This is a genomic window from Vibrio cyclitrophicus, assembly GCF_024347435.1.
Taxonomy (GTDB): Bacteria; Pseudomonadota; Gammaproteobacteria; order Enterobacterales; family Vibrionaceae; genus Vibrio; species Vibrio cyclitrophicus.
In genome coordinates this window covers 288,356-343,793 of record NZ_AP025480.1, presented here as the reverse complement: position 1 = coordinate 343,793, position 55,438 = coordinate 288,356, and the positions used below count along the sequence as shown (strand labels likewise).

Here is a 55,438-nt window from a genome sequence, read left to right as displayed (position 1 = left end):
TCGTAGGATCGGTAAGGAAAGATGTAAAGGTACTGGCGAATGAGTTGCTCAAGCGACTGCCTGAACTGGATGATCTTTTCATCGGAGTCGATGTCTTTAATAGCAAAGAATCGAAACGAACCAACGCCAAAGCGATTCGAGATGCCAATCGTCACTTAGCAGATGGTGGACTGCTGATTGTGTTCCCTGCGGGCGAAGTCTCGAGTTACCGCAAAGGGGCAAAGACACTGACAGACATCGAATGGAGCAAATCGGTAGCCAAATTCGTCAAACGTCATCAAGCCACTACGGTACCTATCTTTATCAATGGTAAAAACAGTGAGCTTTTCTATCAAGCTGGCCGTGTCCATCCACTATTAAGAACAGCTCTACTCGGCCGTGAACTCCTCAATAAGCAAGCGACCACGATCGCTATCTCTATTGGCTCTTCGATTCCATATTCAGAAATAAAATCGTTTGAACAAGAAATGGATATCGTCAACTACCTGCGACTCAATACCTACCTGATGAGTCAACAAGATAGCCCGAACACACCAATCCACGCGCCCTCTTTTGATACTCAAGTGATTGCTCCGATTCCACAAGAAGTCTTGGCAATAGAGATAAATTCACTCCCTGAAGAGATGAAACTGCTCGAGCAAGGTGACTTCGAGGTCTACTGCACGCCAAGCCAATCTATCCCTAACTTAATGCGCGAGATTGGTCGAGTCAGAGAAGAAAGCTTTAGAGAAGTCGGAGAAGGCAGCGGCCTTGCCTGTGACTTGGATGAGTATGACCTTTACTACCATCAACTGTTTGTGTGGAATAAAACTAAAGCAGAACTAGTCGGTGCGTATCGACTCGGTATGGTCGACAAGCTAATTGCTGAGCATGGGCTTGATAAGCTCTACTCTCGTAGCCTGTTTAACTACAATCAAGAGTTCATTGACACCTTAGATAACAGTATTGAACTAGGACGCTCCGTAGTGAGTAAACCTTATCAAAAGAGTCTTAACTCACTGTTACTATTATGGAAAGGCATCGCGGCCTTTGTATATCACCACCCTCAATATACCCATTTATTTGGTCCGGTAAGTATCAGTAATGATTACAGCCACAATGCACGATTATTGATAGCGACCACCTTATCCATACATCATTACGATGAACAAAAGGCGAACCTGGTTTCTCCTTCGTCACCACTCAATACCAGTAATAATGTGTTCTGGCAGAATCACCTACTATCGTCATTGGCGAGTGTCCCTCTGCTTTCTAAAGTGTTGGCTCGTATGGAGCAAGGAAAAGGCCTACCAGTACTGCTTCGCCAATACCTGGGGATGAACGGTAAACTGGTGTGCTTTAACGTCGACCCATCGTTTAATGATGCTTTGGATGGCTTGATTGTCGTCAACCTCAAGAAGGTACCATTGAAAACTCTAGGCAAATATATGGGCCGAGAGCTTGCTCAAGACTATCTAGAGCAGCATTCAAAGCGTTAGGTCATTAATACTGACCCTATATTGATATTCAAATTCTGTACCTCTCCCCAAATAAGTGCGATGATTTCGGCACTTATTTGGGCTAGGTCACCTTCATGCACACGTCTTTTATCGAACAACTACAAAGCTTTGATTTCTCTGAAAATCAGATTGAATCTCTATTAGCCGTCGCAAAGCCCCTTGAGCTCCCAACAAGACACATTCTGATCAATCAAGGTGAGATGGCGAGTTCAATCTACTTTGTGCTTGAAGGCTTATGTCATGCTTGTTACCTCACTAATGACGGAAAACAATACAGTAAAGAATTCTACTGGGAACAAGACTGGATCATAGGCTTTGAGAGCTTGATAAAAAACCAAGCGTCCCCTTACCTATTAGAAACGCTCACACCCATCACCATGTTAGAACTGCCAATGAACGCCGTAATCGAGTGGCGAGCATCAAACAACCCTCTATACCTAAAGTTGTTAGAAACTCAGCTCATGCATAAAGAAAACAAAGAACGCTTTATGCTGCTCTATACTCCTGAACAACGTTATCAACTGTTCTGCGAACATTATCCTGATCTTGAACAGCGCTTGAACGACAATCAAATTGCCGCTTACCTAGGAATAACCGCCATCAGCCTTAGCAGAATTAAAAGTCGAATTAACAATAGTTAATGCCAACAATCATCGCGCATAGTACATTCAGAGCATCGATAATCTCTGGATGTAAACATGATCACTTGGCACTCAATTCCTTTTTCTGAACTCTCAACACAACAACTGTATCAACTACTTAAATTAAGAGTCGATGTATTTGTGGTTGAGCAAACTTGTCCTTATCCAGAGCTCGACGGCAAAGATATACTCACAGGTGTTGAGCACCTACTTGGTTATTCTGATAAAGAGTTAGTAGCGTGTGCACGCATACTCCCTCCTGGCACCACATACGATAACGTCAGTATCGGTCGTGTCGCGACCAAGCAATCAGCAAGAGGAAATGGCTTAGGGCACCAATTGATAAAAGAGGCATTGATTCGTTGTGAAGAACTTTGGCCAAACGCGACCATAGACATCGGTGCACAAGAACACCTAGAAAACTTCTATGCAAGCCATGGGTTCAATACGGTGTCTGAGATGTATCTGGAAGATGATATTCCACATCTAGACATGAGATTAGAGAAATAATGTCGAATATCACTGTCGGTATTTTATTACTGATTGCAGGTAACTTGTTTGCCTCGTTTTCCGACGTAGCGGTAAAACTGTTGAATGGCGAAGTGCCACCACTTCAGTATATTTTTTTCCGACAGTTGATATCTCTGATCATCATTACGCCTTTGTGGCTGCAGCAGAAAAAAGAAAAACGGCACTTAAAACAAGCTAAAATAACCTTCATACGAGGGCAGCTTATCTTAATCGGTAGTGGATGTATGGTTGTTGCAATCACTCACTTATCTTTGGCCACCGCTAATGCTGTATTTTATGTCGCGCCCTTATTGATGTTGCCTCTATCGATGTTTCTACTAAAAGAGCAACCAGCACTCGGTAAAGTTATCGCCACCACAATAGGCTTTATTGGTGCACTGATTGTATTGAGACCTTCGCAATTTCATTGGGCAGCGCTGTTTGCTTTGGGGACAGCACTCACTCTCGCACTATTTAATGTACTCGTAAGAAAGCTTCCTAGTGAACAAACCGTCATCACAACACTGTGGTGGACAACGCTATTTTCCATTCCTGCATCATTGATACTGTGCTTTCTATACTGGCAACCCGTGTCTGTCGAGCACTTGGGATACATAGCCCTGAGTGCAACACTCATATTAAGCTATAACGGCTTTGCCGTTTCCGCTTACCAAAAAGCTCATTCCAACCAAATAGCATTAGCTGAATATTCAGGATTAGTCTTTGTCGCACTTATAGGTGCGCTATGGTTTAACGAGATTCCAGACACATTAACTTTTACCGGAATAATGCTCATTATCTTACCACTAGCACCTTTTAAGCGACCAAAAAAAAGAGCTAACGCTTAGCTCTTTTTATCACTGATCTATGTCTATGAAGTGCCTTAACTAACGGGTCAGAATCGCTCTATTTGCTTCGACCAAAACCACCGTCAGACAGTCTAAAGAACATTACCGAAGTATCACCCTTCTCTAGCTGAAGAATATCCAGTTGCCCAGTCTCAGCAAGTTTGAAACGAACGAGCTGACCCTTGCGGATCTGGCTTAGTGGCTTATCAGCACCTTCAATACGAACCAAGGCATTAAGATCAGACAATGGCAAATCATTATTTCGGAAAACCTGCGCTAGAGTATCTCCTTGTTTAACAAGGTACTCTTGCCAATTACTGGGTTCTGATGAATTGCTTTTGGCATTTTGCTGTTCACTTAAACCAACGGTGTTTATCTCAAGCTCAACGCGCGATGTTATCGGAGCAGAATCCACTTTCGGTTCTGGTAGCGGCACAAAAAGTAAAATTAATACAATCGGCGAAATCACCATCAATAATCTCTGGTGCAGCTTTGGTAATGAACTCCAAGTTTCCGTTATCGAAGTCTTCATCTTCTTTATATCGATTGAGTTCAATTTCGCTTTTATCTGTTCCAGTCGAACCTTGAGCTCTGCTAAGTGGTCAACTTTTTGCTTTTTCTTTTGACGACGATTCATGCCACTGCGTCCTATATATTGAATAACTACAGTATAAAAACCAAAGTACCAACAGTATAGATCTTTCCGTCACAACGGAGAGCAAAGCGAGAAAATTGACATCCCTGTGATATCAGCACGGTAAAGCACAAGTGATCATAGGCTAGCCGTTTCTTCACGCTGCTAATACTGGTATTCTTACCCTTTTCGTACTGACAAAAAGAGTGACTTTTCATGTCTGAAGTAAAATTTGAAACTGTAGAGCAAAAAGCTAGCTACGGTATCGGTCTACAAATGGGCCAACAACTTGCTGGTTCTGGTCTTGAAGGCCTAAACGTTGACGCAATTGCTGCTGGTATCGCAACAGCTCTAGTTGGTGACATGCCAGCTATCGAAGTTGACGAAATCAACAACGCACTACAAGAACTACACACTCGTGGTGAAGCTGCACGTCAAGAACTAGCTAAAGCTGCTGCTGCAGATGGCGAAGCTTTTCTAGCTGACAACGCTCTTCGTTCAGAAGTAACAGTTCTTGAGTCTGGTCTTCAATACGAAGTACTAACTGAAGGTACTGGCGAAATCCCAACTGCAGACAAGCAAGTACGTGTTCACTACCATGGCGAACTAACTGACGGTACTGTTTTCGACAGCTCTGTATCTCGCGGTCAACCAGCTGAATTCCCAGTAACTGGCGTAATTCAAGGCTGGGTACAAGCTCTACAAATGATGCCTGTTGGCTCTAAGTGGAAGCTATACATCCCTCAAGATCTAGCATACGGTGAGCGTGGCGCAGGTGCTGCAATCCCACCATTTGCTGCTCTAGTATTTGAAGTAGAACTTCTAGCTATTCTTTAATTTTTATAAAAAGCCTCAGTAAAACAAATTACTATATAGGCAAATAAAATTAAAATAATCCAACGGCGATGTGACTACATCGCCGTTTTTCGTTTATAGTGGAAGGGTAAATGACTTTATTACTTAAGGACAAATAATGAAGAAAGTACTCATCACTGTTTTAAGCAGCCTTGCTGTTGTCTCTTGCGCTAGCACTAGCGATTCTGGCACAACCAGTTCTACTTCTGATACCAACTATTCCCAATTGACTCAAACTGCACTTATGGCTGCGGTGAATATGTGGTCTCAACAAAATGAAACAACACCTCTGGCAGATACCGTTGCCAATCAAGCATCAGTTACGAGCGATCAAGCTGTTGGCGGGATTGGTTCGATGCTCGCTCTTGCACAGAATTCACTTGGCACAGCAGATAACAACGAGCTTGCGTCACTCATTCCAGGAATGTCTACGCTTGAATCTACTGGCCTAACATCGGTACTAAATTCGCAAGGCGCGGTTGAAAGTGCTTTCTCAGGTTTAGGAATGGATTCGTCAATGATCAGCACGTTTGCGCCAATCATTCTTCAAGCACTTCAATCCCAAGGTGCGACGAGTGGCCTAATGGATTCACTTGCAGCTGTTTGGCAATAAGATTAGCGATTAGCGATTAGCGATTAGCGGAATAATATCGATAAGAAGAGCACAGAGGTGCTCTTTTTTGTACGTGGAAGAAAGGAGATACGAGATATTTTTGGAAAATGGCTCAGATCAAGCAAGTAAAAATGCCAAACATCATGGTACAAGTTCTTAATGTACATTTCCTTACTCTACAGATACAAAAAAGCCGAGCTAATGCTCGGCTTTTGTATTAAGAATCTAGTTTAGATTACTCAGCAGCTTCTTCAGCAGCTGGGCGGTCTACAAGCTCAATGTAAGCCATTGGAGCTTTATCACCAGTACGGAAACCACATTTAAGAATGCGAGTGTAACCACCTTGGCGAGCCGCGAAACGCGGGCCTAGTTCATTAAATAGTTTTGCTACCACTTCGTTATCACGAGTGCGAGCAAATGCAAGACGACGGTTAGCAACACTGTCTGTCTTAGCTAGGGTAATCAATGGCTCAATTACGCGACGTAGTTCTTTTGCTTTTGGCACGGTAGTTTTAATAACTTCGTGACGAACAAGAGAGCTAGCCATGTTGCTGAACATCGCTTTGCGATGACTGCTGTTGCGGTTGAGTTGACGACCACTTTTACGATGGCGCATGACCTAATCCTTCTAACTTTTCGATTAATCTTCAGCGATTGACGCTGGTGGCCAGTTTTCTAGACGCATGCCTAGAGAAAGACCACGTGAAGCAAGCACATCTTTAATCTCTGTAAGAGATTTCTTACCAAGGTTTGGCGTTTTAAGTAGCTCAACCTCAGTGCGCTGTACAAGATCACCGATGTAGTGAATCGCTTCTGCTTTCAAACAGTTAGCAGAGCGAACTGTTAGTTCAAGATCGTCTACAGGACGTAGTAGGATAGGATCGAATTCTGGCTTCTCTTCCTTCTCCTCAGGTACACGTACATCACGAAGATCTACGAACGCATCCAATTGTTCAGCTAAAATAGTAGCTGCGCGACGGATTGCTTCCTCAGGTTCTAGAGTACCGTTCGTTTCCATATCGATAACAAGCTTGTCTAAATCAGTACGTTGTTCTACACGTGCTGCTTCTACAGCGTAAGCGATTTTATCAACCGGGCTGTAAGTAGCGTCAACTAGTAGACGACCGATAGGACGCTCATCTTCTTCAGTATGGATACGAGCTGAAGCTGGAACGTAACCACGACCACGTTCTACTTTGATACGCATAGCGATCTCAGCATTGTCATCCGTTAGGTGACAAATTACGTGCTCAGGGTTAGCGATCTCTACATCACCATCGTGGGTGATGTCACCTGCAACAACAGGGCCTGAGCCTGATTTGTTCAGTGTAATAAACACTTCATCTTTGCCTTCAGCAACGCGTACAGCTAAACCTTTAAGGTTTAGAAGGATTTCCAGGATATCTTCCTGAACGCCTTCTTTAGTGCTGTATTCGTGTAGCACACCTTCAATTTCAACTTCTGTTACGGCACAACCCGGCATAGAAGATAGAAGAATGCGGCGAAGAGCATTACCTAGAGTGTGGCCGAAACCGCGCTCTAATGGCTCAAGAGTTACTTTCGCGTGTGTCGTATTGATCTGTTCAATGTCAACAAGACGCGGCTTAAGAAATTCTGTTACAGAACCCTGCATTGTGTCCTCTCTTTTTTTAACCTTACTTAGAGTAAAGTTCGACGATCAAGTGTTCATTGATGTCAGCTGATAGGTCAGAACGCTCAGGCATACGCTTGAATGTACCTTCCATTTTGCCAGCATCTACTTCAATCCAAGTTGGCTTTTCACGTTGTTCAGCAACTTCTAAAGCCGCTTTAATACGAGATTGCTGTTTAGCTTTCTCGCGGATAGAAACAACGTCGTTTGCCGCTACTTTGAAAGAAGGAACGTTTACAACTTTACCGTTAACTAGGATAGACTTGTGGCTAACTAGTTGACGAGATTCAGCACGAGTAGCGCCAAAACCCATACGGTAAACTACGTTATCAAGACGACCTTCAAGAAGCTGAAGCAGGTTTGCACCCGTGTTGCCTTTAAGACGTGCAGCTTCTTTGTAGTAGTTGCGGAATTGTTTTTCTAGAACGCCGTAGATACGACGAACTTTTTGCTTCTCACGAAGCTGAACGCCATACTCAGATAGACGACCGCGACGAGCGCCGTGTACACCTGGTGCGTTATCAATTTTACACTTGGTATCGATCGCACGGACACCAGACTTAAGGAATAAGTCAGTACCTTCGCGACGGCTAAGCTTCAGCTTAGGACCCAAATATCTTGCCATGATCTTTCTCCAATATTCCTAGAAACGAAACTTAAACGCGACGTTTCTTAGGTGGACGACAACCGTTATGAGGGATTGGTGTCGCATCAACAATGTTAGTGATACGGAAACCAGCAGCGTTCAGTGCACGAACAGTAGATTCGCGACCTGGACCTGGACCCTTAACCATAACTTCCAAGTTCTTTAGGCCATATTCTTTAGCCATTTCACCACAACGCTCAGCTGCAACTTGTGCTGCGAACGGAGTAGATTTACGAGAACCACGGAAACCTGAACCACCTGCTGTAGCCCATGCAAGAGCATTGCCTTGACGGTCAGTGATAGTTACGATTGTGTTGTTGAAAGAAGCATGAATGTGCGCTACGCCATCAGCTACTTGCTTGCGTACGCGCTTACGCGCGCGAGTTGGTTGTTTTGCCATTGTACTCTACCTTATCCGACTATTTCTTGATCGGCTTGCGCGGACCCTTACGGGTGCGAGCGTTGGTTTTAGTACGCTGTCCACGTAGTGGTAGACTGCGACGATGACGAAGACCGCGGTAACAGCCAAGGTCCATAAGACGCTTGATGTTCATCGATACTTCACGACGTAGATCACCTTCTACAGTGTATTTAGCTACACCATCACGCAGTTGATCGATCTGCTCTTCAGTTAGTTCACTGATCTTAGCATCTTCAGCAATACCCACTTCAGCTAGAATAGCTTGAGAGCGAGTTTTACCAATACCGTAGATTGCAGTAAGTGCAATTACAGAATGCTTATGATCAGGAATGTTAATGCCGGCTATACGGGCCATTATTCACTCCTAAGGGGTTCATAAAAGAATTATCCGCAGCAAAGCCCGTTATGGATACGCTGCGGCATACTACTTCTTTTGCACGCAAAAGGTAGGCCGAGGAATATACTCGACTCTACCTAGTATTTCAAGTAAAAATTTCTGCTGATTAGCCTTGGCGTTGCTTATGCTTTGGCTCACTGCAAATCACGCGAACGACACCGTTACGCTTGATAACTTTACAGTTACGGCAGATTTTTTTAACGGAAGCACGAACTTTCATTGCTAAACTCCGTAAATGGAATCGAAATAATTACTACCGAATTAACGGCCGTAACCTTTCAGATTCGCTTTCTTTAACACAGAATCATACTGTTGTGACATCAGATGAGTCTGTACCTGTGCCATGAAATCCATGATAACTACCACTACGATTAGTAGTGATGTGCCGCCGAAGTAGAAACGAACGTTCCACGCGACCATCATGAATTCAGGAATCAGACATATAAAAGTAATGTATAGAGCGCCCGCAAGGGTTAGTCTAGTCATCACTTTATCGATATATTTCGCTGTCTGCTCACCTGGGCGGATACCGGGTACGAATGCACCAGACTTCTTCAAGTTATCAGCTGTCTCGCGAGGGTTAAACACCAACGCTGTATAGAAGAAACAGAAGAAGATTATAGCTGCTGCATAAAGCATTACATACAAAGGTTGACCTGGGCTAAGAGCTAATGACACGTCAGTTAACCAACCGAACGCGCTGCTTTCACCATTTTGACCAAACCACTGCGCTAATGTTCCTGGGAACAAAATAATACTTGATGCAAAAATCGCTGGAATAACACCTGCCATATTAATCTTAAGAGGCAAGTGAGAGCTTTGTGCTGCAAAAACTTTACGACCTTGTTGACGTTTCGCATAGTTAACGACGATACGACGTTGACCACGTTCCATGAAAACTACGAAGTAAATAACAGCAAAAGACAATACAGCAATCAACAGCAGAAGAAGCACATGCAATTCACCTTGACGCGCTTGCTCGATTGTTTGACCGATTGCAGAAGGCAATCCAGCAACAATACCTGCAAAAATCAGAATGGAAATACCATTACCGATTCCTCGCTCAGTGATTTGTTCACCTAACCACATTAAAAACATGGTACCAGTTACTAAACTCACGGTAGCAATAAGCGTAAACATGGTTTGGTTGATAACAACCAGATTGTCGACCATGTTTGGTAAGCCTGTTGCGATACCAATAGCTTGGAATGTTGCAAGTACAAGCGTGCCGTAGCGTGTATATTGGCTTATCTTACGACGGCCTGCTTCACCCTCTTTCTTGAGTTCCGCTAACGCTGGATGAACTACAGTTAGCAATTGGACTACGATCGATGCCGAAATGTACGGCATGATACCCAATGCTAATATAGATGCACGCTCAAGAGCACCACCGGAGAACATGTTAAACATTTCAACGATGGTACCTTTTTGCTGATCGAACAAATCGGCAAGTACAGCTGCGTCAATACCAGGGATCGGCACAAAAGAGCCGGCTCGGAATACTAAAAGTGCACCAATTACGAATAATAAGCGCGACTTTAGTTCACTTAAGCCGCTCTGAGCACTACGAAAATCTTGTCCTGGTTTCTTAGCCATCTGTACCTCGTTCCTCGAGATTATTCCTCGATTTTACCGCCTGCAGCTTCGATTGCAGCTTTAGCGCCTTTAGTCACGCGTAGACCTTTAACAGTCACAGCTTTGCTTAGGTCACCAGAAAGAACGATCTTAACAAATTCGATGTTCTTAGTGATAACGTTAGCAGCTTTAAGGCTGTTAAGATCAACTACGTCACCTGTTACTTTCGCTAGCTCAGCTAGACGAACTTCAGCAGACACTAGGCTCTTACGAGAAGTGAAACCGAATTTAGGTAGACGTTGTTTTAGAGGCATTTGACCGCCTTCAAAACCTGGACGAACAGAGCCGCCAGAACGTGACTTTTGACCTTTGTGACCGCGGCCACCTGTTTTACCAAGGCCAGAACCGATACCACGACCTACACGCTTCTTAGAAGGTTTAGAGCCAGCAGCCGGTGATAGAGTATTCAAACGCATTCTGATTACTCCTCAATCTTAACCATGTAGTAAACCTTGTTGATCATACCGCGTACGCACGGTGTATCTTCAAGTTCTACTGTATGGTTGATGCGACGAAGACCTAGACCTTTAAGGCACGCTTTGTGCTTAGGTAGGCGACCAATTGAGCTTTTAGTTTGAGTTACTTTAATAGTTGCCATCGTGTTCTTACTCCGAAATAGATTCAACAGTTAGACCACGTTTAGCAGCAACCATTTCTGGTGACTTAACGTCTACTAGAGCACCAATCGTTGCACGAACGATATTGATAGGGTTCGTTGAACCGTATGCTTTAGAAAGTACGTTATGTACGCCCGCAACTTCAAGTACAGCACGCATTGCACCACCGGCAATAACACCTGTACCTTCTGCAGCTGGCTGCATGTAAACTTTAGAGCCCGAATGACGACCTTTCACCGGGTGGTGAAGAGTGCCTTCGTTAAGCGCAACAGTAACCATGTTACGACGCGCTTTTTCCATTGCTTTTTGAATCGCAGCAGGTACTTCACGAGCTTTGCCGTAACCGAAACCTACGCGACCATTACCGTCACCAACTACTGTTAGTGCAGTGAAGCTCATGATTCGACCACCTTTAACCGTCTTAGATACACGGTTAACAGCGATCAGCTTTTCTTGCAAATCATTAGCTTGTTGTTGTTCTTTAGCCATCTTCCAACCCTACCTTAGAATTTCAGACCAGCTTCGCGAGCAGATTCTGCTAGCGCCGCTACTCGACCGTGGTATTGGAAACCAGAACGATCGAATGCAACCGAAGCTACGCCTTTTTCAAGAGCGCGCTCAGCAACAGCTTTACCAACTGCTTTAGCTGCATCAACGTTACCAGTGTTCTTAACTTGCTCACGGATCGCTTTTTCTACAGTAGAAGCAGCTGCGATAACCTCAGAGCCGTTTGCCGCGATAACTTGTGCGTAAACATGACGAGGAGTACGGTGTACTACCAAGCGAGTTGCGCCAAGTTCTGCAATCTTACGACGTGCACGTGTAGCACGACGGATGCGAGATGCTTTCTTATCCATAGTGATACCTTACTTCTTCTTAGCTTCTTTAGTACGCACATTTTCATCTGCGTAACGAACACCTTTACCTTTGTAAGGCTCAGGAGCACGGTAAGAACGAATGTCAGCCGCAACTTGACCTACTACTTGCTTATCGCAACCAGTAATAATGATCTCAGTTTGGCTAGGGCACTCAGCTTTAATACCTTCAGGTAGAGCGTGCTCTACTGGGTGAGAAAAACCAAGAGTTAGACCTACAGAGTTGCCTTTCATAGCAGCACGGTAACCAACACCCTTAAGAGTTAGCTTCTTAGTGAAGCCCTCAGTAACACCCACAACCATGTTGTTAACTAGAGCGCGAGCTGTACCAGCTTGTGCCCATGCGTTAGCAACACCTTCTTTCGGACCGAAAGTTAGGTTGTTTTCTTCTTGTGCAATAACTACGGCGCTGTTAAGAACGCGAGTAAGCTCACCTTTGCTACCTTTTACAGTAACTTCTTGGCCGTTTAGTTTCACCTCTACGCCAGCTGGAATAGCGACAGGTGCTTTAGCAACACGAGACATAATCTACTCCTTAAGCTACGTAACAGATGATTTCACCGCCAAGACCTGCTTTACGAGCAGCACGGTCAGACATCAGACCCTTGGAAGTAGAAACAACTGCAATACCAAGACCACCCATCACTGTAGGTAAAGAGTCTTTATTTTTATAAACTCTTAGACCAGGACGTGATACACGCTTGATTTGCTCGATTACAGGTTTAGCTTGGAAGTACTTAAGAGTAACTTCTAGCTCAGGTTTTGCTTCGCTGTCAACAGCGAAGTCTACGATGTAACCTTCAGCTTTAAGTAATGCAGCAATTGCAACTTTAAGCTTTGAAGAAGGCATTTTTACAGCAACTTTGTTTGCTGCCTGACCGTTACGAACGCGGGTCAGCATATCCGAAATCGGATCTTGCATGCTCATAAGATTTACTCCAAATGATTAAGTGGCAATTACCAGCTAGCCTTACGAAGACCCGGAATCTCGCCTTTCATGCAAGCTTCACGAACCTTAATGCGGCTTAGACCGAATTTACGTAGGTAACCGTGTGGACGACCAGTTTGGTTGCAACGGTTGCGCTGACGTGATGCACTTGAATCACGTGGAAGAGATTGCAGTTTAAGAACCGCATTCCAACGATCTTCTTCAGATGCGTTTACATCGCTAATGATAACTTTTAGCGCAGAACGCTTTTCAGCGAACTTAGCTACTAGTTTTGCACGTTTAGCTTCACGTGCTTTCATTGATTGTTTAGCCATAACAGTAACCCTACCCTTACTTACGGAATGGGAAGTTAAAGGCAGCCAGCAGAGCTCGGCCTTCCTCATCGGAACCCGCAGAAGTCGTGATAGTGATATCAAGACCGCGGACGCGATCGACTTTATCGTAGTCGATTTCCGGAAAGATGATTTGCTCGCGAACGCCCATGCTGTAGTTACCGCGACCGTCAAAAGACTTAGCGCTAACACCACGGAAATCACGTACACGTGGAAGTGCAATAGAGATTAAACGCTCTAAAAATTCCCACATGCGCTCACCACGCAAGGTTACTTTACAACCAATTGGGTAGCCTTCACGAATTTTGAAACCAGCTACAGATTTACGCGCTTTAGTGATAAGTGGCTTTTGACCAGAGATCGTTGCCATATCAGCTGCTGCGTTTTCTAGCAGTTTCTTATCGTTGATTGCTTCACCAACGCCCATGTTTAGGGTGATTTTCTCAATCCTAGGGACTTGCATGACGCTTGTGTAGCTGAACTCTTTGGTAAGCTCAGCGACTACAGACGACTTGTAGTAATCATGCAGTTTCGCCATAGTAGAACTCCAAATTACTTCTAATTAGTTAGAAACAGTTTCGCCGTTAGATTTGAAGAAACGAACTTTCTTGCCATCTTCGATACGGAAACCGATACGGTCTGCTTTACCAGTAGCCGCGTTAAAAACAGCAACGTTAGAAGCATCAATAGCTGCTTCTTGTTCAACGATGCCACCTTGTTGACCTAGAGCCGGAACCGGCTTTTGGTGTTTCTTAACAAGGTTGATGCCTTCAACGATAACTTTACCAGTTGTCAGAACCTTAGTTACTTTACCTTTCTTGCCTTTATCTTTACCAGCAAGAATGATTACTTCGTCATTACGACGGATTTTAGCTGCCATGTTGCCGCTCCTTACAGAACTTCAGGTGCTAGTGATACAATCTTCATGAATTTCGCGTTACGAAGTTCACGAGTCACAGGACCAAAGATACGTGTGCCGACTGGTTGCTCAGTAGTGTCATTTAACAATACACAAGCATTACTGTCGAAGCGAATGACAGAACCGTCTGGGCGACGAACGCCTTTACGGGTGCGCACTACTACCGCCTTCAGAACATCACCTTTCTTTACTTTACCGCGAGGAATCGCTTCCTTCACTGTAACCTTGATGACGTCACCGATATGTGCATAACGGCGGTGAGAGCCACCCAGAACCTTAATACACATTACCTTGCGCGCGCCAGAGTTATCTGCTGCGTCAAGTGTACTTTGCATCTGGATCATTGTTAGTGCTCCGCTAAATATTAAAACTAGACCCTCTCGGGTCGGGCTGCCTCTTTAAAAGGGACGCGAATTGTACCACCCTTTTTTTAAATTGGGTAGACAAAAAACAAGCGGCTCCAAAAAATAATTTGGAGCCGCTTATAAGTTATAGAATTACAAAGATTAAATCTTCGCTTTTTCTAGAACTTTAACCAATGTCCAAGACTTAGTCTTAGACAGAGGACGACACTCAGCGATTTCAACTTTGTCGCCTAGGCCACAAGTGTTGTCTTCGTCGTGTGCGTGTACTTTAGTCGTGCGTTTGATGAACTTGCCGTAAATCGGGTGTTTTACAGTACGTTCAATAGCAACAACGATAGACTTGTCCATCTTGTCACTTACTACACGGCCTTGCTGGATGCGGTTAGTTTCGCTCATTATGCGCCTGCCTTTTCAGTCAAAACAGTTTTCACACGTGCGATGTCACGGCGTACAGCTTTTAGAGTATGAGTTTGCTGAAGTTGACCAGTTGCAGCTTGCATGCGCAAGTTGAACTGTTCACGTAGCAAATTCAATAGCTCAGCGTTAAGCTCTTCAACGTTCTTTTCGCGTAGATCTTGTGCTTTCATCACATCACCTGCTTAGTTACAAAAGTAGTTTTAACAGGCAGTTTACGTGCCGCTAGGCGGAACGCTTCACGTGCCAACTCTTCAGGTACGCCATTCATCTCGTACATAACTTTGCCTGGTTGGATTTGAGCAACCCAGTACGCAACTGAACCTTTACCTTTACCTTGACGAACTTCAAGAGGCTTTTCAGTAATCGGTTTGTCTGGGAAAACACGGATCCAGATTTGACCTTGACGCTTAATGTGACGTGTCATAGCACGACGTGCCGCTTCGATTTGACGTGCAGTCAGACGACCACGGCCAACAGCTTTAAGACCGAATTCGCCGAAGCTTACTTCAGTACCTTTAGCTAGACCACGGTTACGACCAGTCATAACCTTGCGGAACTTAGTACGTTTTGGTTGTAGCATCGTTCGACTCCTTACTTACGGCCTTTACGCTGCTTCTTAGGCTTATCGCCTTTTGGCTCTACTGCGTTAGCAGCTGGCATACCGCCTAGAATCTCACCTTTGAAGATCCAAACTTTAATGCCGATCACACCGTATTGAGTGTGAGCCGAAGAAGTTGCGTAATCAATGTCTGCACGTAGAGTGTGTAGAGGCACACGGCCTTCACGGTACCACTCTGAACGTGCGATTTCAGCACCGCCAAGACGGCCGCCTACTTGTACTTTGATGCCTTTAGCGCCTAGACGCATAGCATTTTGTACCGCACGCTTCATTGCACGACGGAACATAACACGACGCTCTAGTTGAGACGCGATGCTATCAGCTACAAGCTGACCATCTAGCTCAGGCTTACGTACTTCAGCGATGTTAATTTGCGCTGGTACACCTGCGATTTTAGCTACAGCTGCGCGTAGCTTCTCTACGTCTTCACCTTTCTTACCGATAACAACGCCAGGGCGAGCCGTGTGAATAGTCACACGGATGCTCTTAGCTGGACGCTCGATAACGATACGAGATAATGATGCTTTTTGTAGTTCCTTTGTAAGGAACTGACGTACCTTGAAGTCGCCGTCTAGGTTGTCAGCGAATTCGTTGGTATTAGCAAACCATGTAGCATTCCAAGGCTTAACGATGCCAAGACGAATACCATTAGGATGTACTTTCTGACCCATTGCTTACTCTCCTAGTCTTTAGCGATCTGCTACAACAATAGTGATGTGGCTTGAACGCTTCAAGATACGATCCGCACGACCTTTAGCACGAGGCATAATACGCTTCATGATAGGGCCCTCATCTACGAAGATTTTAGCGACATTTAGATCGTCGATATCTGCACCTTCGTTATGTTCCGCGTTAGCGATAGCTGACTCAAGAACTTTCTTAACTAATACAGCAGCTTTTTTGTTGCTGAAAGTTAGAATTTCTAGAGCCTGGTCTACCGACTTACCGCGAATTTGGTCTGCAACTAAGCGAGCTTTCTGTGGAGAAATACGAGCAAAGTTATGTTTAGCTAAAGCTTCCATCATCTACTCCTTATTTCTTCTTAGCTTTCTTATCTGCAGCATGACCGCGATAAGTACGAGTTGGTGCAAATTCGCCCAGTTTGTGACCGATCATTTCTTCGGTAACGAAAACTGGAACGTGCTGACGACCATTATGGACAGCGATGGTCAAACCAATCATTGTTGGGATGATCATTGAGCGACGGGACCAAGTCTTAATAGGCTTTTTGTCTCCGCTTTCCACCGCTTTCTCTACCTTCTTCAGCAAGTGTAGGTCAATAAAAGGACCTTTCTTGAGAGAACGTGGCATGGCGATTCCTCTTTATAAATTATTTAGTGCGACGACGTACGATGTACTTGTCAGTGCGCTTGTTCTTACGAGTCTTGAAGCCCTTAGTAGGAACGCCCCAAGGAGATACTGGGTGACGACCACCAGATGTGCGGCCTTCACCACCACCATGTGGGTGATCCACCGGGTTCATTACTACACCACGTACGGTTGGACGTACGCCGCGCCAGCGTGAAGCACCAGCTTTACCAAGTTCACGTAGCATATGCTCAGAGTTACCAACTTCACCGATCGTTGCACGACCTTCAGAAAGTACTTTGCGCATTTCACCAGAACGTAGACGGATAGTTACGTATGCACCATCGCGAGCGATGATTTGAGCATAAGCACCAGCCGAACGAGCTAGTTGAGCACCTTTACCAGGCTTAAGTTCAACACAGTGTACAGTAGAACCTACTGGGATGTTGCGCATCGGCAGAGTGTTACCTGCTTTGATTGCAGCATCTACGCCAGATTGAATCTGGTCGCCTGCGTTAACACCTTTAGGTGCAATGATGTAACGACGCTCACCGTCTGCGTACAGAACTAGAGCGATGTTAGCACTACGGTTTGGATCGTATTCTAGACGCTCAACTTTCGCTGGGATGCCATCTTTAGTACGTTTGAAGTCAATTACACGGTAATGGTGCTTATGACCACCACCGATGTGACGTACTGTAATACGACCGTTGTTGTTACGACCACCGTTCTTAGAGTTTTTCTCTAGAAGTGGTGCGTATGGCTTACCCTTGTGTAGGTCAGCGTTAACAACTTTAACGACGTGACGACGACCAGGGGAAGTCGGCTTACATTTAACAATAGCCATTTTTACTACTCCTGTTATTCCGCGCCGCCAACGAAGTCAAGATCTTGACCTTCTTTCAAAGTAACGTAGGCTTTCTTAACGTCTGAACGACGGCCTTCACGCATACCTTGACGTTTGGTCTTACCCTTTAATACAAGAGTATTTACAGACTTAACTTCAACTTCAAATAGCTTTTCTACAGCTGCTTTGATCTCTTTCTTAGTTGCATCTTTAGCTACTTTGAAAACGATAGTGTTCGCTTTCTCAGCTGCCATAGTTGCTTTTTCAGAGATGTGCGGAGCACGTAGAACTTTTAAGATACGCTCTTCAGTGATCATGCTAGCATCTCCTCAACTTGCTTAACTGCGTCAGCAGTCATTAGAACCTTGTCGAAAGCGATAAGTGATACTGGATCAACACCAGCAACATCACGTGCATCTACTTTGTATAGGTTACGAGCAGCTAAGAATAGATTTTCATCTACTTCGCCAGTTACAATCAGAACGTCGCTTAGCTCAAGCTCTTTAAGCTTAGCTACAAGTTCTTTTGTTTTTGGTGCTTCTACAGAGAAGTTATCAACAACGATTAAACGCTCTTGACGAACTAGCTCAGAAAGAATGCTCTTCATAGCACCGCGGTACATTTTTTTGTTTACTTTTTGGCTGTGATCTTGTGGTTTCGCAGCAAAAGTAACACCACCTGTACGCCAGATTGGGCTACGAATTGTACCAGCACGTGCGCGGCCAGTACCTTTTTGACGCCATGGCTTAGCGCCACCGCCAGATACTTCAGAACGAGTCTTTTGAGCACGAGTACCTTGACGAGCACCTGCTGCATATGCAACAACTACTTGGTGTACAAGAGCTTCGTTGAAGTCACGTCCGAAAGTAGTCTCGGAAACAGTTAGTGCATCAGCACCTTTAACCATCAATTCCATTACTTACTCCTAGACGTTATGCTTTAACAGCAGGTTTTACGATCACGTTTCCGCCTGTTGAGCCCGGTACTGCACCTTTAATAAGGAGTAGATTGCGCTCAGCGTCAACACGTACGATCTCTAGGTTTTGAGTCGTTACACGCTCAGCACCCATGTGACCTGCCATTTTCTTGCCTTTAAACACGCGGCCTGGAGTTTGACATTGGCCAATTGAACCCGGTGCGCGGTGAGACAAAGAGTTACCGTGAGTCATATCTTGAGTAGAGAAGTTCCAACGCTTGATAGCGCCTTGGAAGCCTTTACCTTTAGATGTACCAGTAACGTCTACTTTTTTAATTTCGTTGAAAAGTTCTACGTTTAGCTCAGCGCCAACTTCAAACTCTTCGCCGTTTTCTAAACGGAATTCCCAAAGACCGCGACCTGCTTCTACACCCGCTTTCGCGAAGTGACCAGCTTCAGGTTTAGTTACACGGTTAGCTTTCTTAGCACCAGTAGTTACTTGGATTGCTGCGTAGCCGTCTGCCTCAAGAGTTTTAACTTGAGAAATACGGTTCGCTTCAACCTCAACAACAGTTACTGGGATAGAAACGCCTTCTTCAGTAAATACGCGGGTCATACCCACTTTACGTCCGACTAGACCAATCATTATTCTTATCTCCCTTAACCTAGGCTGATTTGAACATCAACGCCAGCTGCAAGATCAAGACGCATTAGAGCATCAACAGTTTTATCTGTTGGCTCAACGATGTCGATCAAACGCTTGTGAGTACGAATTTCGTACTGGTCACGTGCATCTTTGTTGACGTGTGGAGAGGTAAGAACAGTGAAACGCTCTTTACGAGTAGGAAGTGGAATAGGACCACGAACCTGTGCGCCAGTACGTTTTGCTGTTTCAACGATTTCCGCAGTTGAAGCATCGATTAGCTTGTAATCAAACGCTTTAAGGCGGATACGAATACGTTGGTTCTGCATGAGACAGAGCTCCAATTATTAAAAATTACACAAACAATATCGCCACTCAAGCTCGAAAGAACGAGAGAATGCCGATTGATTTATGTGAAACCGTAGCATCCAAAATCAGGACGCATTGTCAGTTAACTTTTGAAGTAAATGCAATATTTACTATTTTTATTAACCGCGAACATAAGCTGAGTATACATTACTAGGTAAGACCTACTCCTCAGTGCTCATTGGTTCACAAACCGGCGTTAGCCAGTGCGATGCATTATACAGATCACACTTTAGTATGCAAGTGGTGTTGGAAAAATAATCGGAATATATTGAAAAAGGAGCTTAAAGGATGTGAGGTATTGCGCGGGAAAAGGCTTTATTTATAAACATCGAGTAGGGTGAGGCGTTACCGCCTCATCCCTCTCACAGAACCGTACGTCCGGACCTCGTATACGGCTCATGCACACTTCCATTCAGCATATTGGCTGAACACATACCCTGTCCTTATTGTCCCAAGATTTACCAATCCTTGGTCATTAAACCATTGATTTGACATCGCATAGCTTGATAGTGGACTCGCTGCACTGACCCAACTTGTCATTGAGATATGCTGGAACGGCGGCTTATACCCTAACTGTTTTAACTTTCGATGTAAGCGTTGAGGCTTCTTCCAAAGTTTCAACTGGATACTACGCAGTCTTCTTCGTAGCCATCCTGCTAGTCTTGAGAACTCCCTGCTGCTATTGGTGATCCTGAAGTATTGGCTGAACCCTCTTAACACTGGGTTTAGATCTTTTATGACTTGCTCAAGTGGCTTACCGCACCCTCGCTTCGTCATTCGCTTTAACTTGCTTTTGAACACTTTCAGTTTTTTAGTTTGAATGCGGGTAAATTGACTCCCGATTTCTACACCTAAAAACTTCACGCCATCACTGCTGTGCGCTATATGTGATTTCGTCTGGTTCACTGTGAGTTTAAGCTCTCCTTCTAAGATCTTCGTCGCTTGTGCAAGGGCATTCTCTGCCCCTGCCTTGCTACGACAGAAGATGAGTATGTCATCCGCATAACGAACGATCCTATGGCCGCGCTTTCGCATTTCCTGATCGAACGCATCAAGGTAGATATTGGCTATCAAAGGACTGATAACACCACCTTGTGGACTTCCTAGCTCTGTCTCCTGCCAACTACCGTCTATCATCACCCCACTTTTTAGAAACTGTTTTATCAGCTCTAATACACTGCTATCTGTGACTCGTTTTCTGATGCTTTTGATAATCAACTCGTGGTCGAGTTTGTCAAAGCACTTCGACAAGTCCATATCTACAACGTGTTGTAACCCGTAACGCCGGATGAACATCGTGGATTTGTTGATTGCATCGTGACAGCTTCGATTCGGCCTATACCCAAAACTTGATGGGTGAAATTGCTCTTCGAAGATGGGGGTGAGGATATCGTTGAGCGCTTGTTGGACAACTCTATCCCTAACTGTTGGGATCCCGAGCAATCGCACCCCTCCGTCTTCTTTGGGTATCTCTACCCGTTTGACTGGCTGAGGTTTGTATTGCTTGGTTTTAAGTTCAGAGAGGAGTTGATCGAGGTTATCACTCAGATTTTCGGCGTAGTTGCTCAGGCTCTGCTCATCTATTCCAGCCGCGCCTTTCGCTTTCTTTACCTTTTTAAACCCTTTATACAGCCTCTCTTTGTTGAGTAGATGACCATATAAGCTGTAATAAACTCGCACTTTCTCTCCTTGGATTGTGTGCTGTGTGGGGACAGGTGTTTCATCTTCAGCGTGGGTGTTATTTCTCTCTGCTGTTCAGCCTTCTAGCTCAGTGGCAATTTACTGAAGTGAGTCAGAGTTACTCCCCTATACGTATATGGAATCCACGTATTTACAAAGTGATAACATAAATAAAAGTTAAGATGCGTTCGTATATTCGGCTTCTTATTGAAGGAGCTACCTTCTAGCCTTTGATGTTTGCGCACCTACTGTCCTTGTCAGTTTCTCAGCCTCTTAAAGCGTTACATAAAGGTCAGGTTTTCAGTAGGTTGGTCTTATCTTTTATGCATCATCATTTTGTAAAATATTAGAAATTGATTTATCGATTAATCGTTGAGTAATACTGGTTTATATTCGGTTTCATATCGAAGCATCGCCCATGCAGTGCGTACCACCTTGTTAGCTAGTGCTATGCAAGCTTTTTTGAAACCAATACGCTCAATGATACTCTTCAGCCAAGCGTCTTTCTGAGTTTTTGGCTTTTCGGGTAGCCGTCCAACATAGGACATGGCACCAAGATAAAGAAGAGAGCGTAGTTCCTTCACACCGCCGCATTTATCGATCCCAATCATAAATACCTTACCGCCCGAACTGTGTTGCTTTGGTGTAAGACCAACAAATGCAGAAGCTTGTCTTCCATTCTTGAACTGCTTTCCATCACCAAGAGTTGAATAGAGCATCGCAGCAGTTGTTTCACCAACACCTTCAATGTCCATTAATCGTTGGCACGGCTCTATCTGGCGGGTTAAAGCATTTTTCTCTTTTTCGAATGCGATGAGTTTTGCCTTCAGTTCCTTATATTGCTCCCACAACATAGACAGGACAGATACGACATTGGCTGGTATTGATGTTTCCCCATCGAGCACAGTTTGAACCGACGCTTTTAAACCTTTTTCACCCTTAGGGTTTGCTATCCCATAGCTTAAAATGGTGCCTCGAATGTGCTGCCCCAATGAAACAACACTGCGTGATAAGAAACGGCGACTGCTTTCTAAAGATTGCATAGATTGCTGTTCGAGAGATTTGGGTTGACTGTATTTGATACCGATTTGAAGAGCAGCATTAGCGATGGCGAGTGCATCATTATGATCTGTTTTATGACCTTCCAAATACCCTTTCACCTTCTTAGGGTTGATTACCCTAACTTCGTGGCCAAAACTTTCGGCTAATCGTCCCCAATAGTGGCTACCGCAACAACCTTCCATTGCAACGATAGAAGGTTTAGCCTTAACCAGAAACTCTTTCATTTTTTGACGGCTCAAAGGCTTGTTCGATAGTAGCTCACCGTGAACATTGATATGGCACGCTTGTAGAACATTTTTTGCTAAGTCGATAGCGATAACATTTTTAGTCAACATATTGGAACCCTCGTTATAACGTCGCTCTGCTAAGTGTAGACTGGCAGAGAGGGATTGGATTCCATACATCAGTTTCTTAGCGCAGTATCTTGCTTCCACAATCAACCAAACTAGGAATACCCCGATAGCGATTCGGTTTGGGTATCACTGAAAAAAAAAACATCTGTTCATCACAGACTTAAAGTGTACTTCCTCCCTTCGCAACACTGAGTGCTTTTGGCATTTCAGTGCTCCATCAGACTTGATGCTGCTGGTCAGCTAAGTTTTCTCCTCCACACCATTACTGGGCTTCTCTGGCTTAGCCTTACTCACTACTACGGATTCATCTGCCACCTCGCACCAACACACCTCTTAGCTTTCGCTTCGAGTTTGTGCTTCCAGACTGTCTGGATGTGGTGTCAGGCTTCCCCAGTTACTGCACTGGCTCCCTGTTAACAATGCCACCCTCAAGCACAGCATAGGTCTGACTGAGTATAGGGCTTCGCGCTATTTCGGACGCTTACCCACCTATACTGCCGAAGCAGGTTTACTTGCGTTGTGTACTGCTAACTTCCTATCGCTTCCTTCAGACCCTGCCGTTAGCCAACAACGCCCTTGCGATTCGGATTATCTTCCCCTCAGTCGGGGTGATTCAGGTTTCTTTCAACCTGACGGGTTTGCCAGCTTCGCTGGGCAAACAAAAAAAAAGGGAAGCTAAAGCTTCCCTTTTTAAATGCGTGCTCTTCTAATGAAGAGTGTGCAAAAATCTAAATGCTATTAAGCGAAGATTTTAGCTACAACACCAGCACCAACTGTACGGCCACCTTCGCGGATTGCGAAACGTAGACCTTCGTCCATTGCGATTGGAGCGATTAGCTCAACAGTCATTTGAACGTTGTCACCTGGCATTACCATTTCTACGCCTTCAGGTAGAGTGATGTCGCCTGTTACGTCAGTTGTACGGAAGTAGAACTGTGGACGGTAACCCTTGAAGAAAGGAGTGTGACGGCCGCCTTCGTCTTTAGAAAGTACGTATACTTCAGACTCAAACTTAGTGTGTGGGTTGATTGAACCTTTCGCAGAAAGTACTTGACCACGTTCAACGTCATCACGCTTAGTACCACGTAGAAGTGCACCAACGTTCTCACCTGCACGACCTTCGTCAAGCAGTTTACGGAACATTTCAACACCAGTACAAGTAGTAAGAGTAGTCTCTTTGATACCAACGATTTCTACTTCGTCACCTACACGTAGGATACCGCGCTCGATACGACCAGTTACAACAGTACCACGACCTTGAATTGAGAATACATCTTCAATTGGTAGTAGGAACGGTTGGTCTACTGCACGCTCTGGCTCAGGAATGTAAGAATCTAGTGCTTCTGCAAGCTCAACGATCTTGTCTTCCCATTGCTTCTCGCCGTTTAGTGCGCCAAGTGCTGAACCTTGGATTACTGGTAGGTCATCACCTGGGAAGTCGTATTCAGAAAGAAGTTCACGAACTTCCATCTCAACTAGCTCAAGTAGCTCTTCGTCATCAACCATGTCACATTTGTTCATGAATACGATGATGTAAGGGATACCAACTTGACGACCAAGTAGGATGTGCTCACGAGTTTGAGGCATAGGGCCGTCAGTCGCAGCAACAACTAGGATACCGCCGTCCATTTGTGCAGCACCAGTGATCATGTTTTTAACATAATCCGCGTGTCCTGGACAGTCTACGTGTGCGTAGTGACGTGCTGGAGTGTCGTACTCAACGTGAGAAGTTGCGATTGTGATACCGCGCTCACGCTCTTCTGGAGCGTTATCGATAGATGCGAAATCTTTAGCAACACCGCCGTACACTTTTGCAAGAGTAGTACAGATAGCAGCAGTTAGAGTTGTTTTACCGTGGTCAACGTGGCCGATAGTACCAACGTTTACGTGCGGTTTCGTACGTTCAAATTTTTCTTTAGACACAATCGTGTTCCTTCCTAGTTATGATTCGCCACGTTCATTATTGAGCGAGACGCGCCAGAAATTGCTATTTTATGCGCCAACTCTCGTTAGCGCAATATTTGGACGCATTGTTCTTTCAAAAAATGAAAAAAAATGCCTCCGTCTTGTTTAACCACGTTCTGCAATGATTGCTTTTGCAACATTGTTAGGCACTTCAGCGTACTCACTAAACTCCATAGAGTAAGAAGCACGACCTTGTGTCGCAGAACGTAAATCAGTTGCGTAACCGAACATGACAGACAACGGAACTTGTGCACGAATTATCTTCAGGCCAGCTGTCCCCTCGTCCATACCTTCAATGAGGCCGCGGCGACGGTTAATATCACCAACAACATCACCCATCCAGTCTTCTGGAGTAGTTACTTCAACTTTCATCATAGGCTCAAGCAGAACTGGTTGCGCTTCAAGTGCACCCGTTCTGAAAGCCATAGAGGCAGCGATTGTAAACGCCATCTCACTTGAATCTACTTCATGGTAAGAACCATCATATAGTGTAGCTTTGATATCCAAAACTGGATAGCCAGCAAGTACACCATTGTTCATCTGCTCTTCAACACCTTTAGCAACTGAAGCGATAAACTCTTTTGGAACGATACCGTTGGCAATTTCGTCTACAAAGACAAAACCTTCGCCAACTTCTGATGGTTCAAGCTTAAGCCATACGTGACCGTACTGACCTTTACCACCATGTTCGCGGATGAACTTACCTTCCGCTTTCGCTGTACCACGAATGGTTTCACGGTAAGCAACTTGCGGGTTACCAACGTTGCAGTTAACGTTAAATTCACGTTTCATGCGGTCAACGATGATATCTAAATGCAGTTCACCCATACCAGAAATTAGTGTCTGGCCTGTTTCGTCATCCGTTTCAACACGGAACGATGGATCTTCTGCTGCTAGCTTACCTAGAGCGATCGTCATTTTGTCTTGGTCAGCTTGAGAGCGCGGCTCTACAACGATCTGAATAACTGGATCTGGGAACTCCATGCGCTCAAGAACGATTTTATGGTTCTGGTCACAAAGCGTTTCACCAGTGGTCACATCTTTAAGGCCAATAATAGCTGCGATGTCACCTGCTCGTACTTCTTTTACTTCTTCACGTTTGTTTGAGTGCATTTGAACAATGCGACCTAAACGTTCACGTTGTTGCTTCACTGAGTTGTAAGCCGTTTTACCGCTTTCAACAACACCAGAGTAAACACGGATGAAAGTTAAAGTACCAACAAATGGGTCTGTTGCAATTTTAAATGCCAGTGCAGAGAACGGTTCTTTGTCGTCTGCGTGACGCTCTGCTTCATTCTCGTTCTCATCGATACCTTTAATAGCAGGTACATCAACAGGAGAAGGAAGGAAATCAACGACGGCATCTAGAACAGCTTGTACGCCTTTATTTTTGAACGCACTACCGCAAGTTGCGAGTACGATTTCATTGCTAAGGGTACGAGTACGTAGACCTTGTTTGATTTCAGCTTCAGTCAGTTCACCTTCTTCAAGGTACTTATCCATTAGCTCTTCAGATGCTTCTGCAGCTGCTTCAACAAGTTCTGTACGATACTCTTCAGCCATTTCTTGCATGTCTGCAGGAATATCTTCGTACGTAAAAGTCATGCCTTGATCAGCGTCGTTCCAGTTGATTGCCTTCATCTTGATAAGATCGACAACGCCTTGGAAATTATCTTCAGCACCAATGTTCAGTTGAATTGGAACAGGAGTCGCGCCTAGGCGGTCCTTGATCTGTTCAATTACACGCAAGAAGTCTGCGCCTGTACGGTCCATTTTGTTAACGAAAACCATACGTGGAACTTGGTACTTATCAGCTTGACGCCAAACTGTCTCTGACTGAGGTTCAACACCCGACGAGCCACAGAACACGACAACGGCTCCATCAAGTACACGCAGAGAACGTTCTACTTCAATAGTGAAGTCAACGTGTCCTGGAGTATCGATGATATTGATACGGTGGTCTGGGTACTGAGCTTCCATACCACGCCAAAACGTAGTAGTTGCAGCCGAAGTGATCGTAATACCGCGCTCTTGCTCTTGCTCCATCCAATCCATGGTTGCTGCACCATCGTGAACTTCGCCGATTTTGTGAGAAAGACCGGTATAGAACAGAATACGTTCACTTGTGGTTGTTTTACCTGCATCTACGTGAGCAACGATACCAATATTTCGGTATTGCTCTATAGGAGTTTTACGAGCCACGGTTGAATCCTCTTATTCGAGACTTAGGGACTATTGCTATGTCTAGATTATGCGTTAATGGCGATACTTCGCTAAAAAAGGCTTGCCCTAGAAATAGCAATAGTTCCTAGCATAAGCATAGGAACTAAAGAAGTACTGCAAGGAACCTTGCAGTACTAAAAAGGTATTACCAACGGTAATGTGCGAACGCTTTGTTTGCGTCAGCCATGCGGTGAACGTCTTCACGTTTCTTAACCGCAGTACCTTTGTTCTCAGACGCGTCTAGCATTTCAGCAGCTAGGCGTTGAGCCATAGATTTTTCACCACGCTTACGCGCAGCTTCAACTACCCAACGCATAGCAAGAGCGTTACGGCGAACCGGACGAACTTCTACAGGTACTTGGTAAGTTGAACCACCTACACGGCGAGATTTAACTTCTACCGCTGGGCGAACATTTTCAAGAGCTTCTTCAAATACAGCTAAGTGGTCTTTACCAGACTTCTCAGCCATTGAATCTAGTGCAGTGTAAACAATTTTCTCTGCAGTAGATTTCTTTCCGTCAACCATAAGGATGTTAACGAATTTTGCCAGCAATTCAGATTTGAACTTAGGATCTGGAAGGATCTTACGCTGACCTATTACGCGACGACGTGGCATGGATATTCTCCGTTGTCTTCTTCAGGTTTTTTCCAAAACTTTTCAGAATAATAAATAAAATAGTGTTTGGCCTTACTTAACGCTTTCTTTTAAAAAAGAAAATGCATTAAGACTTAGGACGTTTCACACCGTACTTAGAACGACCTTGTTTACGGTCGTTAACGCCAGCACAGTCAAGCGCGCCGCGAACAGTGTGGTAACGTACACCCGGAAGGTCTTTTACACGACCGCCACGGATTAATACAACACTGTGCTCTTGAAGGTTGTGACCTTCACCACCGATGTACGAAGTTACTTCGAAACCGTTGGTTAGACGTACACGACATACTTTACGTAGTGCCGAGTTAGGTTTTTTAGGTGTAGTAGTGTAAACACGAGTACATACACCACGTTTTTGTGGGCACGCTTCTAGTGCAGGCACGTTGCTTTTAACAACTTGCTTTACACGAGGTTTGCGAACCAACTGGTTAATAGTTGCCATTAACTAGCTCCTGAAATTTACTTGAAAGTAAGCTTTGTGAAAAATCTATCCCTAATTACAAGTCGTAATTAGGGACGCAAAATTCTATTCAGCAGTGGGAGGTGTGTCAAGAAATATACAGATCTTTTTTAGCCATCTAGAGCTCAGGATGGTTTATTTTTGACCACAATGATAAAAGATAGTTACCAAGTTACTGATTTGTCGTTTAAAACCGTTAATTTAACAAATCCATCGAAGTCTACTTGAGCCAATGAACTTGAAGCCAACTGTTGTAAACCTCGACTGTCGAGATCCGGTTTTAATACCGACACATCTTCAACTGCAGAAATTTGAGTGTATAACTCATGATTTGGAAGGCAAACATACACAGCATCCTCGACCAAAATAAACTGATCCTGTGGTTGGGAATACAATAATGCGAGTTTTAGTTTCTCTGCCGATTTTACAATATGAAGCATAGCGTTTCCTAAAAAGTCAGTATTTGTTGGCATTGAGCTAACTTTCGCGCTAATTGATCCACTTCAACAACCGTCACATCAATCAGTAAATTGTCCGTCGATAAACCAAATTGATTTAGGCTACGTTTACACACATACACCTGTTCGATGTCGTATAGGTCCATTAATTTAAATGCAGAGATGTAGTCACGTGATAGTGTTTCGCTTGGCTGCTGTGCTTTGAGAAGCTGTGTCACACCATCTCCGACAAAGAACACGATAATATCTTCACTGAAAGCTGAAGCCGCGAGCAATGCATCTAGCCCTTCTCTACCAGCCGCGGTTGTGTGAGGAAAACTATTAAATATAAAGGCTAATTTTCTCAAAACTGCACAACCCTATCTTGTGTTAGTAACGCTTCAGATAAGCTTCCCAACCCAGTTTGAGTGAAGCCAGATGCTAGATTAGAACCGATTAATTGATGTTGCTCAGATTCTTCAGAGCTTACCACACCTCGTCTTAAGGCCGCTGCGACACAAGTTTCAAGGCTAATATCATATTCACTTGCAAGCTTTTGCCACTCAGAAGCTAAATCAAATTCATCATTAGCAGGCACAGTGAGATTCGAGCCATTGCTCACACCGTCTTGATAGAAGAATACACTGTGTAGCTTATGGCCCTGCTTTAGTAGAGCCAATGCAAACTGGTAAGCACTTCTGGCAGATTGTGAACCATAAACAGGTCCATTGACTAAGAGCGTATAACTTAACAACCCTCTTCATCCTCTGTTTTACGTTGACGGATGTACAAGTACACGGTGTGCTTAGAGATATTCAAACGCTCAGCAACACGGTTAATCGCGTCTTTGATGTCGAAAATACCTTTGTCGTAAAGCTCCATCACTATTTGACGGTTCTTGGTGTTGTTCGATACAGACTTGTCTGCATTGATTTCTTCAATGGTTCGTTCAACCGTTTGGTCAACAAGTTCCTCAACATCACTAGCAAAGTTAACCGAAGATGCAGCTTCGTCAGCATCTTGCGTCGGCATAAAAGATTGCAGCACTTGTGAGAAAGGTGCATCTAAGTTGACGTTAATACACAACAAGCCAATCACTCGGTCTTCACCATTGCGAATAGCAACCGTGATTGACTTCATTAATACTCCACCTTTAGCGCGAGTAAAGTATGAACGAGAGAAGTTACGCTTAGAACCTTCAATATCTTTTAGCATCTTTAGCGCAAGATCGGTGATCGGTGATCCAACCTGACGACCTGTGTTTTCGCCATTGGCAATTTTGATTGCAGAAGTATTGAGGTCTTCTAGAGAGTGTAAAACGATTTCACAAAACGGACCAATCAGGCTCGCGATACCGTCGACCACGGCCTCGTAAGATCTTAAGATAATTTTATCGTGTTCACTGAATGGCATGACATGGACTGATTCCATTTCGAGTAACACGTCCGCATTGACTGTTTCTGTAGTAGTCACTTATTCCTTACCTTCGTGTGAAAAATCAACAAATTTATGTAAGTTTATCAGAAAATTTTAATTGCACACCTAGCTAACATTGCAACTAGTGATTTAGAACAAGTTTAAAAATCAAATACTCACCTTCAAATCATAAAAAAAGCCTAACTTGAAGTTAGGCTTTTTGTTCAATCAACGAATTTGAGAACAAGAGTTCTCACTGATATTACTGAGCAGGAGCCGCTTCAGCGTTATCAATGTTTAATAGTTCAACTTCGAACACTAACGTTGAGTTAGCAGGGATAGTCGGTGTGTCTTGCTCACCGTATGCTAGCTCTGGCGGAATAACGAACTTGTACTTAGAACCAACTTGCATCAGTTGTACGCCTTCAGTCCAACCCGGGATCACGCGGTTTAGTGGGAATGTTGCTGGTTCGCCACGATCGTAAGAGCTGTCGAACTGAGTACCGTCTGTTAGCGTACCTTTGTAGTGTACTTGAACGGTATCAGTGTCTTTTGGAGAAGCACCTTCACCCGCAGTCATTACTTGGTAAAGTAGACCAGATTCAGTTTGCTTAACGCCTTCAGTTTTAGCGAACTCAGCGCGGAAATCATCACCAGCTTTCTTCACTTCTGCAGACTTCTCTGCCGCTTGTACTTGCATCGTTTCAGCAACACGCTTGTCTAGAGCTTCAAGAGCAGCGCGAGTTTCTTCTTCGTTCAGTGCTGTTTTCTCTGCGAATACGTCTTCGATACCTTGAAGAACCATGTCTTTGTCTAGGTTAATGCCTAGCTCACTTGGCTTATCAATACTTGTGCTTAGGTAGTTTGCGAAAGATACACCGATTGCGTAAGCCGCTTTGTCATCTTCTGTTTTAAAGTTTACTGCTTCTACTTTAACTTCTTCAACCTGTGGAGCTTCTGCCTTTGGTTCTTCTTTCTGACAACCAACTGCTAGCATAACCGTTGCGGCAAGCAGTGATACTTTTAAAACTGATTTCATTGAATTCTCCAATTAATGGCCAAGCCATTGGTTATTGTGCACAAATCTAATGATTAGATTGGTGTGAATACGTTAGTTATAACAATATACTAGTCATATGTCTTTCGACACAAACCGGATTATTAGATGTGATGCGAATATTTTTCCACTCATTGCTATATACAATTGTCATCACCTTGTTAAATGGTTGCTTTTTCTTCCAGGATGATGATCAGCGTTGGGAAATAGAACCCAATGGCGCCACCAGCTTTGCACTCAGCAGAGATGGACGTTTTGCCCTGCTCTACTCTCAAGAAAAACAACTGCTCCTTTGGGATTTAGATCAAAACAAAGAACTCGCTCAACTTGGCCCGCAAGACCAATCCGAAAACCAAGTATCGCGAATCCGCATCTCAGACAATGGCCGCTTTGCCATTACCGCCAGCCAGATGAACTTCGCCGTTTGGGACTTATCTTGGACTCAGGCTGAGGGGCTCTGGTCTATTTCCGATGGCTTGATTCGTGATGTCGATATTTCTAGCAATGGTGAAAAAGTCTTGCTTGGCCTATCTAATGGCAAAGCTATCTATGTGGACTTAGTCACCGGACGCCGTCTTGAGTTCCTCGCTCACAGAGAAAAAGTAAATTCAGTCTCCCTTTCTTCGAATGGGCGCTACGCATTATCAGGCGGTAACGACTACAAAGCTTACCTTTGGGACACCGAATCAGGCTTAGTGTTACGTACCTTCAAGCATGAACAAAGAGTAGTACGAGTTGCACTACAACGGGATGGAGAATTAGCTTTTACTTCCGATGGCAGCAACCAAGCGATGATATGGGATTTGGAAACAGGTGAACCTCAAGCGCAATTGCAAAGCTGGTCTCGACAGCTGATATTCTCTAGCGCTCGCTTTTCTGATAACGGCAGTATGCTGGTGACAGGTACGCCATCAAGCCAAGTGAGTGTGTGGAATACTCAAGATGGAAAACGAATTTCTCGTCACGATGCTGAGCCACTAAAAGATGCTCGCCCTCCCCGTGCGGTAGTGTATGATGCAGCCTTTGATGAAAAGAACCGTGTGATATCGGGCACCTCTGCGGGCATCGCCCAAGCTTGGAATGTGGATTAGAACGATGACAGAAAAGCGAATTGAACAACTAGAAAGCCGTGTGAATGACCTAGAATGTCAGTTGGCTTTCCAAGAACAAACCATTGAAGAACTCAATGAAGCGCTTAGCCAACAACAGATGTTGATCACGAGAATGCAAGATCAAATGAAGTTCGTGGTGGGTAAAGTAAAAAATATGGACGGCTCCAACTTAGCTGACGCATCAGAAGAGACGCCACCTCCGCACTATTAAGCGCAGTTCAAAATGACGAATAGATTCTAGTGACGCATATCGCTAGTCTCTCGCCCTCGATGTGTAAACTCATTTCAGGACGGGACATAGAAAACTAAAAGGGCGACAGATGCTTATCTGTCGCCCTTTTGTTCGTTTAATCTTCGCTAATTCAACTAAAGCTAGTTAAGCTAATAAAAGCTTAGTCATCAGCATAAATTTTCACTTCCACACAACCGTTAGTATCAACACTCGCGCGATACATCCCTGAACTGTTCATGCCAAAATGAATATCACCTTGGCCATCAATAGCGATCAAGCCACCTTCTCCACCCATGGCCTTCAACTCACCTTGAATGATAGTTTCACAAGCCGTATGTACATCTTCTTTGAGATAACGCATTCGTGCTGCCACATCACTTGCGACCATTTTACGTAGGAAGAACTCGCCCATACCTGTTGTTGAAACAGCCACGTTGCCATTTTCAGCAATAGTGCCTGCGCCTATAATTGGAGAGTCTCCCACACGACCGTATTTCTTATTGGTCACACCACCAGTGCTGGTTGCTGCAGCTAAGTTCCCGGATTGATCTAACGCCACGGCGCCAACCGTGCCGTACTTCTTATCATCTGGATATTTATGGGCTTGCTGTTCATCATATTTCGCTTCAGACAAAGCAAAAATGCCCTTCTCTTTCATTGATAGAAGTTGGTCATAACGACGCTCGGTAAAGAAGTAATCCTGCTCGGTGAAGGTGTACTCATGCTCAAAGGCGAACTTCTCAGCGCCTTCACCAATCAACAACACATGATCGCTTTTCAGCATTACATCACGTGCAAGTTCAATGGGATTCTTGATATGACGAACACCCGCAACCGCACCGGCATCCATTTCACTACCATGCATAACAGAAGCATCCATCTCAACAAACTCATCATGAGTCAGCACCGAGCCTTTACCAGCATTAAAGTGTGGGCTGTCTTCCATCACTTTTACCGAAGCAACTACAGCATCCACAGCATCACCGCCCGATTGCAGCACCTGGTAACCAGCTAACACCGATTTTTTTAAAGCTTCTGTGATGCCTGTTTTTAATTCATCACTCATTTGCTCTCGCAAGATGGTTCCTGCACCACCATGAATGGCAATTGAAAAAGGCTGTGACATGTGAATTCTCCACTGACGTATTTTTATAATGTTGTTCTATCAATACCACATCCATGATCCGATGTCTGATAGTAGAAACTAAACTTTTTCGGATGGTTACCTTATTAGATAAACAGTTAATCCAAACAAGCCTCGGCTCCAATACGAAAAAACCTCCACAAGGGAGGTTTTCAGCGTTCTTAATCTAAAACGTTCATTCGGTATTAGTGAGAACCACAGCTACCGCCGCCGCAGCAGCCTTCTTTTTTCTCTTCACCGTGGTCATGGCCTTCGCCACCACAACAACCACCTTCGTGATCATGGTCGTGATCACCACAGCCACCTTCTTGGTGTACGTGACCATGTTGAACTTCTTCTTCAGTCGCTTCACGAACCGCTACAACTTCAACGTCAAACGTTAGAGTTTGGCCAGCTAGCATGTGGTTACCGTCAACAACAACTTCGTCGCCATCTACTTCAGTCACTTCAACTGGGATTGGACCTTGGTCAGTATCCGCTAAGAAACGCATACCAACTTCGATTTGCTCAACACCTTGGAATACGTCAGCAGGAACACGTTGAACTAGGTCGTCGTTGTGTTCACCGTAAGCGTCTTCTGGAGTAACCGTTGCAGAGAACTTGTCACCAGCAACTTTGCCTTCAAGCTCTTTTTCAAGACCTGTAATTAGGTTGTTGTGACCGTGAAGGTAATCTAGTGGAGCTTCTGCAGTTGATTGGTCAACTACTACGCCATCTTCAAGTTTCACTTGATATGCAACACTAACTACTACGTTCTTTTCAATTTTCATGAGAGCTCCAAGGAGGTTTGGACTAGGCTCGAACAGTTGAGCCTAGGAATAAATTTTATACACCCGATATTATGGGGATGAATTAGTGAAACTCAATCATTCTGGTTTAAAAATACCGATCATTTCTTGATTCGCGTGTTCAGATTTCTCTACAGTTTTCGGTTTCCGCTGCTCATTGAAATTACAATCAACACATTCCACCAATTCGATATTATTCTCTATCCACCAGCGAAGAGTATCTTGAGTGTTGCAGCTTGGGCAGCTCGCCCCAGCGATAAAGCGTTTTTTCTGTTTCACGTTAATGTCCTTTACTACTCTGGATTCGCAGTTCATCCCGCCCGCTCTATTAGAAACTAAGCAGAGACCGCGTTTATTATTAGGTTGGTTCTTTAGACTGCTATTTCTGAGTTCAGCTATATTCCTAAGCTCGGGTTATTCACTCTAGACTCAGGCTACTGCCAATAGTTTCGAGACTGATGATCATTTTCCATCTCGTGTCCAAAAATTTCTTCCAGCTCTTTACGAGCCTCTTTCGCTCTTTGAGCTAGCTCGGCATCTTCGTTGTGCTGAGGAAGTAACTCTTTGAGCATACCATTATCCAATTTCCTAAAATGTGCTTCTGCTCGCTTCGCTTTATATGGATGCATGCCAAGTTCAGTCAATGTTTGACGCCCTAAATCTAATGCTCCAAGGAAAGTTTCACGAGAGTAGTTGCTCACACCATGGTTAAGTAATTGATAGGCTTCAACACGGCTTCGTGCACGCGCTAAGATCTTTAAGCGCGGGAAGTGCTGCTTACATAAATCGACGGTTTTCATGATTTCATCGGGAGAGTCAGTACACAGTACAATCGCCTCCGCTCTATCAGCGCCTGCGGCACGTAACAGTTCTAGATGAGTTGAATCACCGTAAAATACCTTGTAGCCGAATTTTCTAAGGATATGTATTTGGCTGGCATCACTTTCAAGGACGGTGATACGAATCTTATTAGCGTACATCAAGCGACCAATGATCTGACCGAAACGACCAAAACCAGCAATGATCACTCTAGGGCTACGATCAACTACATCAGAAGACATCGCGCTTTCACTGATTTGATTAAGTTGACGAGCAAAGAATCGGTCTTGCAGCTTAAGCATCAATGGCGTAGTCACCATTGATAAACTCACCACGACCAGTAAGAACGATACCTGTTCACCACTTAAAATACCCTGTGCACTCGCCGCAGTAAAAATAACAAAGGCAAACTCACCACCTTGGCTGAGTATCATCGCCATTCGGCTACGCGCTTTTGTCTGTGTACCAAAGATACGGGCAAGTGCATACAGTACCAAACCTTTCAACACGACCAATGCACAAACTGCAATCAGTATCGCGAATGGGCTTTCGGCTAGTAAACCTAAGTTCACCGCCATACCCACAGAGATAAAGAACAGGCCAAGCAATAACCCTTTGAATGGGTCAATCGCAATTTCAAGCTCGTGTCGATATTCACTTTCTGCTAGAAGAACACCCGCTAAGAAAGTACCCAGCGCCATCGACAAACCAATCTGCTGCATGATGACGGCAATACCAATCACCAATAGCAGCGCTGCAACGGTAAACAACTCACGAACACCGCTCATGACCACATAGCGGAATAGTGGTCTCAGTAAGAAATGACCACCAACAAGTAAGCCAATCACGCCGCCTAGCATCCACAACATGTCAGCCCAACTACCGCCCGTATTGCCCGCAAGCAGAGGCAACACCGCTAACATAGGGATTACTGCAATATCTTGGAAAAGTAAGACTGCAAAGCCTGACTGTCCCGCTTCTTTACCACCAAGCTCTCGCTCTTCAATAACGCGCAAGGCGATGGCTGTCGAAGATAAGGCTAACCCCATACCTATCACGAGGCTAGTTTGCCAAGTCAATCCGAACAAACAGGCGATGGCGGTAATAATCAAGGTGGTGATCAACACTTGCGCCCCCCCTAAGCCGAGAATAGGCGCCCGCATCTGCCACAGTTTTTTGGGGTTAAGCTCTAAACCAATAAGGAAGAGCAGCAGCACCACCCCGAACTCTGAGAAATGTAGAATGGCCTCTACGTCACTGATTAGGCCAAGCCCCCATGGACCAATAGCGACACCCGCTAATAAGTAACCTAATACTGAACCTAAGCCTGCTCGCTGCGCGATAGGAACCGCAACCACAGCCGCCGCTAAAAATATAGCGCTACTTTGTAGGAAATCATTAGTCAGAGCCATCATTTGCTCCTATATCTTGTAGCGGATCTCGCAACCAATTTCGATATTCTTCAGCGTGTTGGTAACGCGTCATATCCGAGACATTTCGAGCCCAATGTAAAACTAAAGGTGACATCCAGTGCATCTGGCACAAAGCGGCAGTTAGCTCAAACGGTTGCAAGATCTCTTGTAAGGGATACTTATTATAGCCTGCAGCACCAAACGCCTCTTCTTTACCACCCGTGGTGATAACACTGCGCCAATGCTTACCCTTAAGTGCACTTTGCTCACCAAACGCAAAGCCCTTGCCTAATACTCGGTCAAACCATTCCTTCAATAACGAAGGGCATGAGTACATAAACAAAGGATGTTGGAATACAATCACATCGTACTGCAGAAGCAGTTCATGCTCATAAGGCACATCAATAAAGAAGTCAGGATAGAGGGCATAAAGATCGTGGATTTTAACATTCCCAAGCGACTCTATCTTTTTAACCATGATCTGGTTAGCGATAGAGGTTTGCGGCTCTGGGTGCGCATAGATCACTAATACCTTTGGCACGGGTTTGTCTATCGAGGGAGTAATACTCATTCCTTTGAAACATTCCTTTAAGGGCTAAACGGTGGCAAGGCCACTAGAATTTAAATAAAAGTTATTAATATGTTATTGGCATCATAACGCAAATTGCATTGTGATCGACTTTTATCTGGATTCAGCCTACTATGCAGGCGTCTGTTCACCTCTAATTTCTATGCTACCTCTATATGATTACTTTCTCTGATATTCAATTGCTACGCGGCGGTAAGCCACTCCTCGACCAAGCATCTGCGACTTTTCATCCTGGCGACAAGATCGGTTTGGTTGGTAAAAACGGCTGTGGTAAATCTACGCTGTTCGCCTTAATTAAAGACGAGCTGTCTATTGATGCTGGCTCATTCAGTAAACCAGCCCATTGGGAAATGGCTTGGGTTGCTCAAGAAACGCCAGCACTAGAAAGAACAGCGATTGAATACGTGATTGATGGCGACCGTGAATATCGCGGCCTTGAAGATCAACTAGAGAAAGCTGAACAAGCCGACAACGGCACATTAGTAGCAGAGATCCACGGCAAAATTGAAACCATTGGTGGTTACAGCATCAAAGCACGTGCTGCTGAGCTATTGGATGGCTTAGGATTTCGCCAAGAACAAATGACATGGAACCTAACCCAGTTCTCGGGTGGTTGGCGTATGCGTTTGAACTTAGCGCAAGCCCTATTGTGCCGCAGTGACCTACTGCTACTCGATGAGCCAACCAACCACTTGGATTTAGACGCAGTAATGTGGCTAGAACGCTGGTTACAAAACTACCCTGGCACACTCGTTCTTATCTCGCACGATAGAGATTTCTTGGATCCTATCGTCAACCGCATCGTGCATGTTGAAAACCAGCTGCTCAATGAATACACCGGCAACTACTCATCGTTCGAAACTCAACGCGCGCAAAAACTGATCCTGCAACAAGCGATGTACCAAAAACAGCAGAAACAAATGTCTCATATGCAGAGCTACATTGACCGTTTCCGCTACAAAGCCTCAAAAGCTCGCCAAGCGCAAAGCCGTATCAAAGCATTAGAGAAAATGGAACAAGTGCTGCCCGCTCAATTTGATAACCCATTCAGCTTTGAGTTTAGAGAACCAGACGCGCTACCAAATCCAATCATGATGATGGATGAAGTCTCTGCGGGTTACGATGACAACCTGATTCTAGAGAAGATTCGCTTGAACCTAGTACCGGGCAGTCGTATTGGTCTACTTGGCCGAAATGGCGCTGGTAAGTCAACGCTGATTAAACTCCTTTCTGGCGAACTGAAACAGCAAGGTGGTGAACTGAGCTATTCACAAGGCGTTAAGATGGGTTACTTTGCACAGCACCAATTAGAGACGCTGCACCCAGAAGAAACACCGCTGCAACACATGATGCAGATTGCCCCTAAACACACAGAGCAACAACTGCGTGATTACCTAGGTAGCTTCGGTTTCCAAGGTGAAAAAGCGCTCGATAAAGTAGCCCCCTTCTCAGGCGGTGAAAAAGCGCGTTTAGTTCTGGCGCTACTAGTATGGCAAAAACCGAATCTTTTGCTGCTCGATGAACCAACCAACCACTTGGATCTCGACATGCGTCAGGCGCTGACGTTTGCATTGCAGACGTTTGAAGGCGCAATGGTTATCGTATCGCATGACCGTTACCTACTCCGTGCGACTACCGATGATTTGTATTTGGTACACGACCGTCAAGTTGCACCGTTTGATGGTGACCTAAGCGATTACTACAAGTGGCTAACCGAACAGCAGAAAGTTGAACGCAAAGAAGCACAAGCATTGGCACCAGCAAAAGACGGCGCCAACAGTGCGGCAGCAAAAAAAGATCAGAAACGTAAAGAAGCAGAGTTCCGTAAACTAACGGCACCAATTCGTAAAAAGCTGAGTCAATTTGAAAAGCAGATGGATAAATTAACGTTGGCTCTTGAAGAAGCCGAGCAAGAATTATCCGACACTTCACTGTATGAAGCTGAAAATAAGGCTAAACTGAATAAAGTACTCGCTCTCCAAGCGAGCAGTAAGTCACAGCTAGAAGAAGTTGAAATGGATTGGATGTCCACTCAAGAAGAGCTTGAGCAGATGGAACAGGATATGGATAGCTTATGAGCCCAGAGCACGCCCCAATATCACTAACACTGGAACGACTATGGCAATTTAGCCTTCAGTATTACAGTGTGCGTGGTGTAAAGGATGCGTGCCTAGCTTTACAAAACCAGTTTCACGGCAACGTCAATCTACTGCTGCTGCTCAAATGGCTTGATGAGCAGCAATTGTCTTTTGCCGAAGAAGAGTGGCACAAAGTTCAACAGTGCTTGAGCCGCTCTGAAACCCTGCTTCATAGTTATCGAGAGCTACGTAAGCATCTCAAAGCACACGTTGTTGATTCACTCTACCGTGAAGCCTTACAGTTCGAATTACAACTAGAGAAACAACAACAATCTGATCTCGTCGACTACATAAACTCTCTTCAGCTTTTCGCAAACCAACAAGCGCCTCTCGCTTTTCAATACTGTCGATTATTAGGGGCAGAAAACCTCTATGTTGCTTTTTCTGAACCAGCCCCTCAGCCCTAAGGCATTCCCTTTTCCTTTTGTTAGATCAAGATCCAAGCTTATTGGGGACTATCGTTCTTCGTGTTCACGCGATGGTGGCTCGGATTATTAGCAATATATAGAGCTTAACCTCGATAGTATTCAACCAGTTACCTACAACCTGTTTTGTAACCTGTATGAGTGAAACTCTTGCGCTTATGCCGAGAATCAACCAAGCTCAAATAAAAACATGGGCGTTTCACTAAAAGCTCAACACTTTATCAAAGCCCATAAAAGAAGCATGGACTGTTTTATGACAATATTTACCGCAGCGGCTGGTCTCTCTAATCCGCACTTACAAACCTTAGTGCCACGGTTTATTAGAAAGCAGGCGTTATTTGATCCTCAATGGCAAACCTTAGAAACTCCCGACGGTGATTTCCTCGACCTTGCATGGAGCGAGGACCCGAAGGGAGATAGCCCCAATAGTGATAATAAAAGCAGAGGAGATGCGAATAATAAGCCCATTTTCGTTCTATTCCACGGTTTGGAAGGCAGCTTTGAAAGCCCTTACGCCAATGGACTGATGAATGCGTTTGCTAAAGATGGTTGGTTATCCGTGATGATGCACTTTAGAGGATGCAGCGGAAAACCGAATCGCTTGGCTCGCGCGTACCATTCAGGAGAAGTAGAAGATGCTCGTTTCTTTCTACGACACTTACACGCGCAATTTCCCAATAACCCAAAGGTTGCGGTTGGTATATCTCTAGGCGGAAACATGCTGGCGAACTACTTGGCTGAGTATGCGGACGACCCATTACTGTCGGCGGCAACGATAGTTTCTGCTCCTTTTGATTTAGCTTGCTGCTCCAGTCGTATTGAAAGAGGCTTCTCTAGGCTCTATAAAAAATACCTGCTCAACTCACTCAAATCGAATGCCTTGAAAAAGGTTAAGCTGTTACAAGAAAAAATAGGTATCTCCGCTGAAACCATCAAAAAAATAGACAAACTGTATGAGTTTGATGAAAGGATCACTGCGCCTCTGCATGGATTTAAGAATGCTCAAGACTACTATGCTCAATGTTCAGCGCTTCCAAAACTGAATAAGATTAAGCTACCGACTCAGATCATTCATGCTAAAGACGATCCTTTCATGACTGATGATGTTATTCCAAAATTCGTACTACCAGACAATATTGATTATCGCTTGTTTCAGAAAGGTGGCCATGTGGGGTTCATTACCGGTAGCACGCTCAAGCCCAGGTTTTGGCTAGAAGAAGCATTGCCAGCCTACTATGAAAGTATCCAAGATTCGGCATAATGACCGAGCCTTTTTAAGGACTGAGTGGTAGACGTCACTAGACGCAGTAATCAACACATCAATAAACCTATTTATGAATATAAAAGAGAGAAGTATTTATGATCATCCCATGGCAAGACATTGCACCAGAAACACTGGAAAACCTCATCAAAGAGTTCGTGCTGCGTGAAGGTACAGACTACGGTGATGTAGAGGTTTCATTGCAAAACAAGATTGACCAAGTGAAACATCAATTAGCCTCAGGAGAAGTCAGTATCGTATTTTCTGAGCTGCATGAAACCGTTGATATTCAAGTCACAAAACGCTTCTAGGCTGCGCTCATAAAGGAGCCGTGTTATAGTGGTAAACGATTGCTAACAAGTAAGTTACTCAAAAGACAAGGGTTGTCATGTCCGCTAAACATCCAATTATTGCGGTGACGGGTTCATCAGGAGCCGGCACCACCACCACCTCAGAAGCCTTCCGTAAAATGTTCAATATGATGGACGTGAAGGCCGCTTGGGTTGAAGGGGATAGTTTCCATCGCTTCACTCGACCAGAGATGGATGTCGAGATCCGTAAAGCGCGCGAGCAAGGTAAGCACATCAGCTACTTTGGTCCACAAGCCAACGACTTTGGTGCGCTAGAAGAGTTCTTCCGTAAATACGGTAACGAAGGTACAGGCAAGGTACGTAGCTACCTGCACACGTTCGATGAAGCCGTTCCTTACAATCAAATGCCAGGCACCTTTACGCCATGGCAAGAGATCCCAGAAAATTCAGATGTGATGTTTTACGAAGGCCTGCACGGCGGTGTGGTTGATGGCGATATCAATGTTTCTCAACACGTCGACTTGCTGATCGGCATGGTACCTATCGTCAACTTAGAATGGATCCAGAAATTCGTTCGCGACACACGCGATCGTGGTCATTCTCGTGAAGCAGTAATGGACTCGATTGTTCGCTCGATGGATGATTACCTTAACTACATTACTCCTCAGTTTTCGCGTACTCACATCAACTTTCAGCGTGTTCCAACGGTAGACACATCAAACCCTCTCAACGCTAAAGGGATCCCAAGTTTAGACGAAAGCTTCGTTGTTATACGTTTGCGCGGCATCAAAAACGTCGATTTCCCTTACCTTTTAGCTATGATTGATGGCTCATTTATGTCTCGCCACAACACGCTTGTGGTACCAGGAGGGAAGATGAGTTTTGCTATGGAGCTCATTGTAAGGCCGATCCTACAACAACTCATCGAAACCGGAAAAATTGGTTAACAGAGCACCATTCTGGTTGATTACTTTTCATACCGTGATCATGTGCACAATTTTGCGTAAAAAATCGTAGCTTGGTCACGATTAAAATCAAGAAATAGTACCTGAAAAAGGATACTATTCTTAAACGAAACACAAGATAGCTTGCAGCGCTCAACGAGTGCTCTTATCCTACAAGTCAATCCAGGCTTAGCTAAAATACGGAAAGCGGCAAGCATACCCTGCAGAGGAAGTGAGATATTATGGTTCTAGGTAAACCTCAAACCGATCCAACATTAGAGTGGTTCCTTTCACACTGTCATATTCATAAGTACCCATCAAAAAGTACTTTGATTCATGCTGGTGAAAAGGCAGAAACCTTGTACTACATTGTTAAAGGTTCTGTGGCAGTTCTTATCAAAGACGAAGAAGGTAAGGAAATGATTCTTTCTTACCTAAACCAAGGCGACTTCATCGGTGAGCTAGGCTTATTCGAAGAAGACCAAGAGCGTACAGCTTGGGTTCGTGCAAAATCTCCTTGTGAAGTAGCTGAAATTTCTTTCAAGAAATTCCGTCAACTTATCCAAGTGAACCCAGACATCCTAATGCGTCTATCAGCGCAAATGGCAAACCGTCTACAAGTAACTAGCCAAAAAGTTGGTGACTTAGCGTTCCTTGACGTAACTGGTCGTATCGCACAAACGCTACTAAACCTAGCAAAACAACCAGATGCAATGACTCACCCTGACGGCATGCAAATCAAGATCACTCGCCAAGAGATTGGCCAGATCGTTGGTTGTTCTCGTGAGACAGTTGGTCGTATCTTGAAGATGCTAGAAGAGCAGAACCTAATTTCTGCACACGGTAAAACTATCGTGGTATATGGCACTCGTTAATCTCGATTAACTGAGCCTAAAATTTGAAAGCCACCAAATGCAAATTTGGTGGCTTTTTTGTTTTCTAAAGATCTACAAAGAAAATACGAATGAAACACCTACAGCTTCGAAGCGCAAACACTCTCGAAGCGAAGCCTATCTGCATCTTTAGGGTAAAGTCCGTACTCGTATCTTTCTTTAACCGTTAGTGCTTTCGAAGATCTTGTCAGCCGATGCTGCCACAAAACCGGTATAAAGCTCACCATTAGCCATCGCATAACGCTTAGCGAACTCATAGAAGCCTCCAGGAATCATCTCATTGCCCTCAACAAATGAAACTGGGACTTTATCTGCCATTGTTGATGATTGCTCTAATAAGACCTCTGGAGAGCCTTTAACCTGGCCACCAGATGCATTGATCGTGAAGCCTGATTCGCTCAAATAATCATTCACTGCCTGCACTTCATCAAAAGCATCGAGTTGATTAACGCTCACTGTAAAGTGGTTGGCACCGTAACCATGAGCTGCGAGCCAAGACGCGTATTCACTTTCTTTTGCAAGCACTTGGAAATCTGCGAAGCTCAAGTCCCATAGACGACCACCAAATAAGAATTCATGGCCTTGAAGCTTGCTTACGTCGACTTGCTCAACCAATTTAGCAACGATCTGTTGTAAGTCACTTGAACACTCTTCGACCTTCAACTCACTAATGAACACTTTAGGTTGATTTGGATCTGGGTGCTCGTAATGCTTCGCGACTAGCTTCTTACTCTCAAACAAGTAATCGCCACACGCTTTATAACCTAGCTCAAGGAAAGGCTTAGCCAATGTTTCAATACCTAGCGGAGCAACATTGAAAGTACGCAGTGCAATGTGATCATTAATCAGAGCTTCGTCTTCTTTCAGCAAGTGATGTACTTTCTCAGCCGATGGACAAAGCCTGTGAATGTAATCGTCCCAAAGTGATTTAAAGAGTAGATCGGGCGTCATGGTGACTCCTTGTCAGAGGTTCTAGCAAGCTAGTAATTTGGATTAGAAAGGGAGAGGCTGAGACACAGAGTCAGCAGCCATCAGCCTGTGACATACTTTTCTATTATTATCTACTGCCCAATCTAGGTGTTGGGCGTGATGGAAAAAGGAAGCGATAGCACCGCTTCCTATTTCAAACTTAACGCATAAGCCTAAGACTCATTAGCCTAAATTAAAGCTCAATACCTGGGCTAAACGTTGCCGGAAGTTGAGTTTCGCCACCTTCCATTGAAGCCATAGGGTAAGCACAGTAGTCAGCCGCGTAGTAAGCACTTGGGCGTAAGTTGCCCGAAGCACCTGGACCACCAAATGGAGCATCGCCACTTGCGCCTGTTAGCTGGCGGTTACGGTTAACAATGCCCGCACGGATATGGTCAACAAAGTATTCCCATTCAGAATCATCTGTTGATACTAAGCCAGCAGATAAACCAAAGCGTGTGTCGTTAGCTAGCTCAACCGCTTGCTCTAGCGATTGATAACGGACCACTTGTAGCAATGGACCAAAGTACTCTTCATCCGGCAGTTCAGCAATGTTGGTTGCGTCGATAATACCAGGAGAAACAAACGCCGCTTGACCCGCTTTTGCTTCTACTAGACTTACACCGCCTAACGATTGCAGATTCGCTTGTGCGTCCAGAATGAACTTAGCCGCAGCTTCAGAGATCTGTGGGCCCATGAAGGGTGCTGGCTCAGCGAATGGCTGATCGACACGAATTTTCAAGGTCGCAGCAACGAGCTTATCCAGTAGTTGATCGCCCTTATCTCCTATTGGAACATACAAGCGACGTGCACATGTACAACGTTGACCCGCACTGATGAAAGCTGATTGGATGATAGTGTATACCGTTGCGTCTGCATCACCGTATTGGTCGCTGATCACCATAGGGTTGTTGCCGCCCATTTCTAGTGCCAGCATCTTGCCCGGTTGGCCCGCGAATTGACGATGCAGGATATGACCGGTATTGGCACTACCTGTGAACAGCACGCCATCAAGGCCTTTAGCATCAGCCAGTGCGATACCTGTCTCTTTGGCACCTTGTACTAGGTTAATTACGCCAGCAGGAAGGCCAGCTTCTTGCCATAGTTTCATCGCAAACTCACCCGTCCAAGGTGTCTGCTCTGACGGCTTAAATACCACGGTATTACCCGATAGCAGTGCTGGAACAATATGACCGTTAGGTAGATGACCAGGGAAGTTATAAGGACCAAATACTGCCATTACGCCTAATGGACGATGACGCAGTACAATTTGGTTGCCTGCAGCTTCACGTGAAGCTTCACCAGTACGTTCATGGTAAGCACGAATAGAGATAGCAATTTTGCCCGCCATCGCGCCCGCTTCAGTACGCGTTTCCCAAATCGGTTTCCCCGTCTCTTTTGCAATAATTTGTGCTATTTCTTCGCTGTTCTCTTTAACTTTCTCAGCAAAATTCAACACGATCGCTTCACGCTCGGCAAAGCTCAGTTTTTTCCAAACTAAGAAGGCTTCACGAGCCGCTGCTACTGCAGATTCAACCTGTGCAGGAGTTGCGCTATCACCCTGCCATACTACTTCATTATTGTATGGGCTTACTGATGCCATGGCGTCACCTTGACCTGCCACCCATTGTCCTGCTATCCACTGAGTCATACTTCTATCCTTAAAATCTTCGACAGATAATCGCTGCTCTTACTGAGCTAACATGCGAACGAATTCGCCTTCTTTTACTTCAAGAGCGCTTGCTACTTCAGATGATAAAATCACTGTGTCACTTGCTTGGTCATACGCACCTTTCGCAGCGACTGCGCGGAAGTTCTCGAACGAGGTATTACCAATTAGGAAGTCTTTAGAGCTGGAGTGCTCTGCAATTTTTACTTGAGCACGAATCGCATAACGTACCGATTCAATGTTTCTTAAATCACATTCAACCGTTGGCCCCGCATCAAAGATGTCAACGTAGCCTCGGTTAGTGAAACCTTCACGTTCCAGCAACTTAAGTGCAGGGCGCGTATTATCATGTACCTCTCCAATCACCGCCTGAGCCTCTTTGCTCAGTAGGTTCACGTAGATAGGCAGCTTCGGCATTAGGTCAGCAATGAAGCCTTTCTTACCAATACCGGTTAGGTAATCAGCAAGCGTGAAATCAATCGAGAAGAAGTGCTCTTGCAGCCATTGCCAGAAAGGAGAGTTGCCTTCGGCATCCGATACACCACGCATCTCAGCAAAAATCGTTTTTGAGAAACGCTCTGGGTGTTCCGCCATGATCAAAAACCGACACTTCGACATCAAACGACCGTTCAAGCCGCCACGGAAATCTGGACGCAAAAATAGCGTACAGATCTCACTGCACCCGGTGTAGTTATTACCGAAAGTCAGTAGCTTAACGACGTTGTTCACGCCTAGCTTTTGTGATGAGTGGACTACTTTGCTGATGTGGTAAGAATAAAACGGTACATCCCAGCCAATCGAGGCTTCTATGCCGGTCGTACCCGCCACTTCTCCGGTTTCGGTATCGTAGCCAACCATCAGGTAGCCTTCATCACCGGGCTCGGTCACGTCTTGTTTCGCGAAGCTGTATTCAGAGTGAGTAATACGATTGGTTAACAGTTCTTCGTTAACCGGAAGAGATGTGAATCCATGTCCTGACTCAACAGCGCAGGTATGCAACGCGTCGTAATCAGATAGTTTAATTGGGCGAACAACTAGCATCAATATTCCCTCCAGATGCAAAATAGGCCCAAAACCAGAAGCTTGGGCCTTTAGCAAAACGTCATGGGATCGCTCTAATGGCGATCATTCCTATGACGCCGCTTAGGCTAAACTAGCGTAGCGATTGCTTTGTCTAGTTTTGATAAGCCTTCTTCAATTTCTTGTGTAGTAATAACCAGTGATGGCGTAAAACGAACCACGTTTGCACCCGCAACCAATACCATCAAGCCTTGTTCGCCTGCTGCTACTAATACGTCACGTGCACGTCCTTGCCACTCGTCATTTAGTGCAGCGCCTAATAATAGGCCTTTACCACGAACTTCACTGAATATTTGATATTTGTCATTAATCTTAGCTAAGCCGTCACGAAATAGCTCTTCACGCTCTTTTACGCCAGCTAAGGTTTCTGGTTGGCTAACGACGTCAACAACCGCTTCAGCAACGGCACACGCTAGTGGGTTACCGCCGTATGTTGAACCGTGCGTACCGACTTTTAGGTGTGTCGCGAGTTCAGTCGTTGTTAGCATCGCGCCGATAGGGAAACCACCACCGAGTGATTTTGCTGTACTTAAGATATCAGGTGTCACACCTAGGCCTTGATACGCATAAAAATTGCCCGTACGGCCATTACCTGTTTGCACTTCATCAAAAATAAGCAGCGCATTGTGCTTGTCACACAGCTCACGAACGGTGTTCACAAACTCAGAGGTTGGAGAGATGATGCCACCCTCACCTTGCAGAGGTTCCATCATGATTGCACATGTGCGATCAGAGATGTGCGCTTCTAGCGCGGCAATATCATTGTAAGGCAGGTGAGTTACATCGCCCGGTTTAGGACCAAAGCCATCAGAATAAGCTTCTTGACCACCTACAGTTACAGTAAAGAAAGTACGACCATGGAAACCTTGTTTGAATGCAATGATTTCAGACTTCTCAGGGCCATGAACATCTGCCGCCCAACGACGAGCCAACTTCAATGCTGCTTCATTCGCTTCTGCGCCAGAGTTGGCAAAAAATACTTTTTCTGCAAAACATACGTCGGTTAGCTTCTTCGCTAGACGAAGTGCAGGTTCGTTGGTCATCACGTTACTCAGATGCCAAATCTTGTTTGCTTGCTCAGTTACGGCATTCACCATTGCTGGGTGACAGTGACCCAAGCAGCTCACAGCGATACCGCCAGCAAAGTCGATATACTCTCGGCCTTGTTGGTCCCAAACGCGTGCGCCTTCCCCTTTTACCGGGATCATTTCCATTGGGTTATAACAAGGCACCATCACCTCATTAAAAAGACTACGTTCTACATTATTTTCCACTGTCATCGTACATTCCTTCTCGATACCGCAAGCTTCGCAAATAAGCGTAATGGTTCATAAGTGAGATAAAGATATTTTGTCCCGCCATAATCCCGCTGCAGCATTATATTTACATTTAATTAACCTTTTCAATAGTAGATTATTCTTTAGCCATCCCTAACAACCAGCTAAACGTCACTACCTATGACTATTTATGCATCAAACAATCTGTTTTATGAAGCTTTTTTTAACTAAACGTCTATCCATCAACAGCAAAGCCTTACTGGTACAGCGGTATAAGGGGTTCGAGAGGAAATAAGGCGAATAATATTGCATAGACTAAAAACTTAGCCTGAAGAGGGAGAAATGTTATAAAAAGTGATCGGCGTCAGAGGGATGAAGACGCGGCGCGCCCGAATTAAAACGCTTAACGAACGAGGTAATACGTTTAACTGGCTTATTTGAACGAATGAAAAGCCAAATTTAAACACTCAACGCGCTAAGAAGTTAGCAAGAAGCTGGTGTCCTTGCTCTGTTTTAATCGATTCAGGGTGAAATTGGACGGCATCAATCGGCAAGGTTTTGTGTTGATAACCCATGATCTCATCCATACTGCCATCTTCAAACTCTGTCCAAGAAGTGAGTTCAAAGCAGTCAGGGAGCGTACCATTTTTCACCACTAAAGAGTGGTAACGAGTCACAGTCAGAGGATTATTGAGACCTTGAAAAACGCTCTTACCGTTATGACGGATCGGAGAGGTTTTACCATGCATCACTTGTCTGGCTCTCACCACTTCACCACCAAAGACTTGAGCAATGGCTTGATGACCAAGACACACACCTAAGATCGGCAACTTACCCACGAAGTGCTCAATGACTTGCAGAGAGATTCCCGCATCATTCGGCGTACAAGGACCCGGAGAGATAACAAGATGGCTAGGGTTCAGCGATTCGATACCCGCAATATCAATCTCATCGTTGCGAACAACTTTCACAGTGACCCCTAACTCACAGAAATACTGATACAAGTTATAGGTAAAAGAGTCGTAGTTATCGATGATAAGTAACATGGGTCGAAATCGTTTGCTAAATACTAAATGATTGAGAGATATAGGGGCGGTATTGTGCAATACCCATGGCGAAAGGCAAGTGGAAACTGCATTTCGCCAATAATTAAGGCCAACCTAAGTTGACCTTAATTGTTTACAGATAACTTTCAGTTACCTGTATCAGCTGGCTTGCGCAGTTAACGATGTCGCTACTGGCGACGACGCCACATTGCTAAACCAAACAATGACATCAGTGCACCGAAGCCGAAAGAACCGCCTACTCGCAGTTCAAGAACAGCAGGATCATGATCCGATGAACGGAAGTGATCTTGGTACTTAGGTAGGTCAGCTTTGAACTCTTCGTTGTAGTCAAACAACGTCGACTCACCACCATTGATGTGCCAATCGGTCGCATCAACAACCCTATCTTTCAAGCTGTCACTGATCAACAAATGATCCAAGGCACCGACTTCATCATTGTATGAGTAGCTCCAGCTGTTTGGGTGCTTTTGAGCCACAGCATTAATGTAGCCGTAGTTCTTAGTGATCACAGCACCGCTGTCACCAAACTGCTCGACGCCGTCAATGTAAGTGTTACGCGCCGCTTTGATTTTCTTACCGTATTTCTCTTCAGAGTAATCCGTCAGTACCAGCATTGGGTCTTCCATGCCGTACGAGTTCATATCACCCAGAATCACTTTATGGCCTTTAATGCCGTCTAGCGCTTCACCTAATGCAACTGCCGCAGCAACACGGAAGTTCTCACATGAACCTTGCTTATCAGCATCAACACCACCTTGACCGCCCTGCTCGACAGGAGCTGCATCTTCCCAACACTTAGAACCTTTCGATTTAAAGTGGTTGATCGCTACGGTGAGTTTCTCTTTGGTGCCTTTAACTTTAAAGGTTGGCGCCAATGAGTCGCGCTGGTAGTTCTTACCGTCTTCAATCACCTTGCCAGAATCATCTAACACTTCTGGCGCTTGTTGGCTTGGCATCGCGATAACACGGCTGTCTTTAAGCTTAACTACTTTCTTACGGTAAATAACACCTGTTGTAATGACATCAGTACCAATCGAGTCCATCTCGTCGGTCACGCCATCTTCGTTCGAATCGACAGCCACAAAAGTATAGCGGTCTTTCTTGCGCTCAATGCGGTCATTCAGTTGGTTAACAAGCTGCTGAATGGCAGAGCCTTCACCAAAGCCGTTGTTCTCAATTTCCATCAAACCAATAATGTCAGCGTCTAAGCGAAGAATCGCATTCACAATCTTCTCTTGCTGCATCTCAAACTCAGTGATGGTGTTCGCGCCACGATTGTTACCATGCTGATTCGCGTCACCACCAAATGGAGAGTTAAAGTAGTTCAAGACATTAAAAGTCGCGATACGTAGATCACCTTCATCCATATCAGGCTTGTCAGTGCGTGGGTCATTACGTACAAAGTTCTCAGCCGAGATCTGGTTGGTTGTCACTAAGCGGTACTCGCCGTAGCTGTAAGTCAGCACACCTTCTAGGCCAACAATGGTGTCATCGATACGGATGTAGTCTTCCGTCGAACCATCTTGGTCGATATCGGTGCGGCCAAAGTCTGGGTAGAAAGGTACTTGTCCGTCAGCCGCTTTTTGATCGGTTTCAACGAAAAGACGACGGTCTGCGTTATCTTCCGTTTGTTGTTTCGCGTCTTCAGAACCTGCTGCGAAAAGCTGGTTCGGTTGCATGTTAATACGCTCATGCGCCAGTACCATGTTGTTACGACGACCTGCGTAGTCATAACCAAAGGTACGAGTGACACGCATATCAAGCGCTTCCGTCGTTTTCACCAACATGCCTTCGTAGCGTTCAAGCGTTGCAGCGAAGTTCTCATCACTGTCTAGAGCTTCAATCGCAGTTGCTTCAGGCGCTTGTTGTTCGCCCTGTTTTAGCCATTGGTTGTTTTCAACTTTAAGCTGAGTATGGCTGTAGTATTCTTGAACCTTACCTTTCACACACACCACATCACCCGCAGCTAGTTCTGAACTCGATTGATTGGTGTGAATAAATAGGCCTTCAGAAGTACTTGAATTAAAGTCGTCATCAAGTGCTTGCAGGTAGAAACCTTTGGTTATGCCTGTAGTCACCGCACTCACAACACCTTTGACGAAATACTCATCGTCAGTGATGTATGGGTAGCCATCAACGAACGGCGATGTTGCGCCCTCACCTTGGATCTCTTGAATGGTGGTGAATACTGGGTCAGAACCATCTTGTGTACAAGTGAACGCTTCTGGCAGTTCAACACTGTCTAATGAACCTAGCCCTTCAATGCTGTCTTTTGGTAGCGATACCCACTGTGAAGCGTCAAACGTCGCCGAAGGTGTTTGCTCAGCACGAACCAAGGTAACGTCTTTGCCCCAATCCACATCACCCATCACACCAATCATATCCAGCACGCTTGAGTCTGAATTCAGGATAGCCAGTGGATCGTCGCCATTATGATTAGCTAATGAAGCATTGAGAATGTCAGCGACCGCCTTAATCTCATCACTGGCACTGGTATGAGCAACCACAAGCACCTCACCGGGCGCTAAAACGTGGCCATCTAAAGGTAAAGTGGCGCCCCATGATCCGTTGCCATTAGCTGACTTAGCCAGTGAATAACCATCTAAATTAATGCTGCTATCGCCGTTATTGGCGATCTCAACCGCTTTGTTGTAGCTGCCGCCTTCCACATACTGTGAAATAAACAAATCAGCGTGTGCGCTTGTGGTTAACAAGCTACCAATTGCCACTGCTAGCAATGAAGGTTTGTGTAAAAGAGCCATCCGTTTCACCTGAGTTCATTGATTTATAGTCACTGCCATCTATGGACAGTCATGTATTTTGTGGTAACTATCAGGTTTATTTATGAAAGGAATAAGTCAGTTGGCAAGAAAATGAGGAACTTATCACTTTGGAATCATCAATTGTTTGGCACGTTATATATTTCCAACATATATAGAAATGAGTATAAATTTATAAAGTCCAGAAGTACTGAATAAGATCACATGCACAGCATTAATATGATGATTATGCTAGTCAGATACTGCGTAAGTTATCAATTCAAACGAGGGATTTTCGAGGAAGGTAAATAGAATGGGCATTAAAAAGCCCAAAGTAAACAAAAGCTACTTTGGGCTCAAATTCTCAAGTGAGTTGGGTTAGTTCACCCTATGGGCGAGTAACAAAACCTACTGCTTCGTATGCTTTCTTCAGTGTTACTGCAGCACGCTCAGAGGCTTTTTCAGCACCCGCTTTCATTACTGCATCCATGTAGGCACGATCAGCACGGATACGGTGATATTCAGATTGAATCGGCTCAAGCATCTCAACCAATGCTGCGCCTACATCTTTCTTGAATGGACCGTACATTTCAACGCCTTGATATTGCGCTTCGATCTCTTCAAACGTTTTACCCGTCGCCGCAGAGTACAGACCCATTAGGTTAGAGATACCCGCTTTGTTTTCCCAATCGTGAGCAATACGTGGTGGCGTTTCTGCATCGGTTTGCGCTTTGTTGATCTTCTTGATGATCGACTTAGGCTCTTCTAGCAGAGTAATTACGTTCTTACGGTTGTCATCCGACTTAGACATTTTCTTAGTCGCATCTTGCAGGCTCATAACACGTGCATTCACTGTTGGAATGTAAGGTTCTGGAACTTGGAAGATTGGCGTTTCAGGGCCGTAGATGTTGTTGAAACGAGTTGCGATATCACGCGCTAGCTCTAGGTGTTGTTTCTGGTCGCTACCTACCGGCACCTGGTGAGCACCGTAAAGCAGGATGTCTGCAGCCATCAGAACTGGGTAGTCGTATAGGCCTACGTTTACATCATTTGAGTGACGTGCAGACTTATCTTTGAACTGAGTCATACGGCTCAGTTCACCCATTTGTGTGTAACAGTTAAGAAGCCAACCAAGTTGAGCATGCTCTGGTACGTGTGACTGAACAAATAGCGTGCTCTTCTTTGGATCAACACCGACAGCAAGACAGATTGCTAATGCGTCTAGAGTCGCTTCATGCAGTGCTTTCGGATCTTGGCGAACCGTAATTGCGTGAAGGTCTACAACACAGTATTGGCAATCGTAATCATCTTGCATCTGTTGCCATTGACGTAGAGCACCCAAGTAGTTACCGATACTTAGTTCACCAGATGGTTGAACACCACTCAATACGATGGGCTTGCTCATGGTTTTAATTCCTTTGCTTGTTCGCTAAGCTCGTTAACTTAGTTTCTTAACGTAGTATCTGAAAAACTTAGCTTCTTAACTTTAAAATAGAAAAGCCGCACAGCTCTTCTGTACGGCTCATCCAGTGTACTCATTGATAAGTATTTTGCTAGTAGGTTAGCTAACTTTTGTCCGCTTTATGCTGAAACTAGAACGACATCTAGTAATTGCGCAATGTTGTCTGCGACATAGTCAGGGTTCGATGCTGAAATTGGCTCACCGTGGTTGTAGCCGTAAGTCAGACCAAACGAGTGGCAGCCTGCATTCTTAGCGGCTTTGATGTCGTTGCTTGAATCACCAACCATCAGCATCTCTTCAGCCTTCACATTGTGCTTTTCTAGCAACCAGTTCAGCGCCACTGGGTTCGGCTTTTTCTCTGGGAAAGAGTCGCCTCCCAACACATCAACAAAGTACTTACCGATACCGTGCTGCGCCAGAACGTCTGGTACAAATTTCGAGGGCTTGTTGGTGACAAGCGCCATCGTGAAGCCCGCTTTGTCTAGCTCAGCGAGTGTCTCTTTAACCGATGGGTAAAGGTGGCTCAGCTTATGACCACCCTGCTCGTAGAAATCATCAAACAGGATACGTGCTTTCTTTAGCAGCTCAGGCTCTAGGCTTGGATCAACCGTCAGGTTGCGGCTGAGTGAACGTCCGATAAGAACGTCAGCACCATTACCCACATAGTCGCGAACTTGCTCTTCGCTTACTGAAGGGAAACCCAGCTCCCGACAAGCTTGGTCAGCCGCGACAGCCAAATCCGGTACGCTGTCTAACAAGGTTCCATCCAAATCAAAGGCGATCAGTTTTATTGAGCTTAATGACATCTTACTTTCCTATTTATTATGTTCGTCTTACAGGTTGAGCTACAAGACGTAAAAAAGGGGCTAATTAGCCCCTTATTCTAAATTTTTAGTTTGGGTCAACAGACCCTAGTTCTACTTTTATGCGTTAACTTTTGCAAGCTCTGCTCGCATCTCATCAATCACTTCTTTGTAATCCGGTTGATTGAAGATTGCTGAGCCAGCAACGAACATATCAGCGCCCGCTTCTGCAATTTCACGGATGTTATCCACTTTCACGCCACCATCAATCTCAAGGCGGATATCGCGGCCTGACTCATCAATGAGTTTACGAACAGCACGCAGCTTATCAAGAGTGTGTGGAATGAAAGATTGACCGCCAAAGCCAGGGTTCACAGACATCAGTAGAATCATGTCTACTTTGTCCAGGATGTAATCTAAGCAAGACAACGGTGTTGCCGGGTTTAGAACAACACCTGCTTTACAGCCGTGTTCTTTGATCAGCTGTAGAGTACGATCTATGTGCTCTGATGCTTCAACGTGGAAGGTAATCATTGATGCGCCAGCTTTAGCGAACTCAGGTACGATGCTGTCTACTGGCTTCACCATTAGGTGAACATCGATAGGAGCAGTAATACCGTAGTCACGCAGTGCTTTACAAATAGGCGCGCCAAAAGTCAGGTTAGGTACGTAGTGGTTATCCATCACATCAAAGTGCACAACGTCGGCACCGGCTGCGAGTACTTTTTCTACGTCTTCACCAAGACGAGCAAAATCTGCAGACAAAATAGATGGAGCGATTAGAAAATCTTTCATACCTGACCTCTTAAGAGTGAGTAAAATGCGGGCGTCACTGCCTCTATGACTGGTTCACAAAAGAAACACAGACACACAAGCTATTTAGGGCGTAATTCTACCTAAGCACCTAAGCAGATCCTAGCGGTTCGAAAGATTAGTTTAAGAAAGTATCCGTTGGTCACTCAATTTAATGAGTTTGGCGGTTATTCTGACCAGTACTATTCCGCAGATGCGTGTTGCTGGTTTTTCTCTTTATGGAAAAGCGCCAGTAGCTCATCAACTTTATTACGCCCCGCGCCATTACGGCTGATGGTGCGTTTCACCTTAACCACGTTCAACTCCGCCCCGTGATATAAGCGACGTGTTAACGTCGTATCGTGGTTAGATATCAAAACGGGAATACCGCGCTCCATTGCTGCTCTTTCAGCAACGTCAGCCAAGGCCGCTTGATCATCTAAGCTGAAGCCATTACCTGCATAAGAGGTAAAGTTAGCCGTGTTCGACAACGGTGCGTATGGGGGATCACAATAAACCACGCAGCCTTTACGGGCGCGGCTAAAGGTTTCATGGTATCCCTCACAGACGAAAGTGGCTTTTTTCGCTTTCTCAGCAAAAAACTCCAGCTCGGCTTCTGGGAAGTAAGGTTTTTTGTAAGAACCGAACGGAACGTTAA

At 44.9% G+C, this 55,438-nt stretch carries 69 protein-coding genes (2 of these 69 cut by a window edge); 14 read left to right on the top strand and 55 right to left on the bottom strand.

Translation table 11 applies throughout. The features are described 5' to 3' along the window. The 4 genes from OCW38_RS01620 to OCW38_RS01605 all read left to right on the top strand — a co-directional run. A protein-coding gene (locus OCW38_RS01620; RefSeq protein ID WP_016768654.1) for a lysophospholipid acyltransferase family protein crosses the window boundary here: on the top strand, positions 1–1,478 show its 3' portion. The gene continues 277 nt to the left of window position 1, outside the view; the window shows 1,478 of its 1,755 coding nt (coding positions 278–1,755); its start codon lies off the left edge, out of view; the stop codon is at positions 1,476–1,478. Between the two features lie 95 nt (positions 1,479–1,573). Beyond that, positions 1,574–2,140, top strand: coding sequence for a Crp/Fnr family transcriptional regulator (locus tag OCW38_RS01615; RefSeq protein ID WP_010435114.1), 567 nt, complete (start codon positions 1,574–1,576; stop codon positions 2,138–2,140). Between the two features lie 57 nt (positions 2,141–2,197). Beyond that, the gene (locus OCW38_RS01610; RefSeq protein ID WP_010435116.1) at positions 2,198–2,650 is read left to right on the top strand and encodes a GNAT family N-acetyltransferase; all 453 of its coding nucleotides are present in this window, start codon (positions 2,198–2,200) and stop codon (positions 2,648–2,650) included. Beyond that, on the top strand, positions 2,650–3,498 hold the full coding sequence (locus OCW38_RS01605; RefSeq protein ID WP_010435119.1) for a DMT family transporter: 849 nt from the start codon (positions 2,650–2,652) through the stop codon (positions 3,496–3,498). The genes OCW38_RS01610 and OCW38_RS01605 overlap by 1 nt, the downstream gene beginning before the upstream one ends. Positions 3,499–3,556: 58 nt before the next feature. On the opposite strand, the gene OCW38_RS01600 is transcribed toward OCW38_RS01605, so the two are convergent. Next, the gene (locus OCW38_RS01600) at positions 3,557–4,135 is read right to left on the bottom strand and encodes a LysM-like peptidoglycan-binding domain-containing protein (RefSeq protein WP_010435121.1); all 579 of its coding nucleotides are present in this window, start codon (positions 4,133–4,135) and stop codon (positions 3,557–3,559) included. 213 nt (positions 4,136–4,348) lie between these two features. Between OCW38_RS01600 and OCW38_RS01595 the strand changes: the two genes are divergently transcribed. Both OCW38_RS01595 and OCW38_RS01590 read left to right on the top strand, forming a co-directional pair. Then, complete coding sequence (locus tag OCW38_RS01595; RefSeq protein WP_008220519.1) at positions 4,349–4,969, top strand: FKBP-type peptidyl-prolyl cis-trans isomerase; 621 nt, start codon at positions 4,349–4,351, stop codon at positions 4,967–4,969. A gap of 136 nt (positions 4,970–5,105) precedes the next feature. Continuing rightward, positions 5,106–5,600 carry a DUF2780 domain-containing protein gene (locus OCW38_RS01590; RefSeq protein ID WP_010435125.1) on the top strand — a complete coding sequence of 165 codons (495 nt, stop codon included), beginning with the start codon at positions 5,106–5,108 and terminating at the stop codon, positions 5,598–5,600. A gap of 235 nt (positions 5,601–5,835) precedes the next feature. Here the strand turns inward: OCW38_RS01590 and rplQ are convergent, their stop codons facing one another. The 39 genes from rplQ to fkpA all read right to left on the bottom strand — a co-directional run bounded on the left by rplQ (position 5,836) and on the right by fkpA (position 30,816). Continuing rightward, positions 5,836–6,216, bottom strand: a complete 381-nt coding sequence (gene rplQ, locus OCW38_RS01585) for a 50S ribosomal protein L17 (RefSeq protein WP_004729812.1) — start codon at positions 6,214–6,216, stop codon at positions 5,836–5,838. Between the two features lie 24 nt (positions 6,217–6,240). Next, positions 6,241–7,233, bottom strand: a complete 993-nt coding sequence (locus tag OCW38_RS01580; RefSeq protein WP_004729813.1) for a DNA-directed RNA polymerase subunit alpha — start codon at positions 7,231–7,233, stop codon at positions 6,241–6,243. Between the two features lie 22 nt (positions 7,234–7,255). Continuing rightward, entirely contained in the window at positions 7,256–7,876 is a 621-nt protein-coding gene (gene rpsD / locus OCW38_RS01575; RefSeq protein WP_004738777.1) for a 30S ribosomal protein S4, read from the bottom strand. A 31-nt stretch (positions 7,877–7,907) separates the two neighbouring features. Next, complete coding sequence (rpsK, locus tag OCW38_RS01570) at positions 7,908–8,297, bottom strand: 30S ribosomal protein S11 (protein WP_004738778.1); 390 nt, start codon at positions 8,295–8,297, stop codon at positions 7,908–7,910. A gap of 19 nt (positions 8,298–8,316) precedes the next feature. Beyond that, a complete protein-coding gene (rpsM, locus tag OCW38_RS01565) occupies positions 8,317–8,673 on the bottom strand; it encodes a 30S ribosomal protein S13 (protein ID WP_004738779.1) in 357 nt (118 codons plus the stop codon). A gap of 148 nt (positions 8,674–8,821) precedes the next feature. Continuing rightward, positions 8,822–8,935, bottom strand: a complete 114-nt coding sequence (gene rpmJ / locus OCW38_RS01560; protein ID WP_000868186.1) for a 50S ribosomal protein L36 — start codon at positions 8,933–8,935, stop codon at positions 8,822–8,824. A gap of 41 nt (positions 8,936–8,976) precedes the next feature. Next, entirely contained in the window at positions 8,977–10,311 is a 1,335-nt protein-coding gene (secY, locus tag OCW38_RS01555) for a preprotein translocase subunit SecY (RefSeq protein WP_004738781.1), read from the bottom strand. A 20-nt stretch (positions 10,312–10,331) separates the two neighbouring features. Next, positions 10,332–10,766: a 50S ribosomal protein L15 gene (rplO, locus tag OCW38_RS01550; RefSeq protein ID WP_004736758.1), complete on the bottom strand. Its 435-nt coding sequence runs from the start codon at positions 10,764–10,766 to the stop codon at positions 10,332–10,334. A gap of 5 nt (positions 10,767–10,771) precedes the next feature. Next, positions 10,772–10,948, bottom strand: coding sequence for a 50S ribosomal protein L30 (gene rpmD / locus OCW38_RS01545; protein WP_004736756.1), 177 nt, complete (start codon positions 10,946–10,948; stop codon positions 10,772–10,774). A gap of 7 nt (positions 10,949–10,955) precedes the next feature. After that, positions 10,956–11,456: a 30S ribosomal protein S5 gene (rpsE, locus tag OCW38_RS01540; RefSeq protein ID WP_004738783.1), complete on the bottom strand. Its 501-nt coding sequence runs from the start codon at positions 11,454–11,456 to the stop codon at positions 10,956–10,958. 14 nt (positions 11,457–11,470) lie between these two features. Beyond that, a complete protein-coding gene (gene rplR / locus OCW38_RS01535; protein ID WP_004738784.1) occupies positions 11,471–11,824 on the bottom strand; it encodes a 50S ribosomal protein L18 in 354 nt (117 codons plus the stop codon). Between the two features lie 9 nt (positions 11,825–11,833). Beyond that, positions 11,834–12,367: a 50S ribosomal protein L6 gene (gene rplF / locus OCW38_RS01530; RefSeq protein ID WP_010435141.1), complete on the bottom strand. Its 534-nt coding sequence runs from the start codon at positions 12,365–12,367 to the stop codon at positions 11,834–11,836. A gap of 10 nt (positions 12,368–12,377) precedes the next feature. Continuing rightward, entirely contained in the window at positions 12,378–12,770 is a 393-nt protein-coding gene (rpsH, locus tag OCW38_RS01525; RefSeq protein WP_009847785.1) for a 30S ribosomal protein S8, read from the bottom strand. Between the two features lie 29 nt (positions 12,771–12,799). Next, positions 12,800–13,105, bottom strand: a complete 306-nt coding sequence (gene rpsN / locus OCW38_RS01520) for a 30S ribosomal protein S14 (protein ID WP_004738789.1) — start codon at positions 13,103–13,105, stop codon at positions 12,800–12,802. A 16-nt stretch (positions 13,106–13,121) separates the two neighbouring features. Then, entirely contained in the window at positions 13,122–13,661 is a 540-nt protein-coding gene (rplE, locus tag OCW38_RS01515) for a 50S ribosomal protein L5 (RefSeq protein ID WP_004738790.1), read from the bottom strand. A 24-nt stretch (positions 13,662–13,685) separates the two neighbouring features. Beyond that, the gene (rplX, locus tag OCW38_RS01510; RefSeq protein WP_004738792.1) at positions 13,686–14,003 is read right to left on the bottom strand and encodes a 50S ribosomal protein L24; all 318 of its coding nucleotides are present in this window, start codon (positions 14,001–14,003) and stop codon (positions 13,686–13,688) included. An 11-nt stretch (positions 14,004–14,014) separates the two neighbouring features. Next, positions 14,015–14,386: a 50S ribosomal protein L14 gene (rplN, locus tag OCW38_RS01505; RefSeq protein WP_004736740.1), complete on the bottom strand. Its 372-nt coding sequence runs from the start codon at positions 14,384–14,386 to the stop codon at positions 14,015–14,017. A gap of 162 nt (positions 14,387–14,548) precedes the next feature. Continuing rightward, complete coding sequence (rpsQ, locus tag OCW38_RS01500) at positions 14,549–14,803, bottom strand: 30S ribosomal protein S17 (RefSeq protein WP_004736739.1); 255 nt, start codon at positions 14,801–14,803, stop codon at positions 14,549–14,551. Beyond that, entirely contained in the window at positions 14,803–14,994 is a 192-nt protein-coding gene (gene rpmC / locus OCW38_RS01495) for a 50S ribosomal protein L29 (RefSeq protein ID WP_004736737.1), read from the bottom strand. The genes rpsQ and rpmC overlap by 1 nt, the downstream gene beginning before the upstream one ends. Continuing rightward, positions 14,994–15,404 (bottom strand): 50S ribosomal protein L16, encoded by a 411-nt coding sequence (gene rplP, locus OCW38_RS01490; protein WP_004736736.1) that lies wholly within the window; start codon positions 15,402–15,404, stop codon positions 14,994–14,996. The genes rpmC and rplP overlap by 1 nt, the downstream gene beginning before the upstream one ends. 11 nt (positions 15,405–15,415) lie before the next feature. Next, positions 15,416–16,114 (bottom strand): 30S ribosomal protein S3, encoded by a 699-nt coding sequence (gene rpsC / locus OCW38_RS01485; RefSeq protein ID WP_004736734.1) that lies wholly within the window; start codon positions 16,112–16,114, stop codon positions 15,416–15,418. An 18-nt stretch (positions 16,115–16,132) separates the two neighbouring features. Then, a complete protein-coding gene (rplV, locus tag OCW38_RS01480) occupies positions 16,133–16,465 on the bottom strand; it encodes a 50S ribosomal protein L22 (protein WP_004736732.1) in 333 nt (110 codons plus the stop codon). A 10-nt stretch (positions 16,466–16,475) separates the two neighbouring features. Beyond that, a complete protein-coding gene (gene rpsS / locus OCW38_RS01475) occupies positions 16,476–16,754 on the bottom strand; it encodes a 30S ribosomal protein S19 (protein ID WP_004736729.1) in 279 nt (92 codons plus the stop codon). Between the two features lie 19 nt (positions 16,755–16,773). After that, positions 16,774–17,598 (bottom strand): 50S ribosomal protein L2, encoded by an 825-nt coding sequence (gene rplB / locus OCW38_RS01470; RefSeq protein WP_010435149.1) that lies wholly within the window; start codon positions 17,596–17,598, stop codon positions 16,774–16,776. A gap of 14 nt (positions 17,599–17,612) precedes the next feature. Beyond that, positions 17,613–17,915: a 50S ribosomal protein L23 gene (gene rplW / locus OCW38_RS01465; RefSeq protein WP_004736765.1), complete on the bottom strand. Its 303-nt coding sequence runs from the start codon at positions 17,913–17,915 to the stop codon at positions 17,613–17,615. Next, the gene (rplD, locus tag OCW38_RS01460; RefSeq protein ID WP_004738803.1) at positions 17,912–18,514 is read right to left on the bottom strand and encodes a 50S ribosomal protein L4; all 603 of its coding nucleotides are present in this window, start codon (positions 18,512–18,514) and stop codon (positions 17,912–17,914) included. The genes rplW and rplD overlap by 4 nt, the downstream gene beginning before the upstream one ends. Positions 18,515–18,530: 16 nt before the next feature. Then, on the bottom strand, positions 18,531–19,160 hold the full coding sequence (rplC, locus tag OCW38_RS01455; protein ID WP_261894857.1) for a 50S ribosomal protein L3: 630 nt from the start codon (positions 19,158–19,160) through the stop codon (positions 18,531–18,533). Between the two features lie 14 nt (positions 19,161–19,174). Next, entirely contained in the window at positions 19,175–19,486 is a 312-nt protein-coding gene (rpsJ, locus tag OCW38_RS01450; protein ID WP_004736761.1) for a 30S ribosomal protein S10, read from the bottom strand. A gap of 436 nt (positions 19,487–19,922) precedes the next feature. Beyond that, positions 19,923–21,206 carry a group II intron reverse transcriptase/maturase gene (ltrA, locus tag OCW38_RS01445; RefSeq protein WP_261894855.1) on the bottom strand — a complete coding sequence of 428 codons (1,284 nt, stop codon included), beginning with the start codon at positions 21,204–21,206 and terminating at the stop codon, positions 19,923–19,925. A gap of 365 nt (positions 21,207–21,571) precedes the next feature. Continuing rightward, complete coding sequence (locus tag OCW38_RS01440) at positions 21,572–22,603, bottom strand: IS110 family RNA-guided transposase (RefSeq protein ID WP_261894808.1); 1,032 nt, start codon at positions 22,601–22,603, stop codon at positions 21,572–21,574. A 756-nt stretch (positions 22,604–23,359) separates the two neighbouring features. After that, the gene (gene tuf / locus OCW38_RS01435; RefSeq protein ID WP_010435158.1) at positions 23,360–24,544 is read right to left on the bottom strand and encodes an elongation factor Tu; all 1,185 of its coding nucleotides are present in this window, start codon (positions 24,542–24,544) and stop codon (positions 23,360–23,362) included. 147 nt (positions 24,545–24,691) lie between these two features. Then, positions 24,692–26,788, bottom strand: coding sequence for an elongation factor G (fusA, locus tag OCW38_RS01430; RefSeq protein WP_016768003.1), 2,097 nt, complete (start codon positions 26,786–26,788; stop codon positions 24,692–24,694). A 166-nt stretch (positions 26,789–26,954) separates the two neighbouring features. After that, on the bottom strand, positions 26,955–27,425 hold the full coding sequence (rpsG, locus tag OCW38_RS01425; RefSeq protein ID WP_010435163.1) for a 30S ribosomal protein S7: 471 nt from the start codon (positions 27,423–27,425) through the stop codon (positions 26,955–26,957). Positions 27,426–27,531: 106 nt separating this feature from the next. Beyond that, positions 27,532–27,906 carry a 30S ribosomal protein S12 gene (rpsL, locus tag OCW38_RS01420; protein WP_004737194.1) on the bottom strand — a complete coding sequence of 125 codons (375 nt, stop codon included), beginning with the start codon at positions 27,904–27,906 and terminating at the stop codon, positions 27,532–27,534. A 182-nt stretch (positions 27,907–28,088) separates the two neighbouring features. Beyond that, positions 28,089–28,364: a sulfurtransferase complex subunit TusB gene (gene tusB, locus OCW38_RS01415; protein ID WP_010435170.1), complete on the bottom strand. Its 276-nt coding sequence runs from the start codon at positions 28,362–28,364 to the stop codon at positions 28,089–28,091. An 8-nt stretch (positions 28,365–28,372) separates the two neighbouring features. Further along, a complete protein-coding gene (gene tusC, locus OCW38_RS01410) occupies positions 28,373–28,729 on the bottom strand; it encodes a sulfurtransferase complex subunit TusC (RefSeq protein WP_016788481.1) in 357 nt (118 codons plus the stop codon). Then, a complete protein-coding gene (gene tusD / locus OCW38_RS01405) occupies positions 28,726–29,115 on the bottom strand; it encodes a sulfurtransferase complex subunit TusD (RefSeq protein WP_016788480.1) in 390 nt (129 codons plus the stop codon). Before tusD ends, tusC begins: the two co-directional genes overlap by 4 nt. After that, positions 29,109–29,834: a helix-turn-helix transcriptional regulator gene (locus OCW38_RS01400; RefSeq protein WP_004729851.1), complete on the bottom strand. Its 726-nt coding sequence runs from the start codon at positions 29,832–29,834 to the stop codon at positions 29,109–29,111. The genes tusD and OCW38_RS01400 overlap by 7 nt, the downstream gene beginning before the upstream one ends. A gap of 205 nt (positions 29,835–30,039) precedes the next feature. After that, on the bottom strand, positions 30,040–30,816 hold the full coding sequence (gene fkpA / locus OCW38_RS01395; protein WP_016793892.1) for an FKBP-type peptidyl-prolyl cis-trans isomerase: 777 nt from the start codon (positions 30,814–30,816) through the stop codon (positions 30,040–30,042). Between the two features lie 131 nt (positions 30,817–30,947). On the opposite strand from fkpA, the gene OCW38_RS01390 reads away from it, so the two are divergent. Both OCW38_RS01390 and OCW38_RS01385 read left to right on the top strand, forming a co-directional pair. Further along, a complete protein-coding gene (locus OCW38_RS01390) occupies positions 30,948–31,925 on the top strand; it encodes a WD40 repeat domain-containing protein (protein ID WP_261895627.1) in 978 nt (325 codons plus the stop codon). 4 nt (positions 31,926–31,929) lie between these two features. Continuing rightward, on the top strand, positions 31,930–32,157 hold the full coding sequence (locus OCW38_RS01385) for a SlyX family protein (RefSeq protein ID WP_004729640.1): 228 nt from the start codon (positions 31,930–31,932) through the stop codon (positions 32,155–32,157). Between the two features lie 181 nt (positions 32,158–32,338). Here OCW38_RS01385 and OCW38_RS01380 read toward each other — a convergent pair whose 3' ends face one another. The 5 genes from OCW38_RS01380 to kefG form a co-directional block, all read right to left on the bottom strand. Next, positions 32,339–33,304 carry an isoaspartyl peptidase/L-asparaginase family protein gene (locus OCW38_RS01380; RefSeq protein WP_010435184.1) on the bottom strand — a complete coding sequence of 322 codons (966 nt, stop codon included), beginning with the start codon at positions 33,302–33,304 and terminating at the stop codon, positions 32,339–32,341. Between the two features lie 203 nt (positions 33,305–33,507). Beyond that, positions 33,508–34,092, bottom strand: a complete 585-nt coding sequence (gene slyD, locus OCW38_RS01375; protein WP_016783707.1) for a peptidylprolyl isomerase — start codon at positions 34,090–34,092, stop codon at positions 33,508–33,510. Between the two features lie 96 nt (positions 34,093–34,188). Next, entirely contained in the window at positions 34,189–34,389 is a 201-nt protein-coding gene (locus OCW38_RS01370) for a YheV family putative zinc ribbon protein (protein ID WP_022570897.1), read from the bottom strand. A 155-nt stretch (positions 34,390–34,544) separates the two neighbouring features. After that, a complete protein-coding gene (gene kefB / locus OCW38_RS01365) occupies positions 34,545–36,341 on the bottom strand; it encodes a glutathione-regulated potassium-efflux system protein KefB (RefSeq protein WP_010435193.1) in 1,797 nt (598 codons plus the stop codon). Further along, the gene (gene kefG / locus OCW38_RS01360) at positions 36,328–36,912 is read right to left on the bottom strand and encodes a glutathione-regulated potassium-efflux system ancillary protein KefG (protein ID WP_010435196.1); all 585 of its coding nucleotides are present in this window, start codon (positions 36,910–36,912) and stop codon (positions 36,328–36,330) included. Before kefG ends, kefB begins: the two co-directional genes overlap by 14 nt. Before the next feature lie 173 nt (positions 36,913–37,085). On the opposite strand from kefG, the gene OCW38_RS01355 reads away from it, so the two are divergent. The 6 genes from OCW38_RS01355 to crp all read left to right on the top strand — a co-directional run bounded on the left by OCW38_RS01355 (position 37,086) and on the right by crp (position 42,884). Next, on the top strand, positions 37,086–39,008 hold the full coding sequence (locus OCW38_RS01355) for an ABC transporter ATP-binding protein (protein ID WP_016767995.1): 1,923 nt from the start codon (positions 37,086–37,088) through the stop codon (positions 39,006–39,008). Continuing rightward, on the top strand, positions 39,005–39,475 hold the full coding sequence (locus OCW38_RS01350) for a TIGR02444 family protein (RefSeq protein WP_010435202.1): 471 nt from the start codon (positions 39,005–39,007) through the stop codon (positions 39,473–39,475). The genes OCW38_RS01355 and OCW38_RS01350 overlap by 4 nt, the downstream gene beginning before the upstream one ends. A gap of 271 nt (positions 39,476–39,746) precedes the next feature. Further along, a complete protein-coding gene (locus tag OCW38_RS01345) occupies positions 39,747–40,754 on the top strand; it encodes a hydrolase (RefSeq protein ID WP_016783703.1) in 1,008 nt (335 codons plus the stop codon). A 98-nt stretch (positions 40,755–40,852) separates the two neighbouring features. Further along, the gene (locus tag OCW38_RS01340; protein WP_010435208.1) at positions 40,853–41,065 is read left to right on the top strand and encodes a YheU family protein; all 213 of its coding nucleotides are present in this window, start codon (positions 40,853–40,855) and stop codon (positions 41,063–41,065) included. Positions 41,066–41,142: 77 nt separating this feature from the next. Then, entirely contained in the window at positions 41,143–42,012 is an 870-nt protein-coding gene (locus OCW38_RS01335) for a phosphoribulokinase (protein WP_010435210.1), read from the top strand. 239 nt (positions 42,013–42,251) lie between these two features. Further along, complete coding sequence (gene crp, locus OCW38_RS01330) at positions 42,252–42,884, top strand: cAMP-activated global transcriptional regulator CRP (RefSeq protein WP_004729651.1); 633 nt, start codon at positions 42,252–42,254, stop codon at positions 42,882–42,884. 177 nt (positions 42,885–43,061) lie between these two features. Here crp and OCW38_RS01325 read toward each other — a convergent pair whose 3' ends face one another. The 10 genes from OCW38_RS01325 to OCW38_RS01280 all read right to left on the bottom strand — a co-directional run. Beyond that, complete coding sequence (locus OCW38_RS01325) at positions 43,062–43,853, bottom strand: DUF1338 domain-containing protein (protein WP_010435216.1); 792 nt, start codon at positions 43,851–43,853, stop codon at positions 43,062–43,064. Between the two features lie 211 nt (positions 43,854–44,064). Further along, on the bottom strand, positions 44,065–45,522 hold the full coding sequence (gene astD / locus OCW38_RS01320; protein WP_010435219.1) for a succinylglutamate-semialdehyde dehydrogenase: 1,458 nt from the start codon (positions 45,520–45,522) through the stop codon (positions 44,065–44,067). Between the two features lie 39 nt (positions 45,523–45,561). Next, positions 45,562–46,581, bottom strand: coding sequence for an arginine N-succinyltransferase (gene astA / locus OCW38_RS01315; RefSeq protein WP_016767993.1), 1,020 nt, complete (start codon positions 46,579–46,581; stop codon positions 45,562–45,564). A 107-nt stretch (positions 46,582–46,688) separates the two neighbouring features. Next, positions 46,689–47,900: an aspartate aminotransferase family protein gene (locus OCW38_RS01310; protein ID WP_016767992.1), complete on the bottom strand. Its 1,212-nt coding sequence runs from the start codon at positions 47,898–47,900 to the stop codon at positions 46,689–46,691. Between the two features lie 464 nt (positions 47,901–48,364). Continuing rightward, positions 48,365–48,943 (bottom strand): aminodeoxychorismate/anthranilate synthase component II, encoded by a 579-nt coding sequence (locus OCW38_RS01305; protein ID WP_010435229.1) that lies wholly within the window; start codon positions 48,941–48,943, stop codon positions 48,365–48,367. Between the two features lie 188 nt (positions 48,944–49,131). Beyond that, entirely contained in the window at positions 49,132–51,726 is a 2,595-nt protein-coding gene (locus tag OCW38_RS01300; protein WP_261894844.1) for an ExeM/NucH family extracellular endonuclease, read from the bottom strand. 385 nt (positions 51,727–52,111) lie between these two features. Further along, positions 52,112–53,128 (bottom strand): tryptophan--tRNA ligase, encoded by a 1,017-nt coding sequence (gene trpS / locus OCW38_RS01295; protein WP_010435234.1) that lies wholly within the window; start codon positions 53,126–53,128, stop codon positions 52,112–52,114. Between the two features lie 176 nt (positions 53,129–53,304). Further along, positions 53,305–53,991 carry a phosphoglycolate phosphatase gene (locus tag OCW38_RS01290; protein ID WP_016767991.1) on the bottom strand — a complete coding sequence of 229 codons (687 nt, stop codon included), beginning with the start codon at positions 53,989–53,991 and terminating at the stop codon, positions 53,305–53,307. Between the two features lie 117 nt (positions 53,992–54,108). Beyond that, positions 54,109–54,783 carry a ribulose-phosphate 3-epimerase gene (gene rpe / locus OCW38_RS01285; protein ID WP_010435263.1) on the bottom strand — a complete coding sequence of 225 codons (675 nt, stop codon included), beginning with the start codon at positions 54,781–54,783 and terminating at the stop codon, positions 54,109–54,111. Between the two features lie 200 nt (positions 54,784–54,983). Continuing rightward, positions 54,984–55,438, bottom strand: partial view of a Dam family site-specific DNA-(adenine-N6)-methyltransferase gene (locus tag OCW38_RS01280; protein ID WP_010435266.1) — the 3' portion only. Its footprint extends 391 nt past the window's final position; 455 of the gene's 846 nt are visible here — the last part of the coding sequence; its start codon lies beyond the right edge, outside the window; it ends in the stop codon at positions 54,984–54,986.

Bases quoted from the DNA above. Each gene is read 5' to 3' on its own strand.
- rpsE (WP_004738783.1), bottom strand. From the start codon at position 11,456: ATGGCTAAAGAACAACAACAAGCTAATGATTTGCAAGAAAAGCTGATC.
- rplP (WP_004736736.1), bottom strand. From the start codon at position 15,404: ATGCTACAACCAAAACGTACTAAGTTCCGCAAGGTTATGACTGGTCGT.
- rpsG (WP_010435163.1), bottom strand. From the start codon at position 27,425: ATGCCACGTCGTCGCGTAATAGGTCAGCGTAAGATCCTTCCAGATCCT.
- OCW38_RS01615 (WP_010435114.1), top strand. From the start codon at position 1,574: ATGCACACGTCTTTTATCGAACAACTACAAAGCTTTGATTTCTCTGAA.
- OCW38_RS01595 (WP_008220519.1), top strand. From the start codon at position 4,349: ATGTCTGAAGTAAAATTTGAAACTGTAGAGCAAAAAGCTAGCTACGGT.
- rplO (WP_004736758.1), bottom strand. From the start codon at position 10,766: ATGCGTTTGAATACTCTATCACCGGCTGCTGGCTCTAAACCTTCTAAG.
- rpsK (WP_004738778.1), bottom strand. From the start codon at position 8,297: ATGGCAAAACAACCAACTCGCGCGCGTAAGCGCGTACGCAAGCAAGTA.
- OCW38_RS01340 (WP_010435208.1), top strand. From the start codon at position 40,853: ATGATCATCCCATGGCAAGACATTGCACCAGAAACACTGGAAAACCTC.
- OCW38_RS01305 (WP_010435229.1), bottom strand. From the start codon at position 48,943: ATGTTACTTATCATCGATAACTACGACTCTTTTACCTATAACTTGTAT.
- rplE (WP_004738790.1), bottom strand. From the start codon at position 13,661: ATGGCGAAACTGCATGATTACTACAAGTCGTCTGTAGTCGCTGAGCTT.
- OCW38_RS01610 (WP_010435116.1), top strand. From the start codon at position 2,198: ATGATCACTTGGCACTCAATTCCTTTTTCTGAACTCTCAACACAACAA.
- rplD (WP_004738803.1), bottom strand. From the start codon at position 18,514: ATGGAATTGATGGTTAAAGGTGCTGATGCACTAACTGTTTCCGAGACT.
- OCW38_RS01350 (WP_010435202.1), top strand. From the start codon at position 39,005: ATGAGCCCAGAGCACGCCCCAATATCACTAACACTGGAACGACTATGG.
- rpmC (WP_004736737.1), bottom strand. From the start codon at position 14,994: ATGAAAGCACAAGATCTACGCGAAAAGAACGTTGAAGAGCTTAACGCT.
- OCW38_RS01590 (WP_010435125.1), top strand. From the start codon at position 5,106: ATGAAGAAAGTACTCATCACTGTTTTAAGCAGCCTTGCTGTTGTCTCT.
- OCW38_RS01385 (WP_004729640.1), top strand. From the start codon at position 31,930: ATGACAGAAAAGCGAATTGAACAACTAGAAAGCCGTGTGAATGACCTA.
- rpsL (WP_004737194.1), bottom strand. From the start codon at position 27,906: ATGGCAACTATTAACCAGTTGGTTCGCAAACCTCGTGTAAAGCAAGTT.
- OCW38_RS01380 (WP_010435184.1), bottom strand. From the start codon at position 33,304: ATGTCACAGCCTTTTTCAATTGCCATTCATGGTGGTGCAGGAACCATC.
- rpsD (WP_004738777.1), bottom strand. From the start codon at position 7,876: ATGGCAAGATATTTGGGTCCTAAGCTGAAGCTTAGCCGTCGCGAAGGT.
- rplR (WP_004738784.1), bottom strand. From the start codon at position 11,824: ATGGATAAGAAAGCATCTCGCATCCGTCGTGCTACACGTGCACGTCGT.
- kefB (WP_010435193.1), bottom strand. From the start codon at position 36,341: ATGGCTCTGACTAATGATTTCCTACAAAGTAGCGCTATATTTTTAGCG.
- rpsN (WP_004738789.1), bottom strand. From the start codon at position 13,105: ATGGCTAAACAATCAATGAAAGCACGTGAAGCTAAACGTGCAAAACTA.
- tusB (WP_010435170.1), bottom strand. From the start codon at position 28,364: ATGCTTCATATTGTAAAATCGGCAGAGAAACTAAAACTCGCATTATTG.
- rpmJ (WP_000868186.1), bottom strand. From the start codon at position 8,935: ATGAAAGTTCGTGCTTCCGTTAAAAAAATCTGCCGTAACTGTAAAGTT.
- secY (WP_004738781.1), bottom strand. From the start codon at position 10,311: ATGGCTAAGAAACCAGGACAAGATTTTCGTAGTGCTCAGAGCGGCTTA.
- rplC (WP_261894857.1), bottom strand. From the start codon at position 19,160: ATGATTGGTCTAGTCGGACGTAAAGTGGGTATGACCCGCGTATTTACT.
- OCW38_RS01355 (WP_016767995.1), top strand. From the start codon at position 37,086: ATGATTACTTTCTCTGATATTCAATTGCTACGCGGCGGTAAGCCACTC.
- OCW38_RS01290 (WP_016767991.1), bottom strand. From the start codon at position 53,991: ATGTCATTAAGCTCAATAAAACTGATCGCCTTTGATTTGGATGGAACC.
- rpmD (WP_004736756.1), bottom strand. From the start codon at position 10,948: ATGGCAACTATTAAAGTAACTCAAACTAAAAGCTCAATTGGTCGCCTA.
- OCW38_RS01580 (WP_004729813.1), bottom strand. From the start codon at position 7,233: ATGCAGGGTTCTGTAACAGAATTTCTTAAGCCGCGTCTTGTTGACATT.
- rpsM (WP_004738779.1), bottom strand. From the start codon at position 8,673: ATGGCCCGTATAGCCGGCATTAACATTCCTGATCATAAGCATTCTGTA.
- OCW38_RS01600 (WP_010435121.1), bottom strand. From the start codon at position 4,135: ATGAATCGTCGTCAAAAGAAAAAGCAAAAAGTTGACCACTTAGCAGAG.
- OCW38_RS01300 (WP_261894844.1), bottom strand. From the start codon at position 51,726: ATGGCTCTTTTACACAAACCTTCATTGCTAGCAGTGGCAATTGGTAGC.
- OCW38_RS01335 (WP_010435210.1), top strand. From the start codon at position 41,143: ATGTCCGCTAAACATCCAATTATTGCGGTGACGGGTTCATCAGGAGCC.
- trpS (WP_010435234.1), bottom strand. From the start codon at position 53,128: ATGAGCAAGCCCATCGTATTGAGTGGTGTTCAACCATCTGGTGAACTA.
- astA (WP_016767993.1), bottom strand. From the start codon at position 46,581: ATGCTAGTTGTTCGCCCAATTAAACTATCTGATTACGACGCGTTGCAT.
- rplW (WP_004736765.1), bottom strand. From the start codon at position 17,915: ATGATCACTGAAGAGCGTATCTTAAAAGTTCTACGTGCTCCGCACATC.
- rplV (WP_004736732.1), bottom strand. From the start codon at position 16,465: ATGGAAGCTTTAGCTAAACATAACTTTGCTCGTATTTCTCCACAGAAA.
- astD (WP_010435219.1), bottom strand. From the start codon at position 45,522: ATGACTCAGTGGATAGCAGGACAATGGGTGGCAGGTCAAGGTGACGCC.
- fkpA (WP_016793892.1), bottom strand. From the start codon at position 30,816: ATGAAATCAGTTTTAAAAGTATCACTGCTTGCCGCAACGGTTATGCTA.
- rplN (WP_004736740.1), bottom strand. From the start codon at position 14,386: ATGATCCAGATGCAAAGTACACTTGACGCAGCAGATAACTCTGGCGCG.
- rplQ (WP_004729812.1), bottom strand. From the start codon at position 6,216: ATGCGCCATCGTAAAAGTGGTCGTCAACTCAACCGCAACAGCAGTCAT.
- OCW38_RS01605 (WP_010435119.1), top strand. From the start codon at position 2,650: ATGTCGAATATCACTGTCGGTATTTTATTACTGATTGCAGGTAACTTG.
- OCW38_RS01325 (WP_010435216.1), bottom strand. From the start codon at position 43,853: ATGACGCCCGATCTACTCTTTAAATCACTTTGGGACGATTACATTCAC.
- rpsC (WP_004736734.1), bottom strand. From the start codon at position 16,114: ATGGGTCAGAAAGTACATCCTAATGGTATTCGTCTTGGCATCGTTAAG.
- OCW38_RS01390 (WP_261895627.1), top strand. From the start codon at position 30,948: ATGCGAATATTTTTCCACTCATTGCTATATACAATTGTCATCACCTTG.
- rpsS (WP_004736729.1), bottom strand. From the start codon at position 16,754: ATGCCACGTTCTCTCAAGAAAGGTCCTTTTATTGACCTACACTTGCTG.
- OCW38_RS01345 (WP_016783703.1), top strand. From the start codon at position 39,747: ATGACAATATTTACCGCAGCGGCTGGTCTCTCTAATCCGCACTTACAA.
- rpsH (WP_009847785.1), bottom strand. From the start codon at position 12,770: ATGAGCATGCAAGATCCGATTTCGGATATGCTGACCCGCGTTCGTAAC.
- crp (WP_004729651.1), top strand. From the start codon at position 42,252: ATGGTTCTAGGTAAACCTCAAACCGATCCAACATTAGAGTGGTTCCTT.
- rplF (WP_010435141.1), bottom strand. From the start codon at position 12,367: ATGTCTCGTGTTGCTAAAGCACCTGTCGCTATTCCAGCTGGCGTAGAG.
- rpe (WP_010435263.1), bottom strand. From the start codon at position 54,783: ATGAAAGATTTTCTAATCGCTCCATCTATTTTGTCTGCAGATTTTGCT.
- rpsJ (WP_004736761.1), bottom strand. From the start codon at position 19,486: ATGCAGAACCAACGTATTCGTATCCGCCTTAAAGCGTTTGATTACAAG.
- OCW38_RS01310 (WP_016767992.1), bottom strand. From the start codon at position 47,900: ATGACAGTGGAAAATAATGTAGAACGTAGTCTTTTTAATGAGGTGATG.
- rpsQ (WP_004736739.1), bottom strand. From the start codon at position 14,803: ATGAGCGAAACTAACCGCATCCAGCAAGGCCGTGTAGTAAGTGACAAG.
- slyD (WP_016783707.1), bottom strand. From the start codon at position 34,092: ATGAAAATTGAAAAGAACGTAGTAGTTAGTGTTGCATATCAAGTGAAA.
- rplB (WP_010435149.1), bottom strand. From the start codon at position 17,598: ATGGCTATTGTTAAATGTAAGCCGACTTCCCCTGGTCGTCGTCACGTC.
- kefG (WP_010435196.1), bottom strand. From the start codon at position 36,912: ATGAGTATTACTCCCTCGATAGACAAACCCGTGCCAAAGGTATTAGTG.
- rplX (WP_004738792.1), bottom strand. From the start codon at position 14,003: ATGGCAGCTAAAATCCGTCGTAATGACGAAGTAATCATTCTTGCTGGT.
- OCW38_RS01440 (WP_261894808.1), bottom strand. From the start codon at position 22,603: ATGTTGACTAAAAATGTTATCGCTATCGACTTAGCAAAAAATGTTCTA.